The organism is Janthinobacterium sp. PAMC25594 (assembly GCF_019443505.1).
In the GTDB taxonomy this organism is placed as follows: Bacteria; Pseudomonadota; Gammaproteobacteria; order Burkholderiales; family Burkholderiaceae_D; genus Janthinobacterium.
The window spans coordinates 5,556,288-5,613,958 of record NZ_CP080377.1 but is presented as its reverse complement, the minus strand read 5'-3'; the positions used below and the strand labels follow the sequence as shown (position 1 = coordinate 5,613,958).

49 protein-coding genes (2 of these 49 cut by a window edge) are annotated in these 57,671 nt (G+C 64.4%); 17 read left to right on the top strand and 32 right to left on the bottom strand.

Annotated features, from left to right (window positions below):
* Positions 1-651: the 3' portion of a S41 family peptidase gene (locus KY494_RS25145; RefSeq protein WP_219888607.1), read on the top strand. The gene continues 486 nt to the left of window position 1, outside the view; 651 of the gene's 1,137 nt are visible here — the last part of the coding sequence; its start codon lies beyond the left edge, outside the window; its stop codon occupies positions 649-651.
* Between the two features lie 183 nt (positions 652-834).
* Here KY494_RS25145 and KY494_RS25140 read toward each other — a convergent pair whose 3' ends face one another.
* Together KY494_RS25140 and KY494_RS25135 are read right to left on the bottom strand one after the other, a co-directional pair.
* Positions 835-2,721 (bottom strand): chemotaxis protein CheA, encoded by a 1,887-nt coding sequence (locus KY494_RS25140; protein WP_219888606.1) that lies wholly within the window; start codon positions 2,719-2,721, stop codon positions 835-837.
* Complete coding sequence (locus KY494_RS25135; RefSeq protein WP_219133830.1) at positions 2,721-3,578, bottom strand: protein phosphatase CheZ; 858 nt, start codon at positions 3,576-3,578, stop codon at positions 2,721-2,723. The genes KY494_RS25140 and KY494_RS25135 overlap by 1 nt, the downstream gene beginning before the upstream one ends.
* A 467-nt stretch (positions 3,579-4,045) precedes the next feature.
* Between KY494_RS25135 and KY494_RS25130 the strand changes: the two genes are divergently transcribed.
* From KY494_RS25130 to KY494_RS25105, 6 genes are all read left to right on the top strand, one after another.
* Positions 4,046-4,513, top strand: coding sequence for a universal stress protein (locus KY494_RS25130; RefSeq protein WP_219888605.1), 468 nt, complete (start codon positions 4,046-4,048; stop codon positions 4,511-4,513).
* A gap of 156 nt (positions 4,514-4,669) precedes the next feature.
* Positions 4,670-5,314: a response regulator transcription factor gene (locus KY494_RS25125; protein ID WP_034750556.1), complete on the top strand. Its 645-nt coding sequence runs from the start codon at positions 4,670-4,672 to the stop codon at positions 5,312-5,314.
* A 331-nt stretch (positions 5,315-5,645) separates the two neighbouring features.
* Entirely contained in the window at positions 5,646-6,452 is an 807-nt protein-coding gene (locus KY494_RS25120) for a Crp/Fnr family transcriptional regulator (RefSeq protein WP_034750901.1), read from the top strand.
* 260 nt (positions 6,453-6,712) lie between these two features.
* The gene (hemP, locus tag KY494_RS25115) at positions 6,713-6,910 is read left to right on the top strand and encodes a hemin uptake protein HemP (protein ID WP_034750559.1); all 198 of its coding nucleotides are present in this window, start codon (positions 6,713-6,715) and stop codon (positions 6,908-6,910) included.
* Positions 6,911-6,996: 86 nt separating this feature from the next.
* Complete coding sequence (locus KY494_RS25110; protein WP_219888604.1) at positions 6,997-7,323, top strand: hypothetical protein; 327 nt, start codon at positions 6,997-6,999, stop codon at positions 7,321-7,323.
* A gap of 40 nt (positions 7,324-7,363) precedes the next feature.
* Positions 7,364-8,593: a DUF2325 domain-containing protein gene (locus KY494_RS25105; RefSeq protein ID WP_219888603.1), complete on the top strand. Its 1,230-nt coding sequence runs from the start codon at positions 7,364-7,366 to the stop codon at positions 8,591-8,593.
* Positions 8,594-8,608: 15 nt separating this feature from the next.
* Here KY494_RS25105 and KY494_RS25100 read toward each other — a convergent pair whose 3' ends face one another.
* The 5 genes from KY494_RS25100 to KY494_RS25080 are packed head-to-tail and all read right to left on the bottom strand — an operon-like array spanning position 8,609 to position 13,090.
* Entirely contained in the window at positions 8,609-9,973 is a 1,365-nt protein-coding gene (locus KY494_RS25100) for a sulfite reductase subunit alpha (protein ID WP_219888602.1), read from the bottom strand.
* A 13-nt stretch (positions 9,974-9,986) separates the two neighbouring features.
* A complete protein-coding gene (locus KY494_RS25095) occupies positions 9,987-11,027 on the bottom strand; it encodes an FAD:protein FMN transferase (protein WP_219888601.1) in 1,041 nt (346 codons plus the stop codon).
* Positions 11,028-11,053: 26 nt separating this feature from the next.
* Entirely contained in the window at positions 11,054-11,878 is an 825-nt protein-coding gene (locus KY494_RS25090) for a DUF4198 domain-containing protein (RefSeq protein WP_219888600.1), read from the bottom strand.
* Between the two features lie 10 nt (positions 11,879-11,888).
* Entirely contained in the window at positions 11,889-12,404 is a 516-nt protein-coding gene (locus KY494_RS25085) for a DUF2271 domain-containing protein (RefSeq protein ID WP_099403641.1), read from the bottom strand.
* Positions 12,405-12,436: 32 nt separating this feature from the next.
* On the bottom strand, positions 12,437-13,090 hold the full coding sequence (locus KY494_RS25080; protein WP_219133837.1) for a PepSY-associated TM helix domain-containing protein: 654 nt from the start codon (positions 13,088-13,090) through the stop codon (positions 12,437-12,439).
* A 262-nt stretch (positions 13,091-13,352) separates the two neighbouring features.
* On the opposite strand from KY494_RS25080, the gene KY494_RS25075 reads away from it, so the two are divergent.
* Positions 13,353-13,850, top strand: coding sequence for a pyridoxamine 5'-phosphate oxidase family protein (locus KY494_RS25075; protein ID WP_219888599.1), 498 nt, complete (start codon positions 13,353-13,355; stop codon positions 13,848-13,850).
* Between the two features lie 117 nt (positions 13,851-13,967).
* Here KY494_RS25075 and KY494_RS25070 read toward each other — a convergent pair whose 3' ends face one another.
* From KY494_RS25070 to KY494_RS25010, 13 genes are all read right to left on the bottom strand, one after another.
* The gene (locus KY494_RS25070) at positions 13,968-14,243 is read right to left on the bottom strand and encodes a hypothetical protein (RefSeq protein WP_219888598.1); all 276 of its coding nucleotides are present in this window, start codon (positions 14,241-14,243) and stop codon (positions 13,968-13,970) included.
* Between the two features lie 170 nt (positions 14,244-14,413).
* Positions 14,414-14,797, bottom strand: coding sequence for a KGG domain-containing protein (locus tag KY494_RS25065; RefSeq protein WP_219888597.1), 384 nt, complete (start codon positions 14,795-14,797; stop codon positions 14,414-14,416).
* Between the two features lie 193 nt (positions 14,798-14,990).
* The gene (gene pdeM / locus KY494_RS25060) at positions 14,991-15,665 is read right to left on the bottom strand and encodes a ligase-associated DNA damage response endonuclease PdeM (protein WP_219888596.1); all 675 of its coding nucleotides are present in this window, start codon (positions 15,663-15,665) and stop codon (positions 14,991-14,993) included.
* On the bottom strand, positions 15,662-18,127 hold the full coding sequence (locus KY494_RS25055; protein ID WP_219888595.1) for a ligase-associated DNA damage response DEXH box helicase: 2,466 nt from the start codon (positions 18,125-18,127) through the stop codon (positions 15,662-15,664). Before KY494_RS25055 ends, pdeM begins: the two co-directional genes overlap by 4 nt.
* Positions 18,124-19,755: an ATP-dependent DNA ligase gene (locus KY494_RS25050; protein ID WP_219888594.1), complete on the bottom strand. Its 1,632-nt coding sequence runs from the start codon at positions 19,753-19,755 to the stop codon at positions 18,124-18,126. Before KY494_RS25050 ends, KY494_RS25055 begins: the two co-directional genes overlap by 4 nt.
* Positions 19,748-20,788 (bottom strand): ligase-associated DNA damage response exonuclease, encoded by a 1,041-nt coding sequence (locus tag KY494_RS25045; RefSeq protein WP_219888593.1) that lies wholly within the window; start codon positions 20,786-20,788, stop codon positions 19,748-19,750. The genes KY494_RS25050 and KY494_RS25045 overlap by 8 nt, the downstream gene beginning before the upstream one ends.
* Positions 20,789-20,874: 86 nt before the next feature.
* Entirely contained in the window at positions 20,875-22,554 is a 1,680-nt protein-coding gene (locus tag KY494_RS25040; protein ID WP_219888592.1) for an ATP-dependent DNA helicase RecQ, read from the bottom strand.
* A gap of 106 nt (positions 22,555-22,660) precedes the next feature.
* Complete coding sequence (locus tag KY494_RS25035; protein ID WP_099762835.1) at positions 22,661-23,059, bottom strand: MAPEG family protein; 399 nt, start codon at positions 23,057-23,059, stop codon at positions 22,661-22,663.
* A 47-nt stretch (positions 23,060-23,106) separates the two neighbouring features.
* Positions 23,107-26,493, bottom strand: coding sequence for a PAS domain S-box protein (locus KY494_RS25030; RefSeq protein WP_219888591.1), 3,387 nt, complete (start codon positions 26,491-26,493; stop codon positions 23,107-23,109).
* Entirely contained in the window at positions 26,490-27,614 is a 1,125-nt protein-coding gene (locus tag KY494_RS25025) for a hybrid sensor histidine kinase/response regulator (RefSeq protein WP_219888590.1), read from the bottom strand. The genes KY494_RS25030 and KY494_RS25025 overlap by 4 nt, the downstream gene beginning before the upstream one ends.
* A 106-nt stretch (positions 27,615-27,720) precedes the next feature.
* The gene (locus KY494_RS25020; RefSeq protein ID WP_219888589.1) at positions 27,721-28,329 is read right to left on the bottom strand and encodes a chemotaxis protein CheB; all 609 of its coding nucleotides are present in this window, start codon (positions 28,327-28,329) and stop codon (positions 27,721-27,723) included.
* Between the two features lies 1 nt (position 28,330).
* Positions 28,331-29,176, bottom strand: a complete 846-nt coding sequence (locus KY494_RS25015; RefSeq protein WP_219133848.1) for a protein-glutamate O-methyltransferase CheR — start codon at positions 29,174-29,176, stop codon at positions 28,331-28,333.
* Positions 29,177-29,305: 129 nt separating this feature from the next.
* Positions 29,306-30,298: an aldo/keto reductase gene (locus KY494_RS25010; RefSeq protein WP_219888588.1), complete on the bottom strand. Its 993-nt coding sequence runs from the start codon at positions 30,296-30,298 to the stop codon at positions 29,306-29,308.
* Between the two features lie 83 nt (positions 30,299-30,381).
* Here KY494_RS25010 and KY494_RS25005 point away from each other — a divergent pair, with 83 nt between their 5' ends.
* Entirely contained in the window at positions 30,382-31,272 is an 891-nt protein-coding gene (locus KY494_RS25005; protein ID WP_258194440.1) for a LysR family transcriptional regulator, read from the top strand.
* 67 nt (positions 31,273-31,339) lie between these two features.
* Entirely contained in the window at positions 31,340-31,849 is a 510-nt protein-coding gene (locus tag KY494_RS25000; protein WP_308836443.1) for a GAF domain-containing protein, read from the top strand.
* On the opposite strand, the gene KY494_RS24995 is transcribed toward KY494_RS25000, so the two are convergent.
* Positions 31,850-32,446 carry an O-methyltransferase gene (locus KY494_RS24995; RefSeq protein WP_219888587.1) on the bottom strand — a complete coding sequence of 199 codons (597 nt, stop codon included), beginning with the start codon at positions 32,444-32,446 and terminating at the stop codon, positions 31,850-31,852. It lies immediately after the preceding gene.
* Positions 32,447-32,483: 37 nt separating this feature from the next.
* Positions 32,484-33,374 carry a DMT family transporter gene (locus KY494_RS24990; protein WP_219888586.1) on the bottom strand — a complete coding sequence of 297 codons (891 nt, stop codon included), beginning with the start codon at positions 33,372-33,374 and terminating at the stop codon, positions 32,484-32,486.
* A gap of 101 nt (positions 33,375-33,475) precedes the next feature.
* On the opposite strand from KY494_RS24990, the gene KY494_RS24985 reads away from it, so the two are divergent.
* The gene (locus KY494_RS24985) at positions 33,476-34,255 is read left to right on the top strand and encodes a helix-turn-helix transcriptional regulator (RefSeq protein WP_219888585.1); all 780 of its coding nucleotides are present in this window, start codon (positions 33,476-33,478) and stop codon (positions 34,253-34,255) included.
* An 81-nt stretch (positions 34,256-34,336) separates the two neighbouring features.
* Positions 34,337-36,793, top strand: coding sequence for a tetratricopeptide repeat protein (locus tag KY494_RS24980; protein WP_219888584.1), 2,457 nt, complete (start codon positions 34,337-34,339; stop codon positions 36,791-36,793).
* On the opposite strand, the gene KY494_RS24975 is transcribed toward KY494_RS24980, so the two are convergent.
* The 4 genes from KY494_RS24975 to KY494_RS24960 are packed head-to-tail and all read right to left on the bottom strand — an operon-like array spanning position 36,790 to position 39,321.
* Complete coding sequence (locus KY494_RS24975; RefSeq protein ID WP_176388999.1) at positions 36,790-37,437, bottom strand: FABP family protein; 648 nt, start codon at positions 37,435-37,437, stop codon at positions 36,790-36,792. The two genes, KY494_RS24980 and KY494_RS24975, sit on opposite strands and share 4 nt — an antisense overlap.
* A gap of 56 nt (positions 37,438-37,493) precedes the next feature.
* The gene (locus KY494_RS24970; RefSeq protein ID WP_219888583.1) at positions 37,494-37,898 is read right to left on the bottom strand and encodes a hypothetical protein; all 405 of its coding nucleotides are present in this window, start codon (positions 37,896-37,898) and stop codon (positions 37,494-37,496) included.
* A 2-nt stretch (positions 37,899-37,900) separates the two neighbouring features.
* Entirely contained in the window at positions 37,901-38,704 is an 804-nt protein-coding gene (gene map, locus KY494_RS24965; RefSeq protein WP_099666967.1) for a type I methionyl aminopeptidase, read from the bottom strand.
* 17 nt (positions 38,705-38,721) lie between these two features.
* Positions 38,722-39,321, bottom strand: coding sequence for a TetR/AcrR family transcriptional regulator (locus KY494_RS24960; RefSeq protein WP_219888582.1), 600 nt, complete (start codon positions 39,319-39,321; stop codon positions 38,722-38,724).
* A gap of 123 nt (positions 39,322-39,444) precedes the next feature.
* On the opposite strand from KY494_RS24960, the gene KY494_RS24955 reads away from it, so the two are divergent.
* Entirely contained in the window at positions 39,445-40,959 is a 1,515-nt protein-coding gene (locus tag KY494_RS24955) for an AMP nucleosidase (protein WP_219888581.1), read from the top strand.
* Between the two features lie 7 nt (positions 40,960-40,966).
* Here the strand turns inward: KY494_RS24955 and KY494_RS24950 are convergent, their stop codons facing one another.
* The 4 genes from KY494_RS24950 to KY494_RS24935 form a co-directional block, all read right to left on the bottom strand.
* Positions 40,967-41,437: an RES family NAD+ phosphorylase gene (locus tag KY494_RS24950; protein WP_219888580.1), complete on the bottom strand. Its 471-nt coding sequence runs from the start codon at positions 41,435-41,437 to the stop codon at positions 40,967-40,969.
* Positions 41,434-41,910 (bottom strand): MbcA/ParS/Xre antitoxin family protein, encoded by a 477-nt coding sequence (locus KY494_RS24945; RefSeq protein WP_257572033.1) that lies wholly within the window; start codon positions 41,908-41,910, stop codon positions 41,434-41,436. Before KY494_RS24945 ends, KY494_RS24950 begins: the two co-directional genes overlap by 4 nt.
* 133 nt (positions 41,911-42,043) lie before the next feature.
* Positions 42,044-42,514: a DUF1854 domain-containing protein gene (locus KY494_RS24940; protein WP_219888579.1), complete on the bottom strand. Its 471-nt coding sequence runs from the start codon at positions 42,512-42,514 to the stop codon at positions 42,044-42,046.
* A 2-nt stretch (positions 42,515-42,516) separates the two neighbouring features.
* Positions 42,517-44,799 (bottom strand): ABC transporter ATP-binding protein, encoded by a 2,283-nt coding sequence (locus KY494_RS24935; protein WP_258194434.1) that lies wholly within the window; start codon positions 44,797-44,799, stop codon positions 42,517-42,519.
* Positions 44,800-45,266: 467 nt separating this feature from the next.
* On the opposite strand from KY494_RS24935, the gene cphA (KY494_RS24930) reads away from it, so the two are divergent.
* The 4 genes from cphA (KY494_RS24930) to KY494_RS24915 all read left to right on the top strand — a co-directional run bounded on the left by cphA (KY494_RS24930) (position 45,267) and on the right by KY494_RS24915 (position 56,310).
* Positions 45,267-47,444 carry a cyanophycin synthetase gene (gene cphA / locus KY494_RS24930; RefSeq protein WP_219888578.1) on the top strand — a complete coding sequence of 726 codons (2,178 nt, stop codon included), beginning with the start codon at positions 45,267-45,269 and terminating at the stop codon, positions 47,442-47,444.
* 65 nt (positions 47,445-47,509) lie between these two features.
* Complete coding sequence (gene cphA / locus KY494_RS24925; RefSeq protein WP_219133861.1) at positions 47,510-50,080, top strand: cyanophycin synthetase; 2,571 nt, start codon at positions 47,510-47,512, stop codon at positions 50,078-50,080.
* A gap of 193 nt (positions 50,081-50,273) precedes the next feature.
* Positions 50,274-53,417: an EAL domain-containing protein gene (locus tag KY494_RS24920; protein ID WP_258194431.1), complete on the top strand. Its 3,144-nt coding sequence runs from the start codon at positions 50,274-50,276 to the stop codon at positions 53,415-53,417.
* Between the two features lie 214 nt (positions 53,418-53,631).
* A complete protein-coding gene (locus KY494_RS24915) occupies positions 53,632-56,310 on the top strand; it encodes a TonB-dependent receptor (RefSeq protein WP_219888576.1) in 2,679 nt (892 codons plus the stop codon).
* 68 nt (positions 56,311-56,378) lie between these two features.
* Here KY494_RS24915 and KY494_RS24910 read toward each other — a convergent pair whose 3' ends face one another.
* Both KY494_RS24910 and KY494_RS24905 read right to left on the bottom strand, forming a co-directional pair.
* Positions 56,379-57,200: a sulfotransferase gene (locus KY494_RS24910; RefSeq protein WP_219133864.1), complete on the bottom strand. Its 822-nt coding sequence runs from the start codon at positions 57,198-57,200 to the stop codon at positions 56,379-56,381.
* Between the two features lie 132 nt (positions 57,201-57,332).
* Positions 57,333-57,671, bottom strand: the final stretch of a protein-coding gene (locus KY494_RS24905) for a YDG domain-containing protein (protein ID WP_219888575.1). It continues 8,805 nt past the right edge of the window; the window shows 339 of its 9,144 coding nt (coding positions 8,806-9,144); the start codon falls outside the window, past its right edge; it ends in the stop codon at positions 57,333-57,335.

Here is a 57,671-nt window from a genome sequence, read left to right as displayed (position 1 = left end):
GCCACCCGCCCCAACTGGATAATTGATGTCAGGCTCAATAATGGCGGCAGTGATAGCACTTATGCGCCACTACTGCCATGGATCAGTTCAGGCGAGGTCGTCAGCGTGGGTGGTGAATGGCTGTCCACGCCAGCCAATATCGCCGGACAGGAAGGTATCTGCGCTCTGTTCGCCCCCGGTGATGCCTCGTGCACAACATACAGTGAGCAAGCCGTCGCCCGTATGCGCAGCGTCCAATCAGGCCAGTTCGTGACGCAGCAAGCCGATGGACCTGTCAGCTATGGAAGTTTTCCCAGAAAGAAAGCGCAGCCGGCCCGCGTAGCGGTGCTGGTCGATCGCGATTGCGCGAGCTCCTGCGAAGAATTCCTGCTAGTGGCGCGGCAAAGTTTTCGAGTCAAACTGATAGGGCGCAACAGCCATGGCTCCCTCGACTACTCGAATTTGCGCCTGCATGCCCTGCCCTCAGGAATACGCCAGTTAATGTACGCCACCTCGCGCTCGGCCCGCTTGCCGCAGTTGCAGGTCGACTTGGGCGGCATCATGCCCGACATCTATCTGGCGCCACCGAAGGACGAGACGGAGCGCGCCCAGGAAATCGTGCGCGTGCAGCGCTGGCTGGAAGGCGGTAGTTTACGCCCCGGCGGCGCTTGATTACACAATGAAAAAAGCCCACTACGCATAGTGGGCTTTCCAATGAATACAACGATACTAACGGCACCTGAGAAAACCGTAGCGAGCGGAAGGGAGAGGTGGCTAAGAAGCGCAACCGTACTCTAGTACGGTGAGCATCGCAGGCCGCCTATACCGACGCGCAGTAGGTTTTGTCAGGTGCAATCATGCAGCCATGCGCACACTTCCCCTGCAACCATCCATCAGGAAAGATAGGCCCACGACCAGCACCAGCTCGCCTTCGGCCGAGCGGGCAGTACCGGTAATGCCTTCCACGGTGATGGCCGTCATCGGCTTGATCACCAGATCGGCCGTGCCATCGACGGCTGCCACGGCGAGAATGTACGGCTGTGGCGCGGCGACAACAATGCCGACGCGTTCGCTGCACGCTTCGTAACCGAGGGCGCCGGCCAGCGAGCGCACGGGCAATGGACGGCCCTGGTCTTTCAGCACGGGCGCGCCGCCCACTTCCATGAAGGTTTCCGGCAATTCGACGACGCGCTGCACCACCGCCATCGGCAGCGCCAGCGCGGCGCCCGAGGTCGACACCAGCATGGTCGGCACGATCGACAGCTCGATCGGCAGGCGGATGGCAAACTTCGTGCCCTTGCCCAGCGTCGACTCGATGTGGATGGCGCCGCGGTTTTTCTCCACGGCCGTCTTCACCACGTCCATGCCCACGCCGCGTCCGGAGACGCTGGAAGCGACTTCCTTGGTCGAGAAGCCCGGCAGGAACACCAGCTGGAAGCATTCGTCGTTGCTCAATTGCGCGTTTTCGCTGATCAAGCCCTTTTGCTGGGCCTTGCTGCGCAGGAAGGCCGGGTCCATGCCCTTGCCATCATCCTGCAACACAATCATGACACTGTTGGCTTCCTGCCAGGCCTTCAGCGAAATATACGATTTGGCTGGCTTGCCGGCGGCCATACGCGCTTCCGGCGATTCGACGCCATGGTCGAGCGAATTGCGCAGCATGTGCACCAGCGGATCGTACAGGCTGTCGACCACCACGCGGTCGACTTCCGTCTCCGCGCCCTCGATGGTCAGCTCGACATCCTTGCCCAGGTCTTTGGCCAGCTCGCGCACCAGGCGCGGGAATTTCTGGAACAGGCGGCCCACGGGCTGCATGCGCGTGGCCAGGGTGGCCCGCTGCAGTTCCGTCGAGTAACGCGACGCGCGCTCCAGGGTTTCCGCCAGGGTCGCCATCAGGGTGGCGGCCTGGCCTTCGAATTTAAATTGCAGCAAGCGCTCGAGCAGCACGGCAGCCTGGTTGGCGGCCTGTACCGATTCTCCGGCCACTTCCAGCAGCGCGTCGAGCTTGACGGCGTCGACGCGGATGCTGTCTTCCTTGACGGGCGCGGCATGACGCACTTCCGGGCGCTCATCGCGACGTTCCGCGCCATCCCAGGCCTTGGCGGCCGGCTTGGCAGCGGCAGCAGTGGCAGGCGCGGCGGCCACGACGGCAGGCACAGCGGCGACGGCGGAGGCCGGTGCGGCAGCGACCTGGCTGCCCGCCGGCACGACGGCGTTATACATGCCCTCCCAGTCCAGGCCATCGGCGCTGGCGGTGGCGGTGGAAACGGCGGCGGCTGGCGCCGCCACGACCACCTCGGCAACCACCACGGCGACTTCCGCCACCACGGCGGCGGCCGGCGCGTGTGCGTCCATGCCCTTGCCTTCGATGGCGTTCGTCAGGATGTGTTCCAGTTCTTCCGGCATGGCCGGCAAGCTTTCCGGCGCGGCACCGTTGGCCAGTTCCGTCAGCTGGTCGGCGACGAAACCGGACGCTTGCAGCGCCGCCTCGATGGCGATCGGGGTTACCGGCGCGGCACCCGTGCGCAGGGCGTCGAACAGGTTTTCCGTCAGATGGCAGGCCGCCACCAGTGCGGGCAGGCCCATGAAGCCGGCGCCACCCTTGATGGTGTGGAAGGAACGAAACACGGCATTCAGTGTTTCCTTGTTGTCAGGATCACGCTCGAGGCGCAATAAGTGCTCTTCAACATTAACCGCAAGATCCATCGCCTCAACGACGAAATCCTTGAGCATATCGTCCATTAGAATCCCAAATCCGCAAGAAGGTCGTCTACATTATCCTGGTCCAGCGCCACCGACGGCACGGACGGGCCCTGCATCAGCGGCACCGGCTTTTGCGCCAGTTTTTCGCGCACTTCGGCCGGCGCGTTGTCGCGCAGCAGCTGGGCAAGCTCGTGCTCCACCGTCTTGGTGATGTTGACCACTTTTTTGATCAGCTGGCCCGTGATGTCCTGGAAGTCCTGCGCCATCATGATTTCCAGCAAGCGCGCTTTTTCCGCTTCCGTTGCCTCGGCAACGGCTTGCGCGAACTGGCGCGAATCGCCGGCCAGGGCCTTGAACTCTTCCAGGCTCAGCTTGCCATCGAACAGCGCCGTCCAGCGGCTGTCCATGTCCTTGGCTTTCTTCGACAGCACATCTTGCGCCGGCATGCCTTCGTCGAGCGTATTGAGGACCTTGTTGGCGGCCTGTTCCGTCAGGGTGGCGACATATTCCAGGCGGTCCTGCGCGTCGACGATCTGCGACGACGCTTCCGTCAACGCCTTGTCGTAGCCCAGTTCGCGCAGCGAATCGTGCAGCAGGCGCACGATACCGCCCAGACGCTCGAACATCGGCTTGTCGGACTGGTCGACAGGATCGGCCGCTTCGCCCGGCGCGCCCGCGGCAGCCGCGGGTGGCGCTTCCGGCGCGGCGGCGACTGGCGCTTCCGCTGCCGCTGGCGGCACGGCGGCGCTGGCCGACACGGAGTCGAACAGCGCGTCGAAATCGTCGTCCGCGATCACGGCTGCGGGCGCTGCGGCAGGCGCGGGCTTGGGAGCGGCCGCACTTTGCGCAGATACTTCATCGAATAATGCATCGAAATCATCAGCGGCGTTGGTCATATCCCTGCTTCTCCATAATTTGTCAAAATTCCGCCTGAACTGTGCGTTTTACAGACTGATACCCACAATTTCTCGATTAAGATGATTTGAGGCAATACCGCTGCGATGGTGCGAGTGTAGCAGGGCGCCGCCCTGTTGGTAAATCTCAAAACGCGCTTCCTGGTGTAAAGCTGGTCCACAAGAGCTTTTCCGTCAGGAAATAAGTGTTCCTGCTGTTGTATTTTGAAATACTACCATTGGCGTGCGTGCAAGACCACGCGCCGCACAAGAAATCCTGCTCACGGGCGGCTGCGCAACAGTGCTCCATGGCTATCGTTGCGGCTAAAACACGATCTTTCTGCCAATGTTGTCTATACTGAAGGTGCAATAGTATTGATAATTATCAAGTCTTTACATGAATACCATGCTGCCGCCGCGCCTACAATAAGGGGCGTTGCACGCGCTGAGTCACCGCCAAAGGACCTGCCATGTATAAGAAAATTCTGATCGCCACGGACGGCTCCACCGTCTCCAACCTGACAGCCTGTGCCGGCGTTGCCTTTGCCGAACAGATGCACGCCGATATCCTTGCCGTGTACGTGGCGCCCGAGTACCAGTACCCGGTCTACATCGAAATCATTCCACCCAGCTATCCCAGCGAAGAAGAGTACCGCATCGCCATGCGCAGGGCGGGCGCCGACCACTGGCAGCCGATCCTCGACGCGGCCGCCAAGCGGGGCCTGGAAGCGACGGGCCTGACGGCCTTTTCCGACAGTCCGGCCCTGAAAATCGTGGAAGTGGCGCAATTGCAGCACTGCGACCTGATCTTCATGGGCTCGCATGGCCGCAGCGGCTGGGGGCAATTGCTGCTGGGCAGCGTGACCAACAAAGTACTGTCGCACTCGAAATTGCCGGTGCTCGTGCATAGGCTGATCAAAGAACCCCCATCAAAATAAGAGGTCACATGGCCACGCAGGCCGCCGCGTCCCGCATCGCGGGTAAAAAGGCAACACCGCGGCCTTTTCAGTTAAAATGACAACGTTTCTCGTTTCTTAACACCTGGCCGCCACGAAACGGCCAGGACCAATTACACGCCTCCAGATTGCGCGCCTATGATACGTATTGTGATTGCCGACGACCACACCATCATGCGGGAAGGATTGAAGCGCATCCTTGACGGCGCGCCGGACATCGACATCGTGGGCGAAGCCATCGATGGCTTTGAGGTACTCAACCACGTGCGCCAGGGCGGCTTCGACCTGTTGCTGCTCGACCTGTCGATGCCGGGCCGCAGCGGCGTCGACCTGATCCGGCAAATCCGCAGCGAGGCGCCCAAGCTGGCCATCCTGATCCTCACCATGCACGAGGAAGAGCAATATGCGGTGCGCGCCATCCGCGCCGGCGCGCAAGGCTATCTGACCAAGGAAAGCGCGGGCACCCAGCTGGTGGGCGCCATCCACAAGGTGGCATCGGGCCGTCCCTACATCAGCGCCGAGGTGGCGGAGCAGCTCGTGCTCAACATCATGATGCCGAATGAAAGCTTGCTGCACAAACAGCTGTCGGACCGCGAGTTCGAAGTCTTTTCCCTGCTGGTGGCAGGCAAGTCGATCACGGAAATCGCCAACAATCTGCACCTGAGCGTGAAAACCGTGAGTACGCACAAGACGCGCATCATGCAAAAGATGGGCATGAGTTCGCTGTCGGAAATGGTGCAGTACGCCGTGGCACACCGCCTGCTATCCCCCTTCAAGACCTGAGCTGCCTGCGCGCGCCAGCCGTAGGAACAATCCTACATCAACTGCCACAGCTCCTACTGCCATATTCAGCCACTGCTGATATTAATTGCATACGGTTGTTGGCATACTGAAACCAGTAATCAAGTTGCTGGGAAGTTATTTCATCACACAACAAGTCTTCAGCGAATTGAGCTTTACCTGCCTGGACGCGCGCCGCCGGCCCTTGCCCGCCCGCCGCCCTGCGCACCCCGTCATTCAACTCTGAACTACCTGTCACCAGGAGATGAACATGCTGTCCACGCAAACGCCTGAAACCCGCGCTGCCACTCCATCGCTGCCCCCCTCCTCTCCGATGGAAGCGGGGCGCCAGCGCCAAGGGCGGCTATGGTCGAACCTGAAGGAGGTGTGCGACCTGCTGCATATTTCCAGCGCCTGCACCATCGCCGCCGATGAACTGCTGTTCCAGCACGTGCAATTCAAGACGGGCCAGCGCGTGCACACCATCGGCCAGCCCTTCGACACTCTGTACATCGTCAATTCGGGCTTCCTGAAAACCGTGCTCATCGACGAATTCGGCAATGAGCAGGTACTCAGCTTTCCCATGAAGGGCGACATGCTGGGCGTCGACGGCATCCACTCGCGCCATTACTCCTCGGAAGCGGTGGCCCTGTCCGACTGCGACCTGATCCTGCTGCCGTTCAAGAAGCTGACGGCGCTGGGCAGAGTCCACCTGGAACTGGAAAACGTCATGTACGGCGTGATGAGCCGCGAACTGGTGCGCGAGCAAGCCATGATCGGCATGCTGGGCGCCCTCAGCGCCGAAGCCCGCGTGGCGCGCTTCCTCGTTTCGCTGGCCGACCGCTTCGCACAGATGGGCTACTCGAGCAAGCTGTTCAACCTGCGCATGACGCGCCATGAAATCGGCAGCTACCTGGGCCTGACCCTGGAAACGGTCAGCCGCACCCTGTCCGCCTTCAATGAAATCGGCCTGATCTCGGTCGACCAGCGCACCATCGGCATCAAGGACCCGGATGCCCTGAAAACCCTGCGCCGCCTGCCGCCCTCGCGCTCGCGCGCCAAGCAACTGGCCGCCGCCAAGCTCAAAGCCGACACCACGGCGGCCGCCACCGCCTCGGCGCAATTGCTGGCCACGATTTAACGCCACCCGATTCACGCCTCCCGATTCCTTCAAGCTTGGCACAGGCTTGACCCGGCCAAGGCACACCGCCTTGCCGGGTCTTTTTTGCTGTCCGCCCCGTCTCCCGCCCGCTGGCGCCACCGCGCGCCACGCACACGCCACTCCCCTCCCGGCAGTCAAAAAAAAGCCTGCATCAGGCATAAATAAGCCTTGCTTTTCGGGCCACATTCAACAATAATGCAAATACGAATCATTCTCAACTGAGATAAAGAAAGCCCAACATGCAAAGCTCAAAACCAGCCTTGATCCAGGATGCCGCTACTGCCCACGTCCGTCCTCCCGTCAGCATGGCCCAGCCGGCGCGCCGCATCACCAGCGAAGCACTGCTGCAGCAGGGTCGCGAAGTGGAAATTGAGCACAGCGGCAAGATCTATCGCCTGCGCGTCACCCAATTGAACAAGCTGATCCTGACTGCCTGAAGCAGCACGGCAGCCAGTCACCACACTCGCCAGCCAGTCGCGCCCCGTGCGCGCAGCCAGCCAAACCACCCGCACAGGAGTGTTTGATGGCGAACGACCGACCTTCCCCGATGTTTCCTTCCCCGCAAGGCCAGCAGCCTGAATTGCTGCTGTCGGCCGTGCTGCACCTGATGTCGCACTACCATGCGGGCAGTCCCTGCGAGAAACTGGCCGGTGTCATCGAACGCCATCTGCAAGTGCTGTCCAGCTCACCCGGCCTCGGTCCCGTGCTGCAAGCGACCTGCCAGCAACTGTCGCAGCAATGGGCCGCCCTGGTGGCGCTGCACCGGCCTGCGCCGCCAAAGCCCACCTTGCTCGATCGCCTGGTACGCCTGCTGAGCGCCAGGCGCCCTGCCTCGCCCCTGCCGCAATAATTTCTATTTAACACCTCCCACCGCCCAACAGGATATCGCCATGTGTGACAAAGACCAGTCCCTGCCCGTCATCAGCAATTGTTCCAGCGGCGAGGCCGAAACGGCCGCGCTCGCTTCGCGCCGCCGCCGGCTGTGGGAACTGTCGCACACCTGCCATTGCCCGCTGGTCGGCGTGGGTTTGCCATTGGGATACCTGCGCAAGCTGGTGGGCAAGATGACGGGCGGACGCGTGCTGGCCGACGACTACGAAGTGCACGTAGGCGCCGTGACGGAATGCGGGGTGCGCAACCGCCTGTCCGAAGCGCTGCAAAAGGAACTCGAACGCCGCTACGCTCCCGTCATCCTGCGCTTTCGCGGCGCCAAGACCACGGAGCAGGTAGCGCAACTGTGGCGCACGGCCGTCGCCAACGGCGACGTGTCGGGCGCTTTCTGGGCCGGCCTCACGCACCCGCGCTGCGACGCCGAGCTGGAAGAACAGATGTGCCGCGACTTGCACATGATCCAGCACCAGGCCGGTGCCTGCGTGCGCGCCGACATGGGCAAATTTACGGCCTTGCAGGAAGAAAATGCGCGCCTGACGCACGAACTGGCCAAGCTGCAACAGCGTAGCCAGGCCATGCTGACGGAAAAAACGGGCGAACTGGAACGCCAGGAAGCCGTGCTGCTGCGCACGCGTGCCGAATCGATCGGCAAGGACAGCGTCATCGATGGCTTGCGCCTTGAGCTGGCGCAATTGCAGGCCGCCATCCCGGCGCTGGAATCGCGCACGCGCCTGGTCGAACGCCTGGCGCAAATGGATGAGCGCGAGAAAGAATTGCGCCAGCAAATCGCGGAATTAAAGCAGGCCCAGCCACGCTCGGTAGCCGCCGTGCCGCCACCGGCACCGAAGCTGGAAGTGCCGACGGGCGGCAAGCTGAAAATGCCGATCCGCCTGGTCGATCAAAGCGTCTTGTGCGTGGGCGGGCGCAGCGGCAATGTCGCCACCTACCGCGCCCTGATCGAGCGGGTCGGCGCGCAGTTCGCCCACCACGACGGCGGCCTGGAAGACAACGCCAACCTGCTCGATTCGAGCCTGGCGGCGGCCGACCTGGTGATTTGCCAGACGGGCTGCATCAGCCACAGCGCCTACTGGCGCGTGAAGGATTATTGCAAGCGCACGGGCAAGCGCTGCGTCTTCATCGACAACCCCAGCATTTCCAGCCTGGCGCGCGGCTTGCAGGAAGTGAGCGGCGAGATGGAAGCGACGCCGCTGGCCGCGCTCCAGCCATAAGCAGCCGCTTCTGTATTAATACACGTCGCGCCGGTAGCGCCCCTCGGCCGCCAGCACATCGAGCGCGGGCCGGCCCAGCATCTCCTGCAGGGCCTGGTCGACACCGCCCGCCATGCCGGCCAGGCTGCCGCAAATATAGATGGCGGCGCCCTGCTGCAGCCACAATGTGATTTCATCGGCATTGCCGCGCAGGCGGTCCTGCACGTACATCCGCTCCGCCTGGTCGCGCGAAAACGCCAGGTCCAGGCGCGGCAAGTCGCCACTGGCGTGCCAGCCTTCAATTTCTTCGCGATAATGGAAATCGTGGGCCGCGTTGCGCTCGCCAAAGATCAGCCAGTTGCGCCGCTGCCCTGCCAGCACGCGGCTTTTCAAATGCCCGCGCAAACCGGCGATACCGCTGCCGTTGCCAATCAAAATCAACGGCCGCTGGGCATTGTCCTCCAGGCGAAAACGTTTATGCTGGCGCAGGCGCAGCTGCACCACCTCGCCCACGGCCGCCTGCGCCGTCAGCCAGCCCGAGGCCAGGCCCAGGCTGCCGTCGGGATGCGCATGCTGGCGCACCAGCAAATGCACACCGCCATCGTGCGGAATCGAGGCGATCGAATATTCGCGCGGCCGCGATGGGTCGGCGGGCGCGGTCACCTGCACCAGGTCGCCCGACTGCCAATCCGGCAAGCCGCCTTCCACGGGCACCAGTTCCACGTGATAGATGGCGCCGCCCGCGCTGCCCGGGTTGAGCAAACGCCGCTGCATCAATTTCCAGTCGCCGAACGCGGGGGCGCTCCAGTCGGGCGCGTCGCTGGTGCCGGCCAGGTGGCTCAGGTGCTGGAACCATTGTTCGATGGCGGCGCTGGCGCTGCGGTCGACCTCGATGCGCTCGAACAGGCGCGAGGCGCCCTGCGCGGCCAGCCAGGCATCGAGCGCGCGGCCGAAGCCACAATAATGGCCATAGCTGCGGTCGCCCAGTGCCAGCACACCATAATGCAATTGCGGCAGCGCCAGTTCGCCCGTCATCAGGCGGCCCATGAAGGCGGCCGCATTGTCGGGCGCGTCGCCTTCGCCATAGGTGCTGACCAGGAACAAGGCCCGTTCCGCTTGTTGCAGATCAAGGGCCGTGAGTTCGGCCAGCGCGCACAGGCGCACGGGGATGCCGGCCAGTTGCAGGCTCTGCGCCGTTTGCGTGGCCAGTTCCTCGGCATTGCCTGTCTGGCTCGCATACGCCACCAGCCAGGCGGGACTGTTGGCCAGCGCCGCCCTGGCGGCATCGGACGCGCGGCGCTTGGCGCGCGCGCGCAGCCAGGGCGCCAGGCATACGCCCGCGTAGCTGAGGGACAGCGCGGCCAGCAAGGCCAGCCGTGTCGTATCGTGCGTAAAAATCATGGGGAATAAATGTTCATTCGTCGAGCATGGCCAGCATGTGGCTGCTCAGCGTTTCGTGAAAGCCAGCGCCGTCGCGTTGCAGGAAGCGCGCGGCCAGGCCCTGCTCTTCGGCCAGCGCCATGCCGGCCTCGACGCCCAGCACCGTCAGGGCCGTCGACCAGGCGTCGGCCGCCATGCATTGCTCATGCACGACGGTGACGGAAGCGAGTTGATTGGCGATCGGCATGCCGCTGCGCGGATCGATCGTATGGGAAAAACGCACCGTGCCATCCTGGAAGAACCGCCGGTAGTCGCCCGAGGTGGCCACGGAGAGGCCGTGCAGCGCCAGCAGCATTTCCGCGGGATGCCGGGCATTCTCGGCACTATCGGCGGCGCCTTCGACCTGTTCCAGCATGACCCACCACGGCTGGCCGTCGGGCTTGCTGCCGGCGCCGCGCAGCTCGCCGCCCACTTCGACCAGGTAGTGATGGATGCCCTGGCTGTCCAGGTAGCGAGCCAGGCGGTCCACGCCATAGCCCTTCGCCACGGCCGACAAATCGAGCTGCAAGCCACCGGGCTGGCGCGCGCGGCGGGCCGGCAAGTCCAGCTCCAGGCGGCGGCGCTGGCGCTGCGACAGCAGCAGCGCCACGGTATCGTCTTTCGGCGGCAGGAAGCCCGGTTCATCGTAGCGATTGCGGGGGCCGAAGCCCCACAGGTTGACGAGGATGCCCGCGCACGGGTCGTACGCGCCACCGGACGCTTGCGACACGTGCATGGCAAAGCCCAGCACCTCGCAAAACGCGGCGGGCAGGCTGTGCCAGCTGCCCGGCTCGGCTCGGTTGAAGCGGCCCAGGTCGGACTCATCGCTCCAGTGGCTCATTTGCGCCACGACCAGGTCCAGCTGCTGCTGCAAGCCTTGCTGCAGGTCGGCGCTGCCGGCGCGTCCCGGCATGGCGGATTCGACCAGGCGCACCGACCAGCTGGTGCCCATGGTCAGGCCGCGCAAGTCCCGGATCGCGGCGCCGGGCGGCGCGACCTGATCGGAAATATGCTGCGGCAGCAGGACCCGGCGCATCGGCGAGCTCGTGAAGAGGCCGCCGCTTACTGCGGCAGCACTTCCACAGTGGCCGCGTACGTCATGCGGCGCTCGGGCATGGCTGGCGGTTGGCCGGCCACGGCCGGTACGGCCGCTGGCCAGGTGCTGCTCAGGTAATACATGCCGGCCGCCGGCACCGTGAACGTGATCTCGCCCTTGGCATCGGTGCTCTGGCGGATTTCGCCGAGCACGCCACGGTAGCGCACGCCACCTGGCACCAGGCTGAAGGCCTGGTTGGCCGCCGGTTTACCGTCGACCAGGAAGCGCCACGTGGCTTTTTCGCCCGCGCGCAAGTCGTTCGGATGCGTCACCGGCACGAATTCCAGGCCCACGCCCGTCGGCTTGAACACTTCCGTGCTGGTTTCGCCATTGCTGAAGAAGGTTTCCAGGCGGCTGGCCGTGCGCGTGATTTTCACGTCTTGCGCATCGGCCGGCATGTCTTTCTTGAAGGTTTCCTCATTGCCGCGGAAACGCTTCTGCTCGCCATTTTGCTTGTAGCTGGCCATCACGTTTTGCGACACGATGGCCGCCTTGTACGTGCCCGGCTTTTCCATTTTCACATCGAAGACGCTGCGCAAGCGGCCCGTCACCGTGTTTGCCGGCGCCACTTTCGCGCCATCGGGACCGATGACTTGCAGCGCGTCCAGGCGCAGCGGCTGGTGGTCGATGTCGAACAGGCCATCGGAGACGGCCGCGTCCACCGTCACCCAGGCGTCCTTGCTTTCCACCATCGTGCTCGATGGCACCATCCAGCCCCGGTGGGCGTGGGCGTTCATGGTCAGGCCGGCCAGGGCCAGGGCGAGCAGCGGTTTATTGAATTGCTTGAACATGATGTGCGCCTTATGGTTTGAGTTGGACGACGACATTGCCGAGTTCTTCCTTGCCTTTGGCAGGCACGGACTGGGCCGATTTCAGCGGCCACTGGAACGGCACGCGCACCAGCTCGCGTCCACCCGCTTCGCGCGCCGCTTCCACCACCACCTGGTATTCGCCGGCCGGCAGCTTGTCGAGCAAGGCCTTGGCGCCGGGGAAAGTCAGGGTATGTTCGCCCGGCGCACGCGTGGCGCCGCTGACGCCATCGACGGGCATGGCCAGGTCGCGGCCGCTCTTGCGCCACCATTGACGCATGTCCTTCAGCCATTTCTCGCCGGCCTTGTCCTTCTTTTTCACGTCATACAGCACCGTCAGGTTGCCGACCACCTTTTGATCGGCCGTTTCCAGCCACGCCGCCACGTAGGGACGGTGGTATTCCGCCACGTTCAGTTGCGGGATTTCAAGCTTGAGGGCCAGGTCGGCCGCCATCGCCGACGTACCGATCAGGGGAAGGCCAAGCGCCAGGGAGTAGCGTAATTTCATGGTGTGCCTGTAAAAAGGAAAAATAAAAACGATCAGTGAATAAACAGCAAGGCGATCGCGCAAGGTATCAAGATACCGAGGCCAACCATCGGCCAGGTAAATGGCCGGTTGGCCGCGTGGAACTTCAAAATCAATAGCCCCGTCAGGCAAAACACGATACAGGCGCCGGCAAAAATGTCGATGAACCAGCTCCAGGCCACGCCCGTGTTGCGGCCCTTGTGCACATCGTTGAGCCAGGATACCCAGCCCCGGTCCGTCAACTCGTATTCGGCGGCGCCGTCTTCCAGGCCGATGCGCACCCAGGCGTCACCGCCCGCCTTGGGCAGCGGCAGGTAGACTTCGTCGACGCTCCATTCAGCGGGACGGCCGCCCGCGTTGAGCGACCATTGCTGCTTGAGCCAGGTCTCGGCGGCGGCCGGCATGGGCGCATTGGCGCCATCGTGACTGGCGGCATACGCGGCCAGTTCCGTGACGAGGGGTGCCGGCAACTGCGCCTTTTGGCGCGTGATCGCCGGCTTGGCCTCGATCTGGCCAGCGTGGTTCAGGGTGATGCCGGTAATGGCAAACAGAAACATGCCCAGCAGGCAAAGTGCTGAGCTGATCCAGTGCCATTGATGCAAGTTCTTCAGCCAGACGGCGCGGCTGGCGTTGTTCTTGGCCTTGTCTGCGGCGCCCGCATTACCCATGGCTCGCTCCCGGCAAGGAGCGGGCCAGGTGGCGCGACAAGTCAGTGTGCTTCATTCCCATCCTTCAATCAAAGTGCATGCTGATATTTTCAAACAAATGATAATGATTATCATTTATTAAGTCAATACATGGGCACCTCGCCGGGTCAGCGTTTTGTAACAGCTTTGAAACAAAGCTCCGCGGCTACGTAAGCTGCCGTACAGAGCAGCATGCAGCAAGCGCCTATGCTTGTTGTTCAGGACAACCAACAAGGGAGCACCCATGCAAGCGTATTCCAGTGAACAACTGGCCAGCATCGCGGCCAGGATCAAGGACGTAAAATTCGGCATGCTGACCACCAGCGACGACATGCGCACGCTGACCAGCCGGCCCCTGACGCAGCAGCAGGTCGACAACGAAGGGCAGATCTGGTTCTTTGTCTCGGACGAGGCCAGCTACACGCGCGATTTGCTGAACAACCCGCAGGTCAACGTCAGCTTTGTCGACACGGGCGACAGCCTGTATGTGTCCGTCTGCGGCCACGCGCAGTTGCTGAAGGACCGCGCCAAGGCGGAGGAATTGTGGAACCCGCTGGTAAAAGCCTGGTTCCCGGGCGGACTCGACGATCCGAAACTGTCGCTGATCAAGGTGACGATCCAGTCGGCCGAGTATTGGGACAGCAGCGCCAGCAAGATGATGCAATTTTATGAGATGGCCAAGGCCTCCATCACGGGCGAGCCACCGAAGGACCTGGGTGAACATGGCCGGGTCGACCTGTAGAGGGTCTTCCTGATTTACCCGCCTTACCCGCACGCATGCAGGAATGGCCAGCCGACGTGCGCGAACACGCCTGACGGCTGACCCTGCGGGGATGATCAGACAGCCAGGAAGGGCCGCTCAGACCCCCGTACTGCCCGTGGTATCGGGTGCATCGTCGGCACTCTGTCGGTTCAGGCCGGCGGAACCGGACTGATGATGTGGCAAGCGGTCGGCGCGCCGCACTTCGCCGATGGAAAACAGATCGTCGCCGATATCGAGCCCCTGCTCGCTATCGACCAGCACAAAGTTCTCGGCCGACTCGGCCGTGCTTTGCTTGTTGCCCAGCGTGGACGGCATGGACGGCGTGCCGCCCTGGCTGTTGCCGGGCTGCGGCGTAGTGGAATTACCCATCATCTTCCCCCTGATCGTGAGTGCGAGTGGATTGCAGCTTGACTGCGGCCTGGCCGTCGCCGACGCCGCTACTTCATCATAGTGCATGCCTGCTGCATTGCATCAAAATTTTGCGACTGGCCAGCGGCAATGCGCGATTCCCGCCGGCCAGATTGCCTTGCTACGGCTTGCGCTTACTTGTTGCGCGAACCGGACGAGCCCGCCCCTGAACCTGAACCTGAGCCGCCGCTTTGCTTGTTGCCACTGTCGCGGTTGCCCTCCTGGTTCATGCTGGCATTGTCACGCGAGCCGCTGGAACTGGCGGCACTTTGCCGGCTGGCATCGTTCTTGTGGCTTTGGCTGCCTGCGCGCCGCGCTTCTTCCGACGTGAATTCATGGGCTGTGCCCTTTTCATGCGCGGCACGTCCGCCTTCGCTGGCGATTTCGCGCTGCTGGGCGGGGTCCATGGAAGCGAAGCCACGCTTGCTGGTATCGCTTTGCTTGCTGCCGCTGCCGCTGCTGCCGCTGCCGCTACTGGTTTTACTACCTTGCTGTTTATTGTCGCTCGATGTGGCCATGATGATCTCCTTGATCGATGGAATCCGAAACAGTGCAAACCATGCAATTCTTCCCCCTCGCATGGCAAGGGAACCCTCATCTTAGTGCGCACATGGGGCACAAGAAATAGGAGGATGGCAAGAGCGCATGTAGGATGAGTCCCGCCCACGGTGGCGCAGTTACTTTCAGTTTTCCACCAAAAGTATCTAATACTCAGCTGTGTGCGGGCAGCGGAAAGATCGCCGCGTCGGCCGTCACGTAGACGCGTTCGCCAACTGCGGGCCGCAGCGCATGGCCGCCCGTGAAGGCGCCAAACGCGGGCAGGATGGCGCGTTCGCGGCCCAGCAGGAAACATGGCAGGCGCAGGCCTCCCCGGTCTGCGCGCAAGTGAAACACGGGATGCACGTGGCCGGCCAGCACATAACCGGGCGCCACGGTGTCCGGGTGATGGCAGAACGACAGATTACCCACCTGGTGCGGTTCATCGACCATGCGGATGTCCAGCGCGGCGGCCGGATCGCCCGCGTGCGCATCGTGGTTGCCGCGCACCACCGTCAGGCGTACGTCCCGATGGCGCGCGCGCCAGGCCAGCATGGCCGCCACGGTGGCGGCCGCATGGGCGGCGCGCGCATGCAGAAAATCGCCGAGAAAGACGATTTCCTCGCAGGCATAACTGGCCAGCAAGGCGTCGAGCGCCAGCAGGTTTTGCGTGGTGGTGCCGCGCGGCACGGGCACACCCAGCGCGCGAAACGCGGCCGCCTTGCCGAAATGGATGTCGGCAATGATCAGCATCCGGCGCGCCGGCCAGTACACGGCCTTGTGCGCCAACAGCCAAACGCTCTCGCCAGCCAGTTCCACCGCGCAGTGCGCTGGGCGCAGGCCGCTCATGCGGCCGCCTTTTCCAGCGCGTTCACCAGGCGCGCCACCCGGTCCGACAGTTTTTCCGTCGTCAGCTGTTCGCGGAAACGCTCGACCATCAGGCCGAAGGCAAATGGCGAGGCGCGCTCCAACGCTTGCAGGGAAATCTGCCGCCCATGCAGCTCGCGCAAGGTGGCGCGCAAACGCGTCAGTTCCAGTTCCTGCTCCAGCACTTCGCGCTGCGCCTGCGTGAGCAGCAAATTGGCCGCGTCGTGCTTGCGGAACACTTCAAAGAACAGCGAGGACGAGGCCTGCAACTGGCGCGCGCTTTTCGGCTGGCCCGGATAGCCCTGAAACACGAGGCCGGCGATGCGGGCGATTTCACGGAAGCGCCGCTGCGACAACTCCGTCGCGTTCAGGCTGGCCAGCACGTCTTCGAGCAGGTGGTCCGTGCTGAACAAAGGAAGATCGGCGCCGCTGGCGGCCGTCAGCAGCGGCGCAAAATCAATGTCGTCCGCACCCAGCAATTCAAAGCCGTAATCGTTGACGGCGATGGACAAGGTGGCCGGCTGCACGCGCGCGATGCGGTAGGCCAGCAGGGACGCCAGGCCCAGGTGCACGGAGCGGCCCGCGAACGGATACACGAACAGGTGATGGCCTTCACGGCTGGACAAGGTTTCCACCAGCAAGTCGGTGCGCGTGGGCAGGCTGGACCATTTCCGCTGGATGGCCAGCAGCGGCGCCAGCGCGCGCATTTCCGGCCCGCTGGCCTTGCCCTGCTGCGCCAGCTGCAACTGGTCCAGCACGGCGTGCGCCAGTTCCGACGACAGCGGCATCTTGCCGCCCTGCCAGCGCGGCACGGCGCCGCGACTGCCCGTAGCGCGCCGCACGTAGGCCGTCATCTCGTGCACGCGCACGAATTCCAGGATGCGCCCACCAAACAGAAAATGGTCGCCCTGCTTCAGGCGCGCGATGAACGATTCCTCGATGCTGCCGATCCGTCCGCCGCCAAGGAACCTGACCTGGATCGCCGCTTCCGAGACGATGGTGCCGATGCTCATGCGGTGGCGCCGCGCCAGCGCCACGTCCGGCACGCGGTAGATGCCAGCATCGTCGGGCAGCACTCTGCGGTATTCCGGATACACGATCAGGCTTTGCCCGCCGCGCGCGACGAAATCGAGCGCCCATTGCCACTCGTCCGGTGTCAGCTGGCGATACGACCAGGCCGCGCGCACTTCCGCGTACAGCGCCGGCGAGTCAAAACCGCCGCCCAGGGCGATCGTCACCAGGTGCTGCACCAGCACGTCGAGCGGCTTGTCCGGCACGGGCCGCGCTTCCAGGTGGCCCTGCGCCAGGGCAGCGCGGGCGGCGGCCGCTTCCAGCAATTCCAGGCTGTTGGTGGGCACCAGGGTGACGCGCGAAATGCGCCCCGGCGCGTGGCCGCTGCGCCCGGCCCGCTGCACCAGGCGCGCGATGCCTTTCGCGCTGCCCACCTGCAGCACCCGTTCGACGGGCAGGAAATCGACGCCCAGGTCCAGGCTGGACGTGCACACGACGGCTTTCAGCTCGCCCGTCTTCAGGTGCTGTTCGACCCACTCGCGCACTTCGCGGTCCAGCGAACCGTGGTGCAGGGCGATCAGTCCCGCCCAGTCGGGGCGCGCATCGAGCAGGTGCTGGTACCACAGCTCGGCCTGCGAACGCGTGTTGGTGAACACCAGGGTGGTGGCGCTGCCCTCGATCTCGGCGATCAGCGGCTGCAGCATCTGGATGCCCAAATGCCCGCCCCAGGGAAAGCGCGTGGGGTTCACGGGAATCAGGCTGTCGACAAGGATGCGTTTTTTAATTTTGCCTTCCACCAGCACGCCATCGCTTTGCTCTCCCAGCAAGACATCCTGCGCCTGCCGCAGATTGCCCAGGGTGGCCGACAGGCCCCACGTCATCAGGTTTTCCTGCCAGCGGCGCAAACGGGCCAGCGCCAGTTGCACCTGCACGCCGCGCTTGCTGCCCATCAATTCGTGCCACTCGTCGACAATCACCGTTTCCAGCAGGCTGAAGCGTTCCTGCGCGTCCGCCTGGCTCAGCATCAAGGACAGGCTTTCCGGCGTCGTGACGAGCACCTCGGGCCACGCTTTCGCCTGCCGCGCCCGCTGCGCGGCGCTGGTATCTCCCGTGCGCGCCTCGATGCGCCAGCCGGGCGCCAGCGTTTCGCCGGACGCCTGCAATGCGCGCACGGTGTCGGCCGCCAGCGCCCGCATGGGCGTGATCCACAGCACCCGCAAGCCCTGCCTTTTACTCTTACGCGCCAGGCGCTCGGCGCGCAGCAAGGCGCCGAACCAGACGGCATACGTCTTGCCGGACCCCGTACTCGCATGCAGCAGGCCCGATTGTCCCTGCGCGCTAGCCCGCCAGACGGCGCGCTGGAAGGGAAAGATCGTCCAGCCGCGCCCCGTGAACCACGCATCGATGCGCTGCGCCAGCGCGCTCTTGCTCATGTGTTGTGCGCCAGCATGGCTTGCAGGGTGGCCAGGGTGTCGGCGTCGGCGACTGTCTTGTCTTCGCGGCGGCGCAGGATGCGGGGAAAGCGCACGGCGATGCCCGCCTTGTGGCGGCTGGACGCGGCGATGCCCTCGAAGCCGATCTCGAACACCATCGTGGGCTTGACGCTGCGCACGGGGCCGAATTTTTCGATCGTCGTCTTGCGGATGGCCGCGTCGACTTGCGCGATCTCCGCATCGCTCAAGCCTGAATACGCCTTGGCGAACGGCACCAGCTTGCGCTCGCCCTCCTGCACTTCATCCCACACGGCAAACGTATAGTCCGTGTACAGCGACGCGCGGCGGCCGTGGCCCGCCTGGGCGTAGATCAGCACGGCATCGATGGCATACGGGGCTATCTTCCATTTCCACCACGTGCCCACGTCTTTTGTGCGGCCCACGCCATACGCGGCCGACACGGCCTTGAGCATCAAGCCTTCCACGCCGCGCGCGCGCGACTCCTCGCGGATGGCGGCCAATGCCTCCCAGCCAACCGCATCAACACGCGGCGACAGCCGTAGTGCCGGAGAATGCATGCCGGCCACGACGCTTTCCAGCAGCGCGCGCCGTTCCAGCTGGGGCAACTGGCGGACGTCCACGCCATCGAGTTCCAGCACGTCGTAGGCCACCAGCACGGCGGGCAGCTGGGCCAGCAACTTGGGCGAGACCGTTTTGCGGCCCATCCGTTGTTGCAAATCGGCAAATGGCGCCGGCACGTCGCCCGGCTGCCAGATGAGGATTTCGCCATCGAGCACGGTGCCTTCGGGCAAGGCCAGTTGCGCCAGTTCGGGAAAGCGCTCCGTGATCAATTCCTCGCCGCGCGACCACAGCCAGTTCACGCCGTCGCGGCGCAGCAGCTGGGCGCGCATGCCGTCGTATTTCCATTCGACCAGCCAGTTGGCGAGCTCGCCCAGCGTCTCCGGCGCCGCCTGCAAGGGGTGCGCCAGGAAAAAGGGGTAAGGCTGGCCGCCGCGCAGCGCATGTTCGCCATCGGACGGCGCGGCGATCAGTTTCAAGAATCCCGTGCCCGTGGGGCTGACCTTGCCATCGGTCCAGCCCATCAGGCGCTGGGCGATCAGCTTGCTGTCGACGGCGGCGATGGAGGCCAGCGCGCGCGTCACCAGCAGTTTCGACACGCCCACGCGAAAGCCGCCGCCGATCAGCTTGATCAGCAGAAAACGTTCGCGCGTTTCCAGCTCGTCCCAGTATTCCAGCAGGGCGGCACGGGTGGTGTCCGGCGCGGCGCCGCGCAACGGTGCGATGCGCTGCTCGACCCATTCGGCCAGGCTGACGTCGCTGCGTTTGGCGGGTGCGGGCAGGATCAGGGCGATGGTTTCGGCCAGGTCGCCCACGGCGTGATAGGCCTCGTCGAACAGCCAGGCATCGAGGCCCGCCCGTTCGGTCGCGTATTCGCGCAGCAATCGGGTGGGTACGGCCTGGCGCGGCTTGCCGCCGGCCAGGAAATACACGGCCCAGGCCGCGTTCTCGGGCGACGCGCCGCGAAAATAGGCTTGCAGCGCCGCCAGCTTGCGGCTGGTGGAGGTCGTCTCGTCGAGTTCCCCGTACAGCCGGGCAAAGTCACGCATGGGTGACTTCCTCCGCTGCCGTGGCGGCACCGGGCGCACCGTCATCGGCCTCGTCGTCGCCGTATTCCGTCTCGAAACCGCCCGCCTGCCAGCCGTTCTGCCGCAGCCAGCGCACCATCACGGGAATCGAGCCATGCGTGACGATGATGCGTTCGGCCTGCGTGGCCTTGATCGCTTGCATCAGGCCGGGCCAGTCGGCGTGGTCGGACAGCACGAAACCCCGGTCCACGCCGCGCCGCCGGCGCGCGCCACGCAGCAGCATCCAGCCGCTGGCGAACGCATCGCTGTAGTCGCCGAAACGCTTCATCCACGGCGAGCCGGCCGCCGACGGGGGCGCGATCACCAGCGCCGTCTTCAGGGCGGCCTTGTCCGTCACCTCGCCCACCATCACGGTGGCGGGCAAGGCCACGCCCGATTCGCGGTAGACCTGCGTCAGGGCCTGCGCCGCGCCATGGCAGATGATGGGACCAATGCTGGCGTCGAGGCCCGCCAGGATGCGCTGCGCCTTGCCGAAGGCATAGCAGAACAGCACGCTGGTGCGTCCGTCGGCCGCATTCCTGCGCCACCACTGGTTGATGTCGTCGTATATTTCCTGCGGCGCCTGCCAGCGGTAGATGGGCAGGCCAAAGGTCGATTCCGTGATGAAGGTATCGCAGCGCACGGGTTCGAACGGTACGCAGGTGGGATCGGGCTGCAGCTTGTAGTCGCCCGACGCCACCCACACTTGACCGCCGTGCCGCATGCGCACCTGCGCAGAACCGAGTACGTGGCCGGCCGGATGCAGCGAGACCTGCACGCCGTGGTGTTCGATGGTCTCGCCATACGCGAGCGCCTGGATGGAAACGGGACCCAGGCGCGCGCGCAGCACCTGCTCGCCGGGAGCGGCGCACAGGTAATGCCGGTGCCCGACGCGCGCATGGTCGGCATGCGCATGCGTGATGATGGCGCGCTCGACGGGGCGCCACGGGTCGATGTAGAACTGACCCGGCACACAGTACAAGCCTTCCTTGCGCACCACGACCATGTCCGCCATGCCCTGCCCCCTACCTTAAAACGCGTTGGAATGGGCTGATTCTAGCGCTCTTGCGCCCGATCACTGTTCGACAGCGCACCATGGATTCAAGCCGGTGCGACAAACTCGGCCATGAAGGTGCGCGTGGTGTTTTCCGGAAACGCAATCGTGACCTGGTCGCCCGCCACCGACAGCACGGTGCCGATCTGGTAGCGTGGCACGCGCACGCGGCTGCCGACGGCGATCTGGGGCGCTGGCGCTGGCGCGGGAGCAGGCGGCAACTCGTCGAGGGAAATGGGCGCGGCCAGCGCGGGCGGCGACTGGCAATTGTCGCAGGCGCAGCAGCGCTCGAAATCGCCGGCATCGCCGAAGTAATAGAGCAGCAGTTTCCAGCGGCACAAGCCGCTTTGCGCATAGGCCACCATTTGTTCGAGCGCCTGCTTGTCGCGCTCCTGCTTGTCGACGTAGATCTGCGCCAGTTGCGCATACGAGGGCGAGCTGGCCGAGGGCGCTTTCAGGCTGTAGCCCAGCTTGCGGTCCTGGCGCAGCAACTTGCCGTCTTTCAACAGTTTCAGGCATACCTTCAGGTGGCCGTCGGAAAACTCGGGCAGGCTGGATGCCAGCGCAGCGAAAGCAAACGTGGCTGGCAATTCTTGCGCTACCGCCACGATGGTGGCCAAATCGTCGGCCGTGGGATAGCGCTTGGCCAGAAAAAACTGCTGGACCCGCTTGTCTTCCTGGAAATACAGCAAGGTGCAGTCGGCGGGCAAGCCGTCGCGCCCCGCCCGGCCCGATTCCTGGTAATACGCTTCCAGGTTGGCCGGCACCTGCAAGTGGATGACGAAGCGCGTGTCGGGCTTGTCGATGCCCATGCCAAACGCGTTGGTGGCGACCATGATGCGGCGCTCGCCGCCCATGAACAAGTCCTGGTTGTGCTTGCGCTCGCGCGCCGCCAGCTTGCCGTGGTAGCACGTGACGCTCTCGCCCAATGCCTCCAGCCGCGCCGCCAGGTCTTCGACGGCCTTGACGGTGGCCGCATACACGATGCCCACGCCCGGCGTCTCACGCAGCAGGCGCAGGACTGCATCCTGTTTTTCTCCCGCATTGGTGACCTGGATCACGCGGTAGCGCAAATTGGCGCGGTAGGTGCCCGTATTGATGACGTTGAGCTTGCGCGCTGCGAGTTGCGTATCAATATCGGCCACCACTTCCCCGGTGGCCGTGGCCGTCAAGGCCAGCACGGGCGGGCGGCCCAGCGCGCGCAGGGCCGCCGCGATGTCCAGGTAGGCGGGACGGAAGTCGTGGCCCCACTGGGAAATGCAATGGGCTTCATCGATGACGACCAGGCTGGGCGGCGCGCTGGCCAGCAGGGACAGGAAGGCGGGACTGGCCAGGCGTTCCGGCGTGCAAAAGATGATGAGCCTGCCGCCCCGGGCGACGCGGGCGATGGCGTCGTCTTCCTCGGCGCGCGACAGGCTGCTATTGAGCTGCACGGCCGTGATGCCCAGTGCGTGCAGCTTTTCCAGCTGGTCTTTCATCAGTGAAATCAGCGGCGACACGACTAGAGTCGCGCCGGGCAACAGCGCGGCGGGCAGCTGGTAGCACAGCGACTTGCCGCTGCCGGTGGGCATGATGGCCAGGGTGTCGCGTCCGGCCAGCACGCTGTCGATGACGTCCTGCTGGCCCGCCCGCAGGCGCGCGATGCCGAATACCGAGCGCAGCAGGCGCTGGATCTTGCGCTGGCGGGCACTGCCCGGTTCGCTCACTGCAGAAATGGTAGTCGCCATCGTGGTCCGGTCCCTCACATGCCGGCGCCGATTGCCAGCTTGCCGCCACTTTACGGCCGGGCCTGGCGTACGACCATAGGACGGCTGCTACAGCCAGCGTAGGAATTCAGGAAGCGAACAGGATGGCCCAGAACAGCATCAGCAAGCCGGCAATCGACACGCACCAGACCAGCGTGCGCACGACGGGCACGCCGAACGCGTACAGGGGCAAATACAGCACGCGGGCGGCCAGGTACAGGGCCGCGCCATACAGGGTCAGCGCGCTTTCCTGCGCCGTCACGTGGGCGATCAGCACGGCGGCGGCGAACAGGGGCAAGGTTTCGAACAGGTTCGCCTGGGCCCGCTGCAAGCGGCCCGTGATCTTGCCCACGGGCGGCCCGTCGCCGTCGCGCGCGCTGACGTTATACGCCGTGCCCGTTTCGCGCGTGCGGAACAGCGCGGGCAGCAGGATTTGCACCAGCGCCAGCACCAAAGTACAGCCCAGCATGGTCAATTCAGGAGTCATCTTTACCTCTGTGGGTGGGGTGGGCAGGCCGTACCGGCGCGTGCCCGTCAGGATTGGTCGAGTGCCGCTTGTAATTCCGTCAAATCATAGGGTTTGCGCAAGACACTGGCGGAAAAGCCCAGCTCATCCATCGATTCCTTGCCATAGCCGGTGGAAAAGATGATGCGCATATCCGGTTTCTCGCGCAGCACCATGCGCGCCAGCGCGATGCCGGACATGCCGGGCAGGCTGACATCGGTAAACAGGATATCGAAGTCTTGCTCGTTGAGCAATTTCCACGCCGCCTCGCCATCGGACACGCCGCTGACCGTGTGGCCCAGCATGCCCACCAGTTCGCACACCATCAGTTGGGAATCGAGATTGTCTTCCACCACGAGTATCTTCATCGATGTCGGCATGTCCCCCTCTGGTGTTGGCGCATGACCCGTCAAGTCCAGCCCCGGCGTGCCGCTCCCCAGCACGCTTGCCGGAGAGCCGGCCACCGGCGCGCCGGACCGTTCAAACTGGCGCGCGCGCATTTGCTGCTGGCGGTTGGCCAGCACATGGCGCAGCTTGCGCGCCAACTCTTCGCGCCGGTATGGCTTGCTGAGCAATTCCACGCCCGCGTCGAGCCGGCCCTCGTGCACGATCACATCCTGCGCGTAGCCCGAGGTAAACAAGACGGCGATATCGGGCTGCAACTCGCGCGCCTGGCGCGCCATCTCCGTGCTGCTGACGGGACCGGGCATGATCACGTCCGTAAACAGCAAGTCGATCTGCGCGCCGCTGTGCAGCACGGCCAGCGCGCTTTCGCCATCTTCGGCTTTCAGCACCGTATAGCCGAGCGCGCCGAGCATGTCGACCACGGTAGTGCGCACGCCCACGTCGTCTTCCACCACCAGCACGGTTTCCGTGCCGCCCGTGACGACGCCGCTCAATTCCAGTTCCTCGTCCGCTTCGGCCATCAGGGAACGGGGCAAATAGATTTTGACTCCCGTGCCCACGCCAGGTTCACTGTAAATGCGGATATGGCCGCGGCTTTGCGTGACGAAACCATACGCCATCGACAGGCCCAGGCCCGTGCCCGCGCCTTCCGGCTTGGTGGTGAAAAACGGCTCGAACGCACGCTGCAGCACGGGGCCGCTCATGCCGCGGCCCGTGTCCGTCACCGACAGCATCACATACTGTCCGGCCGGCACGTCGACCAGCTTGTGCACATACTGTTCATCGAGCACGACATTGCCCAGTTCGATGGTCAGCTTGCCCGCGCCATCCATGGCGTCGCGCGCGTTGATGGCCAGGTTCAGGATGACGTTCTCGATCTGGCTGCGGTCGACCAGGGTATTCCACAGCCCGCCGCCGCCCACCAGCACGATGTCGATCGCTTCACCCAGGGCACGCCGCAGCAGCGCATCCATGTTGCGCACCACGCGGGCCAGGTCGGCCACCACGGGTTTCAACGGTTGGCGCCGCGCAAACGCCAGCAGGTGCGACGACAGCTTGGCGCCCCGCTCGACGGCGGCAATCGCCGTGTCCAGGCGCTGGCGCATGAGGCCATCCGAGCCCGTCAGGTGGTGCAGCAAATGCAAATTGCCGGAGATGATTTGCAGCACATTGTTAAAGTCGTGCGCGATGCCACCCGTCAGCTGGCCCACGGCTTCCATCTTTTGCGCCTGGCGCAAGGCGTCTTCGGCCTTGGTGCGCTCGCTCACTTCCTGTTCGACCCGGTGCTCCAGCGTTTCGTTCAATTCATGCAGCGCCTTTTCCACGCGGCGCCGGTCCGTGATATCGGTCTTGACGGCGATCAGGGAACGCGTATGACCCTGCTCATCGACCAGGCGACTGACATTGCTCGACACCCACACTTGCGAGCCATCGGGTTTCAAATAGCGTTTTTCCAGCGAGAAAGACTCACCCGTTTCCACCAGGCGCTGGAACAGTACGTTGTTGCCAGGCACATCCGCCGGATGCAGGATGTCGTTCATGTTCAGGCTCAGCAGCTCTTCGGCGGAACGCCCCAGCATGCGGCACAGGGCGCCGTTGACCCGCTGGAAACGGCCATCGAGGCCCAGCTCGGACAAGCCCACGGAAGCCTGGCCGAAAATGGCGGCCATGCGCTCCTGGCTGGCGTTGAGTTCATCCTCGATCTGGCGCCGCTCCGTCACGTCGAACGATACGCCCACGTAGCGGCGCTGGCCCGGCATGCGGCCGGCGAACACCTCGCCCTGGCGCGCGATCCAGCGCAGCGCGCCGTCGGCAGGGCGGCGGATGCGGTACTCCACGTATTCGAGGGGATTGGGCGCCAGATCAAGCTTGCTGGGTCCGACCTTTTGCTGGTCGCGCGCATCGACCAGGCTCACCAGCAGGCGCTCCGTCACTTCCACCTCGTCGGCAATGCCCCACAGGCGGCGGAAGGTAGGCGACACCAGCATCGCGCCCGTCTCGGGAAACCATTCGAAAGTGCCGATGCCGCCCGCCTGCTGGGCCAGGCGCAAGCGCTCCTCGCCTTCCATGCGCTCGGTGACGTCGATGCCCTCGACGAGAATGCCCGTGACCACGCCCTCGTCATCCTTGATGGGCTGGTAGACGAAGTCGATCTGGCGCTGGCCCGTCTGCCCGTCCGCCGTCTGCAAATCCACCGTCACCTGGCGCCCTTCGAACGGCTCGCCCGTGCGGTAGACCTGGTCGAGCAGTTCGATGAAGCCCTGCGCCTTGACCTCAGGCAAGGCCGATTCCACGGTTTTCCCCAGCAGCTCCAGTTCGGGGCGGCCCACCAGGCGCAGATAATGCTCATTCGCCAGCTCGAACACATGCTGCGGCCCGCGCAGCATGGTCATGAAGCTGGGCGCCTGCTGGAACAGGGCGCGCAGCAGCGCGCGTTCCTCGCCCAGGCGGCGGTTGGCCGCGCGCACGGCCTCGCTCTCCGCCTGCAAGGTGGTGTTGAGTTGGCCCAGCTCGGCCGTGGCCAGCTTCAGCTGGCGCCCCTCTTCCATGCGCGCCGTCAATTCCAGCGCCGTGCACAGCACGCCGTCCACCTGGCCGTCGGCGCCATGCACGGGCGCATAAAACAGGTCGAAGCACACATCCGTCGGTTTTCCATCACGCAACAGCGGCAAACAGCGCTCGCGGTGCACCTGCGTCTCGCCGCGCAGTCCCGCTGCGAGGATGCGTGCGTTCCAGTCCCAGATTTCGGGCCAGACGGCGGGCACCGTGCCGCCCAGCGCCGCCGGATGGCGCGCGCCGGCGATCTGGATGTAATCGTCGTTGTAAATCATGACGTGCTGCGGGCCCCACATCAGCACCATCGCCATCGGCGAATTGAGCATGATGTCGACGCTGGTGCGCAAATTGGCGGGCCAGCCTTCGAGTGCGCCCAGGCTGGTGGCGGACCAGTCATGCTGGCGTACCAGTTCGCCCATGCCGCCGCCGCCAAGCGGCCAGGCTGGCGCGCTCATGTGGCCAGTCCCGCTTGCACGCGCACCTGGCACTGGCGCGGGATGCGCACCGTCGCCAGCGTGCCCTGCGTGGCCGTCGAACTGATCTCGACGGTGCCGCCGTGGGCCTTGACGAACATGTTCACCGTGTACAGGCCCAGTCCCAGGCCCTGCCCCGTCCGGCGCTTCTCGCCCGCCTGCTGGAACGGCTCGAACAGGGTCGGCAGCAAGGCGGCGGGAATCACGCCACGATTGGCAATGCGCAACTCAATGCTGTCGGCGGCGCGCCCGTCGAGGGCCAGTTGCACCGGCGTGCCCGCCTCGCCATGCGTGAGGGCATTGCTTAACAGATTCGAGATGACTTGCGACAGCAAGCCCGCATCGCATTGCCCGTGCAGCTCGCCGACACTGCTGACTTCGACCAGCGGGGCCTGGCCCGCCGTCTCGAATTCCTCGACGATGGCGCGCGCCAGCGCCAGGTAGTCGTGCGTGCTGCCGCGCAACTCCATCGTGCCGGAACGGATGCGCGCCAGGTCCAGCAGCTGGTCGACCATGCGCGCCATGCGCTTGGCGCTGCTTTCGATGCGCTGCGCCGTGACGATCACCTTCGGATGGTCGCTCATCATCGGCAACAGCATGGCGCCGTTCATCACCACCGAAAGGGGCGTGCGCAAGTCGTGGCCCAGCACGGCCGTGAACAGTTCATTGAGGTGCAGCGCATGCTTGAGCTCGTCGAGCTGGGCCGACAATTCGCGCTTTTGCTGGTACAGCTGCACCAGCACCGCCACCTTGCTTTGCAAGGCTTTCACGTCGATGGGCTTGTACAGGAAATCGACGGCGCCCGCCTCGTAACCGCGGAAACTGTAGCTCGGTTCGCGCGACGCGGCCGTGAGGAAAATCAAGGGGATGCCGCGCGTGCGTTCGCTGCCGCGTATCAGTTCGGCCAGTTCAAAACCGTCCATCTGCGGCATTTGCACGTCGATCAGGGCCAGTGCCACTTCATGCGTCAACAGCAATTCCAGCGCTTCTGCGCCTGAACTTGCTTTCAGGATGACAATACCGGGCCGTGCCAGCACGGCTTCGGCGGCGACCAGGTTTTGCGCGATGTCGTCAACGACGAGGATATGGATAGGAGCGGTCACAGAATCATCTTCAGGCATCGCAACGGCAAGATGCCATCGTGTTTCGATATGAACATCAACATTGTTTCAATTCTCACATATATTACACGCACTGCCCCACTCCCATTCACTTGTGTTCGCCATCACCGAGCAAGGCCAGGCTGGCAGCCATCTGCGGCAAATCGAGCACGCGGTCGGCGCCGGCCAGCTTGAGCGCGGCCGCCGGCATGATGCCACAACTGGCCCGCTGCGGGTCTTGCACCCAGGCACTGCCGCCCAGTTGCCGCACGCGCGCCAGTCCCGCCGCGCCGTCGGCCGAAGCGCCCGTCAGGATGATGGCCAGCATGGCGCGCCGGTAGGCGTAGGCTGCCGTTTCCAGCAGGACATCGATGGACGGGCGCGAAAAATACACGGGTTCTTCCTGCGACAGGGAAAAACAGCCATCGGGTTCGATTTGCAGGTGGTAGTCGGGCGGCGCGAAATACACGACGCCCGCTTGCAGCGGTTCCTTGTCCTGCGCTTCGCGCAAGGGCAGCTGGCAGCGCGCCGCATACAGCTGCGGCAACTGGCTGGAGCGGCCCGGCGCCAGGTGCAGCACCACCACCACGGTGGCGCAGCAGGTGGCGGGCAAGGCGCGCAGCACGGTGCCCAGCGCTTCCACGCCGCCGGCCGAGGCGCCGATGGCGATCAGGCGCAGGCCGGCGGGCGGTGGCGCCACGTCGCAGGTCGGCAACATGTCAGGCACGCTGGAAGATGCGTTCAGCCGGGCTCAGCTCGTTGAAGCTGGCCGCGTGGCGGCTGAAATGCAAGCTTTCCTTCATGCCCAGGCCCAGGAAGCCCCGGTTCACCAGCGCTTCGTGGAACAGGCCCAGGCTGCGGTCTTGCAAGTCTTTATTGAAGTAAATCATGACGTTACGGCAGGAAACCATGTGCACCTCCGAAAACACGCTGTCCGTCGCCAGGCTATGGTCGGCGAAGACGAACTGACGCCGCAGGCGCCGGTCAAAGATGGCGCCCTTGTAGGCGGCCGTGTAATAGTCGGACAGCGAACGCTTGCCGCCCGCCAGCTGGTAGTTTTCGCTGAACTGGGCGATGCGCTCGACCGAATAGATGCCCGCTTCGGCGGCGGCCAGCGCCTCGACATTGATGTCGGTCGCATAAATCATGCTGCGTTCGAGCAAGCCTTCCTCTTCCAGCAAGATCGCCAGCGACCACACCTCTTCGCCGCTGCTGCAACCGGCCACCCAGATCTTGATCGAGGGATAGGTGTGCAGGACGGGCACGACTTTTTCGCGCAAGGCGCGGAAATACGCGGGATCGCGGAACATCTCGCTCACCTGCACCGTAAAGAATTGCAGCATCTGCGCGAACATGGCCGGCTCGTGCAAGATGCGATCCTGCAACTGCGACAGGCTGGCGCAGCCGAAGCGTTCCATGGCCTGGCGCATGCGCCGGCGCAGGGACGCCACGGAATAATCGCGGAAATCGTGCTGATACCGCAGCAGTATTCCCTCAAGCAATAACTTCAGTTCGATATCGAAAATATCATCATCTAGCAATTTGACATCCACCCTTCTATCCATGCAGCATTCCCCGGCCCCGCACCACTTCGCGGGTGCATGGGGCCAGCCGAAATGCTAGCAGATCACCGGGGATTATCCCGCAGGAAAAGCGTCAGTTAGGTACGCTGGCGTACGCTCGGCCCACTTTTTTCAGGCATCCACGCCCTTCATGCCTTCCTCCGTGTAGCGCGCCCCCGCCGCCATGCCCAAGGGAAAGGCGGCGTTCATCGCCGCCAGTTCCGCCCCGTCCAGGCGCACGGCCAGCGCGCCGAGGTTGTCGTGCAAATACGCGATGCGCTTGGTGCCGGGAATGGGGATGATGTCGTCGCCTTGCGCCAGCAGCCAGGCCAGCGCCAGCTGGGCCGGCGTGCAGCCCTTTGCGCGTGCCAGGTCACGGACCTGCGCGACGATGGCCTGGTTGCGCGCCAGGTTGCCGGCGGCGAAGCGGGGATTGAACTGGCGGAAATCCCCCGCGTCGAGACTGGCGGCATCGGCGATGGCACCCGTCAGGAAACCGCGGCCCAGCGGGCTGTAGGCAAAGAAACTGGCGCCCACTTCGCGGCAGGCGGCCAGCACGCCCTGCTCCGGCTCGCGCGTCCACAGCGAGTATTCGCTCTGCACGGCGGCCACGGGGCAGAGCGCCGCCGCGCGCCGCAAGGTGGCGGCGCTCACTTCGCACAGGCCCACGGCGCGAATTTTTCCTTCTTGCCGCAATTGCGCCAGCGTCCCCATCGAGTCGGCCAAAGGGGTATCGAGGTTCAGGCGGTGCAGGTAGAACAGGTCGATGGCGTCCACGCCCAGGCGCGTTAGCGACGCCTCGCACGCCTGGCGGATATAGGCGGGTGCATTGTCGACGCGGCGCGCATAGCTGCCCGCCTCGCGCGCCAGGCCGCACTTGGTGGCGACCAGCGCCTGGCCGCGATGGCGGGCCAGGAAACGGCCCAGCAATTGCTCGTTGTGGCCGAAGCCGTAGGCGTCGGCCGTGTCGAACAGGGTCACGCCCGCCGCCAGGGCCGCTTCCAGCGTGGCCATCGATTGCGCCTCGTCCGTGGCGCCATAGAATTCCGACATGCCCATGCAGCCCAGGCCCAGTGCCGAGCTGCTCAAGCCGCTATGGCCGATGCGTCGTTGTTGCAGTTGCATGTTCATCTCCCTCACGTCAATACGGCCAGTCTAGGCTGCGCCGGTCGGCGAGGGAATGCGCAATTTCGTGATACCTTTCTGGTATGAGAGCCCTCGACACCCACGCCCTGACCCTGTTTTGCGCCGTCGCCCGCTGCCTGAATTTCCGCCAGGCGGCGGAACAATTGCACATGACCCAGCCGCCCCTGTCGCGCGCCATCAAGACGCTGGAAGAAAAACTGGGCGCGCGATTGTTCGAGCGCGACACGCAGGGCGTGGCCCTGACGCAGGCGGGCCGCACCCTGTTGCCGCAGGCGCTGCACCTCCTCGATTTGCTGGAGTTGGCGCAAACATCGCTGCAGCGCGATGCCGCCCCGGCGCGCCTGCGCCTGGGCCTGACCAGCTCCGTGGCGGCAGGCCTGTTCCGCCCGCTGCTGGCGGCGCTGGAGGGGCAGCTGGGCAATATTCGGCTGGAATTGACGGCGGCGCCATCGCCGCGCCTGGTGGCTAGCGTGCGCAAGGGCCAGCTCGACGCGGCCCTGCTGGCGCTGCCCAGCGCCACCTTCGAGCTGGCCGTGCAGCCACTGGCGCGCCAGCCCATGATGCTGGCGCTGCCCGCCGGCCACCGGCTGGCGAAGAAGCGCAAGCTCAGCCTGGACGACATCGCGGCAGAACCGATTTACTGGTTCGAGCGGGCGCGCCAGCCCGTCTTCTTCGACCATTGCCAGCAGGTATTTCGCCGCCACGGCTTCGCGCCCGCCTTCCTGCGCGAGGCGGTGGAGCACCATGTGCTGCTCGGCGACGTGGCGGCCGGCAAGGGCATGGCCCTGCTGGCCGACTCGTTCCGCGCACTGCGTCTCGCTGGCGTGGTTTATCGGCCATTGCTGGAGGGCGAGGAATTGGCGGCCGGCATCGGCCTGGCCTGGCAGCAAGAGCACGGCCATGCGGCCCTGCCCCTGCTGCGCCAGCTGGCGCTGGAACATCTGCACAAGTGAACGCCGCACGCGGACAGTCCAGACGCGCTACCATAACGCCTTCCCCATTTTGCGCGCCACCACGACCATGACGTTTATCCTCAGCGACGCCGCCTACGGCACCGATACTCCCGCCGCCAAGCAAGCCATGTATGCGGACCTGCGCTCGCAGCTGCAAGGCTTGCTGTCGGGCGAAACCGACTTCATCGCCAATACGGCCAACTTCAGTTCGCTGGTGTTCAATACCATGCCGGGCCTCAACTGGGCCGGTTTTTATTTCCTGAAAGGCGAGGAACTGGTGCTGGGACCGTTCCAGGGCAAGCCGGCCTGCATCCGCATCAAGAAAGGCCGCGGCGTGTGCGGCACCACCGTGGTCGAAGGCAAGTCCATCGTCGTGCAGGACGTGCATGCGTTTCCCGGCCACATCGCCTGCGACGTCAATTCGCGTTCGGAACTGGTGGTGCCCGTCTTTGCGCACGGCCAGATCATCGGCGTGTTCGACCTCGACAGTCCACTGGTCGGCCGTTTTGACGAGGTCGACGCGCAAGGCGTCGAATCGCTGGTGCGCGTGCTGGAAGCGGCGATTGTTGCTGAATAACTAGTTGCCCGCCTTGACGGCGATAAATTCGCCCTTGCCGACAGTGGCCAGGCAGGCCGTATAGCGGCTGTCGGCGCGGATGGCATCGAGGAACTGCGCCATGTCCGCGTAGTGCGAACTGGCGTTGTCGACCACCAGCACGCCGCCGGCCGCCAGCGCGCGGTCCAGCTGCGGCCACCATTGTTCGTATTGCTGGCGCGCGGAATCGAGGAAGATGAAATCGTAGGCGCCGTCCGCCGCATCGCGCAGCACGTCGCCCGCGTCCGCCAGCAGCTGGCCGATCACGCCTTGCAATTGCGCGCGCGCAAAGTTGGCGTGCGCCATGTCGAACTTGTCCTGCTCCTTTTCCACCGTGACCACGTTGCCGCCCAGCGAGCGCGCCGCGCGCGCCAGCCACAGGGTGGAGTAGCCGTTCGAGGTGCCGATTTCCAGCACCCGGCGCGCACCGCGCGCATGCACGAGCACGGCCAGCAATTCGCCCGTGTCGCGCGTAATGTTGAGCATGCGGCTGGCGCGCTCGGCATGTTCAGCATCATTGACCAGACCGAACGCTTCCAGTTCGTCCAGCAGGGTATCGATGGTATCGGCGCTTGCCATGATGGCTCCTTTGCAAAATACCAGCATAGCAAAAATACTACGCTTGTGCGCGCCTCAATGGACGTTTCAGGGTTTGCACCATCAGCACGCCCAGCAGGGTCACGCCGCCACCGATCACATCGTAGCTGTGCAAGGTTTCCCCGAGGAACAGCATGGCAATGATCACCGTGAACACGGGCAGCAAATTCATCAAGGTCGTCGCGCGGCTGGGGCCCAGCTTGGCCAGGCCATGCATCCACAAAAACGGCGCGATGATGGAGGCGGGAATGCCGGCAAACAGCACCAGCGGCAAGCCGGCGCTGGTGACGGGCGGCGCGGACTGGCTCAGGTAATACACGAACAGCACGGGCACGGCGCACCAGACCTGGATCAGCAAGGAATGCCAGTTATTCATGGGAATCTTCCAGCGCTTGAGCAGCACGCCGTAAGCCGCATACGACAGGCAAGCCAGCAGCATCAGCGCGTCGCCCACGGCAGCGCCATGGGCGAGCAGCGCGGCCGGGTCGCCATGGCTGAGCAGGTAGCCGAGTCCCAGCAAGGACACGATGCCGCCAAACACGCCGCCCACGGTGGGAGCCTCTTTCAACACCAGTACGGACAGGCCCACGGCCAGCAGCGGCATCATCGACGCCAGAATGCCCATGTTGGTGGCCGTCGTCGTTTGCGCGGCGATGTAGGCGAGGCACTGGTACATGACCATGCCCAGCATGCCCAGCACAAACAGTTTCCCCAGATACGGCTTCACGACGGCCCGCTGCTTCCACACGGGGCGGGCAAACACGAGCGCCAGCAGCACGCCGGCCAGCAGCCAGCGGTAGAACGAGATGGCGGCCGGGTCGATCACGCCGACGGCCATCTTGCTGACGATGGTATTGATGGCCCAGATCAGCACGGCGATCACGGGAAACAGATAGTGCTTGGCTTGCATGCGGCGGACTCCAAATTTGAATACCGCCATTTTCGCATGGTCCGATTCCATGGATATAATGAATACCGGACAATCGATGCGAAGAACAGGACAAAGACCCCATGGCCAGCAACCAGCATTTCCCCGCCATTTCCGACGCCCTGCCCTATCCCGTGTACTTTCGCCTCGACGATTACCACGCGCACCAGCAATTCGATTACCAGAGCCATCCTTGGGGCCAGCTCACGTATTGCTCCACGGGCGTCATGGAAATCATGGTGGCAGGCCAGCGCTACCTGTCGCCGCCCCAGTATGCCGTGTGGATACCGCCGGAGACCTTGCATGACGGCTATATCCGCCAGGATGTCGTGTTTCACTCGGCCTACATCGATGCCGGCCTGTGCGCGCAGCTGCCGGCCCAGCCGTGCGCGCTGGTGCTGAGTCCCTTGCTCAAAGCCATACTCGGCGACTTCGCCGAAAGGGGCGTCACCACGCCCGCCACCGAGGCCGACCAGCGCCTGGCGCAGGTGCTGGTCGACCAGTTGCAGCTGGCGCCGTGCAGCCGCAACTACCTGCCCGGCAGCGACGAGCCCGTCATCGCGGCGCTGCTGACCGCCCTGCAGGCGGAGCCGGGGAGTAACCGCTCACTGGCCGAGTGGGCCGCGCAATTGCACGTGACCGAACGCACGCTGGCGCGCCGCTGCCAGCGCGAACTGGGCATGCCGTTCGGCGAATGGCGCCAGCGCCAGCGCTTCCTGGCGGCATTACCCCTGCTGGAACAAGGCGACACCGTGCAGGCCATCGCGCTGGAACTGGGCTACAGCACGGCTTCCGCTTTCATCGCCATGTTTCGCCGCCAGAGCGGCGGCACGCCGGACCAGTTCCGCCGCGGCCTGCGCTGACAAAGCGGATCCGCTTTGTCATGCTTTGTCATATGAGGATGCTAAAATTCAAACATCTTTCTAGAGAGCAAAAGGATGCGCATGAACCCCAGCACCGAGACGGCCCATGAAACCCCAGGCAGCGAGGATGCGCCACAGGTGACAGAGACGACCGTGACGGCGCCCATCCGCCTGGACAAGGAAGACATCCCCACCGTGCTGGGCAAGCTGCGCACGCTGGTGCAGGACAAGACGCGTTTCGAGCCGCAGGACATCACGCCGCTGGGCGAGGAAGACGTGCTGCAGGATTTTTCCCTGCAAGCCAATTACGCGCTCGAAGCGCGCTTCGAACAGCGCGTCATCAATGGCTACTTCACGCCATCGGGCAATGACTGCCGCTGTGGCTCGCACGAGGTGGGAGCGCTCGCTCACGCGCAGGAGAAGGAACGGCTGCGCCGCGCGGCGGGCAAGCTCGACGCTGCCTTGCGCCAGGCGGGCCAGGCCTACAATGGGGTCGAGGCGGGCATCTACCTGCCGCACGCCGTCAAGTACTGGCACCTCGACACCTGCAACAACTGTCATGGAAAAGGCCGCATCAGCTGCCACACCTGCCACGGCCTGACCACGGAAACCTGCTGGAACTGCCACGGCGGGCGCACCGTCAGCTGTGACGCCTACGGCTGCTACGGCAGCGGCAAGGTATCGTGCTCGTATTGCAGCGGCAGCGGCACCGTGTCCGAGCAAGTCACCGATTACGTCACGGTGCAGGTGCCCACGACCACCTACAGCAACGGCAGCTCGCATACCAGCTACCACAGCGAAACGCGCACGCAATACCGCACCGAGCATCGCAATTGCTACCATTGCAGCTACGGCAAGGTCACGTGCAACAGCTGCCACGGTTCCGGCAACATCAATTGCGGCACCTGCCGCGCCAGCGGCAGTGTCACCTGCCGCACCTGCAGCGGCGTGGGCGACTTGCGCTGCAACCCCTGCGACGGTTCCGGCAAGGTGGGCAAGGCGGCCTGGGTCGACGTGCACGTGGCACCCGGCTACAGCGTCAGCCTGCCCAAGCAGGCGCCCGACGACGCGCGCCGCATCCGCGACAAGGAGAGCGTGCACTCACTGGCGGCCATTGCCAGCAGCCTGGCCCTGGTGAAAGTGAGCATTTACAATGAGGACCAGCCGCAGGAAGTCGACGCCCTGTACGGCGGCAAACTGCGCATCGTGCGCCTGGACGCATCGTGCAACGCCGAAAAACACCACCTGGTCGCGTATGGCACGGACTTGCGCTGGCTGACGCTGGACGACATCGTGGAAAAGCTGCTGCGCGGCGACCTCAAGGCGCTCAGCGATGCGCTGGCCGGCAGCGCCGACGACGGCCTGTTCTCGGCCCACGTGCAAGGGCTATTGACGCCGCTGCGCGACGTGGCCGCGTCCGAGCTGAATGCGGACGTGATCGAGTCTGTCCTCAGCGGCGACGCCGACCACGCGCACGTCGACGTCGTCTCCGCCGAGTATGCGCAGAACGTGCGCACCTGCGTGCTCGGTGCCCTGCGCCAGGTCTACACGCGGCTGGCCAAGCAATTCTGGTGGAAAAGCGCGCTGGCCGCGCTGGCCGCCGCCATCGCCACCTGGTTCTTTGCGGGACGCGGCGCCGCCGTCGTCGCCGGCCTGCTCGTCACGGGCGCCGGCTACTGGCTGTTCAACCGCAAGGTGAAAACCGTGCTCAGCGAAGCGCTGGGCGGCGCGCAGCAGGCCGCACGCGCCATGGGCATCGCCGGCAAGGGGCGCCGCAACCAGCTGGCGCAAGTGCTGGTCCTCGCGCCCGCCAGCCTGGCCGTGCTGGCCGCCAGCTATGGCTTGCCCGTGCGCGTGCGCCCGGCTGCTCCGCCGCAACAGGTGGCCATCGCCTCGGCGCCCGTCGCCCCCCACGCGCCAGCCGCCGTGCCGCAGGACGCGAGTGCCGCCAAGGCCGTCAAGCTGTATGAAAATGGCGACAAGGCGCAGGCGCTGACCATGCTGGAAAGCCTGGTCGGCAAGGGCGACGCCGGCGCGTATGGCTTATATGGCTGGATGCTGCTGATGGGCGAAGGCCGGCCCGGCCCCGCCGTCGCGCCAACGGCGCAGCAGCGGCAAGCGCGCCAGGTCGCCGCCAAGCCCCTGGTCGGCAAGGGCCTGCTGAAAAACGACAGCTATGCCTTGACGGCGAAGGGTGTGATGCTGGCCGAAGGCTGGCAGGAGCCGCGCAACATGGCGCGCGGGCTCGACCTGCTGAAACAAGCCGCGAACAAGGGCAATGCGCAAGCCATGCACTTGCTGGGCCTGTACCACGTGCGCGGCTACCAGATCCCCGTCAACCACAAGGAAGCGCGCAAATGGTTCACCCTGGCCCCCGACAAGGGCAGCGCGGGCGATATCTACAACCTGGGCCTGATGGACTGGGAAGGCGCTGGATTAAAACGCCCGGACCGCGCCAGCGCCATGCAGCGCTGGAAGATCGCCGCCGCCATGGGAGAAGAACGCGCGATTAAGGCGGTCGCGCAGGGACAGCCTTAAGCGGCTGCCGCCAGCGCCTGCAAGGCCATCGGGTTCGGCGTCGGCTCGGCGATTTTCGTCAGCAGGTTGCGGTCCGTGTGGTGAAACGGTTCGTCCTTGCCGCGAATCAGCATGACCGTGTCTTCGTCGTAGCCCCAGGTGCCGTCGGCGTGGATATCGACCTTGATGCGGTATTCGACGGTGGTGAACGCGTGTTCGAGGAAAGGGTTCGAGCAGATGCCGTACGCCGTCGAATCGCGCTTGGCCACCAGTTCGAAACTGCTGGCGTCCGCCGTCGTCGTGCCGGACGCCATGGCGATCTGGCCGCGCGGGATGGCCAGGGTCTGGATCACGGCGCCCGTGGCCGGCTCCCACAGCCAGTAACCGACCTGCTCATGATACGTTTTGACCTGGTCCGGCTTGGTGATGTGGATGTAGTAGCGCAAGCCGTAGAACAGTTGCGGGCCGTTGGTGACGGGGTCGATCGGCTGCAGTTCGATGCGCTCGACGAAGGCCTGCTTGCGCGGACCGTCCGCTTTCGGCTTGACGTCCAGGCCGCGCGTGCCCGTCCAGATGCCGGCCATGCCGGTCAGGGGGCCCAGGTTGTTCAGGGTATGCACGTCGGCGGACGGCTCGGTGTAGATATCTTCGGGAAAATCGCTCATGCGGAAGTCTTCAAAATGGGGCAACAGTGCTTGCCGCCATTGTAAGACGCAGGCCGCTATCCGGGAAAGAGCGCGATGTGGCGTTCGATGAACCGCAAGGCCGCTGTCGCCAGCAAAGGGCGCTGCGATTCAAACACGGCTGCAGCGCGCGTTTGCAGCAGATTGGCGGCCGCCTCGGGCAGCAGCAAGTCATCGGCGATGAACGCCGCCACCGCGTCGATATTGACGTACAAGGCGCTGTCGAAGCCTTCCCAGTCCACATAGGCCAGCCACTCGGCCAGCATCACCACGCCGGCGACGGGCGGCGCCAGGGCCGCGATGCGATCAAGGTGCAGCACGCTGTCGTCGCGGATGCCTTCCTGCTGCAGCACGGCCAGCGCCACCTGCTGCAGCGCGTCTTCCGCGTCGTGCCGGTATTTGTTCAGCAGGCGCTGCGTCAGGCTGGCGCTGGCCGCATCCATGCTCAGACCAGCGGATCGGTCGAACCGGTCAGGGTGAAAATCTCAAAACCCGTTTCCGTCACGGCCAGCGAGTGCTCGAACTGCGCCGACAGCGAACGGTCTTTCGTTACCGTCGTCCATTTGTCGGGCAAGACCTTGACCTGGTAGCTGCCCACGTTGAGCATCGGCTCGATCGTGAAAATCATGCCCGGTTCGAGCACGATGCCCGTGCCCGCGCGGCCATAGTGCAGCACTTGCGGCGTGTCGTGGAAGACCTGGCCCACGCCATGGCCGCAGAAGTCGCGCACGGAAGAGAAACCCTGCGCCTTGGCCACCGCCTCGATGGCGGCGCCCACGTCGCCCAGGGTCGCGCCCGGACGCACCGTGTGGATGCCGGCCATCATGGCCTCATACGCCGTGTTGACGAGGCGGTTGGCCAGGATGGAGACGGCGCCCACCTTGAAGGTGCGGCTGGTGTCGCCGAACCAGCCCTGGAACTTCGGCGTCACGTCGATGTTGAGGATGTCGCCCACTTTCAGGATTTTCGTTTCCGACGGGATGCCGTGCGTGACCACGTGATTGACGGAGATGCAGCTGGCGTGCTTGTAGCCGTGGTAGTCGATGGTGCCGGGGATGGCGCCGGCGGCGCGCATGAATTCTTCGCACAGGGCGTCGAGTTTGGCCGTCGAGACGCCCGGTTTCACGAAAGGCGCGATGTAGTCGAGCGTGTCGGCGGCGATGCGGCCGGCCGCGCGCATGCCGATGAAACCTTCTTCGTCGTGCAGGGGGATTTTCTTGCCGTGTTCAAGCTGGGTGGAATAGCGCATGGGGATTCTTTTCTTTGTTAGTGTGATGTGGCATGTAAGGCCCAGCCGCGCACGGCGTCGTGCGAAGCGCGCAGCATGGCGTCGACGCTGGCCGGTATCGGCCGCTCCTGGGTCAGGTAAGGCTTGACGACGGCCACGGGCGCGTCGATCAGCACGAATTTGAGCAGCATGTGGTCCAGGTCCAGCTCCGTGGTGGCGGGCATGGCTTCGGCGCAGCGCACAAAGCAGGCGTCGAGCGCCGCCTGCTCCTCTTCCACGGCGGCCAGCAAGTCCTCGCTGAGGCCACTGCTGAAATCGGGGCTGTCCGCGCATTGCAGCAGGAAGCGCGCGTACACGGGCTTGCGCCGGCACCAGTCCAGCAAGCCGTGCACGCCGGCCCAGGTGTCGCCGCCGAGCCAGCGGCTGGCCACCTCCTCGCGGAAGTCGCTTTTCACGCGCAGCCAGGCGCGCGCCAAAATCGCGTTGCGCGAGTCGAAGCGGTGATACACGGAACCGATGGGCGCACCGGCCTTGACGGCGATGGCGGCCATCGACACGGCGGCTACGCCGCACTGGGCGGCGACGGCGATCGCGCTGTCGATGAAGTTGTTTTCGTTGAATTTGGCGAGTCTGACCATTCAAATAGAATACAGATTCTATTTGAATCCGTCAAGCGCCCCAGGCAGGCAAGAAACGCATCCAACGCGACTTGCCCCGCTGCCTTACAATGGTATGCACGAACCGCTACCAGGAGAATCCGCTTGCTTACGCCCCCCTTCATCGCCTCCTCCCGCTTCGACGATCCACGCCTGGCGTTGGAACAGGTGCAAGCCATTTACCGCGGCAGCATTGAACACCTGCGCGATGCGCTGCAGCGCTTTGTCGCCGGCGAAGACATGCACGAGCGCGTGCGCGCCTGCTACCCCTTCGTGCGCATCCAGACGGACACCGTGGCGCGCGCCGACTCGCCGCTGGCCTACGGTTTTGTCGCCGGTCCCGGCGTGTTTGAAACCACGCTGACGCGGCCCGACCTGTTCGGCGACTATTACCTCGACCAGTTCACCCTGCTGCTGAAAAACCATAACAGCGGCCAGAAAGTGCACCTGGAAGTGGGTGTGAGCGCCCAGCCCATCCCCGTGCATTTCTCGTTCGCCGAGCATGATCATATCGAAGGCAATATGGATGCGGGCCGCCGCCTGGCCATGCGCGACCTGTTCGACCTGCCCGACCTGTCGGCCATGGACGACGGCATCGCCAACGGCACGCACGAACCGGCGCACGGCGAAGCGCAGCCGCTGTCGCTGTTCACGGGGCCGCGCGTCGATTACTCGCTGCAGCGCCTGCGCCACTACAGCGGCACCTCGCCGCAGCATTTCCAGAACTTCGTCCTGTTTACCAATTACCAGTTCTATATCGACGAATTCATCCGCCTGGGGCACGCCATGATGGAGCGCGCGCCGGACGCCGCCGCGCCATCGGACGAAGACGGCTACATCGCCTTTATCGAACCGGGCAACGTCGTCACGCGCCGCGTGGGACAGACCGTGGAAAGCGACGATGCGCTGGGCGCCGCGCCGCCGCGCCTGCCGCAGATGCCCGCGTATCACCTGCTGCGCGCCGACGGCAGCGGCATCACCATGGTCAATATCGGCGTGGGACCGGCCAATGCGAAGACCATCACCGACCACATCGCCGTGCTGCGCCCGCACGCCTGGCTGATGCTCGGCCATTGCGCGGGCTTGCGCACCACGCAAAGCCTGGGCGACTACGTGCTGGCGCATGCGTATGTGCGCGAAGACCACGTGCTCGACGAAGACTTGCCGCTGTGGGTGCCGATCCCGCCGCTGGCGGAAATCCAGCAGGCGCTGCAAACGGCGGTGGCGGAAATCACCCAGCTGACGGGGCATGATTTAAAACACATCATGCGCACGGGGACGGTGGCCAGCACCGATAACCGCAACTGGGAACTGCTGCCGCAGCGCACGCCGGAGCGCCGTTTCAGCCAGAGCCGCGCCATCGCGCTGGACATGGAAAGCGCGACGATCGCCGCCAACGGCTTCCGCTTCCGCGTGCCGTACGGCACCCTGCTGTGCGTGAGCGACAAGCCGCTGCACGGCGAAATCAAGCTGCCCGGCATGGCCAACCACTTCTACCGCGAACGGGTCGACCAGCATCTGCGCATCGGCATCCGCGCCGTGGAACTGCTGCGCCGCCAGGGCGTGGACCGGCTGCACAGCCGCAAATTGCGCAGCTTTGCGGAAGTGGCGTTTCAGTAAGCGTGCGTCAAGGGAAAAACCGGGGATCGTAGCTCCACCGCCTGACCGTACTGGCGGTGATTGCCGCGGCATCGGCATGGCAGGGGTTGAGCAAGACATTGTATTCGTCGGGCACGATCACGGAAGGCACCAGCAGCAAGGCGGATTTTCCCGCTGCGATCCAGCCATCGCCGGCCCGCTTGCCCGACAAGCCGGCCGGTATGGCATCCCAGCCGCCGGGAAATGGGGCGAGTACCTGGCGCGCATTCCATACGCCATCGGGAATGGCGATACGCACCAGGTAACGGTTGAACGGCAGGCCGCCACCGCGCAGGTAATGCACGGTTTCCAGGGTGGCCAGGGCGATACTTGTCGAGCAATACACGACGGGGGCGCCCTGGCTGTTCCAGCGGCCGCCCGTGATCCTTGCGCCGGTGCCGCTCAGGTCACTGGCGGGATAGGCTGGCGTCTCGACGGCAATACGCCAGAGCACATTCATGCATAGGCTCCGCTCTGCGTCATGGACAGCAATTGCACCACCAGTTTTTGTCCCTCGAAGGTATCCATGTAGCTGGCCGGCGTCGCGCCCGCCAGCGCAGGCAGCGGCTTGCTCAGCCAATCGGAGACCCAGCGCGCCGCGTCAAAGCCGGCGGGATCGCCCGATTGTTCGACCATCGCCTGCACCATGCCGATCAGGGTTTCAACACCCAGTACGCGTTCCGATTCATCCTTCGACAGCAAGCTGGCGTCTTTCTCCTTGCGGCTGATGGTGGCACGCGACAGTCCCAGGCTGGACAACAGGAATTCCTTGCTCATGCCCATGCGCGCGGACAGGCGGCTGATCGTCGAAGCTGGAATGCCCCGCCGTATCAGCGCAATGCGCGCATCAGTATCAAAGCCATACAGCACCATGCCCTCGTATAGCGTCCTCGCTTGCTGGAGCGGGACGGGAATGTCAACTTGCTGCGCCATAATCGCCTCCTTTAAGACATAAGTATAGCTCAAATGAGGCAAATCACAAGGTTTGCTCATGTCAAAAAAAATGCCGTTCAGCGCAGGCTGAACGGCATGAGCGGCGGCACTGCGCCGCGTTCCAGGGCGCTCCTTACAGGAAGCGGTCGAGTATCTTGCGCGTCGTCTTGTCGATATTGAACATGTCGCGGATCAAAAAGTGAATGCCGTGGTTATCGGCGATCAGCAGCGACGCAGCGCCGATGCGGCGGATGTCTTCCTCGCCCTTGAGCACGAACTGCGTCTCGCCCCGGTCCGTGTCCACATGCCAGGTGCATGGCGTGGCAAAGCTGGAAACGCTTTTCACGCGCGCGATCTCGGGCATGAATTCGCGCCCTTCCAGCTCTTCCTGCAGCAGGCTGCGCGCCGGTTCCGGCAAGGCGTCGAGGCGCTCGATCCATGCGACTTCCTTGCCGTTGCCCAGCACCAGCGAAATGCCTTCGTCGGGCGACTGGATGGGAAAGGCGCGCACGGGCGCCACGCCGTCAAAGACCTGGCCGTCTTCGGCCGTCATCACCAGCTTGCCGAAGGGGTCGCGGCTTAATGTAAAAGTTGTACTGGCCATGCTTATTCCTTGTCATCCAGGGCGAGTTCGTTGTTGCGCGCCTGTGCTTCGTAGAGGCGGAAATAGGCGCCCTCTTTCGCCATCAGTTCATCGTGGCTGCCCACTTCGACGACCTGGCCCCGGTCCAGCACCACCAGGCGGTCGGCCCGGTGCAGGGTCGACAGCCTGTGCGCGATGGCGATCGTCGTGCGGCCCTGCACCAGGTTGTCGAGCGCCTTTTGAATCTCTTTTTCCGTTTCCGAATCGACCGACGATGTCGCTTCATCCATGATCAGGATGCGCGGATCGATCAGCAGGGCGCGGGCGATCGAGATCCGCTGGCGTTCGCCGCCGGACAGACCCTGTCCACGCTCGCCCACCATCGAATCGTAGCCTTGCGGCAGGCGCAGGATAAATTCGTGCGCATGCGCGGCGCGCGCGGCGGCGATGATTTCCTGGCGCGACGCGTGCGGCTTGCCGTAGGCGATATTTTCCGCGATGGTGCCGAAGAACAGGAACGGCTCTTGCAGCACCAGGCCGATGTTGCGGCGGTAGTCGGACACGGCGAACGAGCGGATGTCGACGCCGTCGAGCAAAATCGCCCCTTCCGACACGTCATAGAAGCGGCAGATCAGGTTGACCAGCGTGCTCTTGCCCGAACCGCTGTGGCCCACCAGGCCGATCATCTCGCCCGCCTTGATGTTCAGCGTGATGCCACGGTTGACGGCGCGGTTGCCGTAGCGGAAACCGACTTCGCGCAGGTCGATCCTGCCTTCGATCTTCTCCAGTTTCACAGGGTGCGCCGGTTCCGGCACGCTCGACACATGGTCGAGGATGTCGAAGATGCGCTTGGCGGCGGACGCCGATTTCTGCGTCACGGAAACGATGCGGCTCATGGAATCGAGCCGGCCATAGAAGCGCGTGCTGTAGGCGATGAAGGCGGTCAGCACGCCGACGGTGATTTCGCCGCGCGACAATTGCCAGATGCCGAAGCACCAGATGACCAGCAAACCCATCTCCGTCAAAAAGGAGACGGTAGGCGAGAACAGCGACCAGACCTTGTTCAACTTGTCGTTGACGGCCAGGTTGTGCGCGTTGGCGTCGCGGAAGCGGGCCGCTTCGCGCTTTTCCTGCGCAAACGCTTTTACCACGCGAATGCCGGGGATGGTATCGGCCAGCACGTTGGTCACCTCGCTCCACACGCGGTCGATCTTTTCAAAGCCCGTGCGCAAGCGGTCGCGCACCAGGTGGATCATCCAGGCGATGAAGGGCAGCGGCGCCAGGGTCATGATGGCCAGCCACGGATTCATCGACCACAGAATCACGCCCGTCATGATGATCATCAGCACGTCTGAGGCGAAATCGAGCAAGTGCAGCGAGAGGAAGACGCAGATGCGGTCGCTGCCGCTGCCGATGCGCGACATCAGGTCGCCCGTGCGCTTGCCGCCGAAAAATTCCAGCGACAGCTTCATCAGGTGTTCATACGTGGCCGAGCGCAAGTCGGCGCCCATGCGTTCGGACACCAGGGCCAGCACATACGTCTTGCCCCAGCCCAGCAGCCAGGCCAGCAGGGCCGAACCGAGCAAGCCGCTCATGTAGTACACCACCAGCCACGGGTCGATGTGCTTGCCGTTCTGATACGGGATCAGCACATTGTCCATCAGCGGCGCCGTCAGGTAAGGCGGAATCATGTGCGCGGCAGTGCTCAGCAGCATCAGCATGAAGCCCAGGGCCAGCTGGCCACGGTAAGGGTGGGCGAAGCGCCACAGGCGGAACAGGGTCCAGGTCGATGGCGGCGTGTACAGCACCTTGGCGCAGATCGGGCATTCTTCCTGCTCCGGCTCCAGAGGCGCCTTGCAACTCGGACACACTTCCTGCTCCGCTTGCAGCACGGGCTGGCCCGTCAGGTGGCTGTCGAGGCGCTCGACGAACTGCTCCAGCACGCGGATCGCGTGCAGATTCTGGCCCAAAGTAAAACGCCACGAGGCCAGGCGGCCGTGGTCATCGAACAGTTCCAGGTGGCCGACACCGGCGTGGTCATGGTGCGTCAGGCGCAATCCAGGGCGGAAAGACCAGCTTTTCCAGGCGGTATCGCCCGGCGAACGGGCCAGCAAACGCTTCTCGGTAACAACAATTATGCCTTTTGTGAAACGTAATCGCGCATCGAGGTCAACCTCAACGCTACTTAAAACGTTCTCCCCTGGAGAAAGCTTGCTCTCCACCTCCGCCAGCCAGGCCTCTGCGACAGGCGCAGGCAGCGAGTTGAGGGGAATAGTTGTTGCAGGAACACTCAGTTCAGTTGTCATCGTAAAGCATACTCCGGCTCGAGGCCAAGCCCTTCAGGGCGGGATTTGGGGGATGGGGCAGACGCCCGATCAATGTTTGTGTACTGCGCGATGGCGAGGTGGATGCACCAGTGGCAATTTCCTGTATTGTATCGAATGGATGCCTGCCGGTAAGGATTGGATGGCAAAACGGCGCAAAAAATGAGCAGCCATCGACCAGCGACAAGTATACAACAGCCCGCTGTTGCGCAAATGCTCCAGCTTGGCCCGGAGTCGGTATCTTTATAACAAGTAAGGCAACATTTAGTAACAATTAGAATGACAACAGCAGCAGAATACGAGAAGCAAACGCGACAAGAGGCCGCTAAAAGTGGCACACTGCGCATACCCGGGATAAAGAACCAAGCACGAGCCTGAAAAGACTCTGTAGAGCCACCATAAAGTATCTGGCGCCCAGACGCCTGGCTTGTTATCAAGAAACCACTTACATGATCAAGAAGAAGAACATCGAATTTGCCCGCGTCACCCACTTGCGCGGCCCCAACATCTGGACGTATCGCCCGGTGATTGAAGCCTGGGTCGACATCGGCGAACTGGAAGATTACCCATCGAATACCCTGCCCGGCCTGTACGAGCGTCTGGTGGCATGGCTGCCCGGCATGATCGAGCACCGCTGCGGCGTGGGAGAACGGGGCGGCTTTTTCGAGCGCCTGCGCGAAGGCACCTGGTCGGCGCACATCCTCGAACACGTGGTGCTGGAATTGCAAAACCTGGCAGGCATGCGCACGGGCTTCGGCCAGACGCGCTCGACCAGCCAGCGCGGCGTCTACAAGATGGCTTTCCGCACGCGTGAAGAGCACGTGGGCCGCGCGGCCCTGGCCGCCGCGCGCGAACTGCTGATGGCCGCCATCAACGATGAAGCCTACGACCTGGAAGCGGCCCTGGCGCCCCTGCGCGACATGGTCGACGCGCGCTGCCTGGGTCCGAGCACGGCCAGCATCGTCGATGCGGCCACCGAGCGCGGCATCCCTTCGCTGCGCCTGAACGACGGCAACCTGGTGCAGCTGGGCCACGGCGCCGCGCAGCGCCGCATCTGGACGGCCGAAACGGACCGCACCAGCGCGATTGCCGAAGGCATCGCCAGCGACAAGGACCTCACCAAATTCCTGCTCAAATCGTGCGGCGTGCGCGTCCCTGAAGGCAGCCTGGTGCGCAGCGCCGAGGCGGCCTGGGAAGAAGCGCAGGACATCGGCGTGCCCGTCGTCGTCAAGCCATATGACGGCAACCATGGCCGCGGCGTGTCGCTGAACCTGATGACCGAAAGCGACGTCAAGGCAGCCTACGAACTGGCCGCGCGCAAGGGCGACAGCTCGGCCGTGCTGGTGGAAAGCTTCATCACGGGCGACGAACACCGTCTGCTCGTCGTCGGCAACAAGCTGATCGCGGCCGCCAAGGGCGAATCCCTGTGGGTCGACGGCGACGGCGTCTCCACCGTGCTGGACCTGGTCAACACGCAGATCAATACCGATCCGCGCCGCGGCGAAGGCGAAGATTTTCCATTGGGTACCGTCAAGCCGCATGAATCGGGCGAAATCGTGCTGGAACTGCAGCGCCAGGGCATGACCGCCCTGTCCGTGCCGCAAGCGGGTCAGAAAGTGCTGATCCAGCCGAACGGCAACGTGGCCATCGACGTCACGGACGACGTGCATCCGTCCGTCGTGCACGCGGCCCTGCTCGCCGCGCGCGTGGTGGGCCTCGATATCGCCGGCATCGACCTGGTCACCACCGACATCACGCGTCCGCTGGAAGAGCAGCGCGGCGCCATCATCGAAGTCAATGCCAGCCCCGGCCTGCTGGCGCACATCAAGCCGGGCGTGGGCCAGCCCCGCCCTGTGGGCGCGGCCATCGTCGACCACCTGTTCGCGCCAGAGGAAACGGGCCGCATTCCGCTGATCGGCGTGACGGGCACGCGCGGCGCCAGCCTGATCGTGCGCATGCTGTGCAAACTGCTCAACCTGTCGGGCCTGCACACGGGCGCCGTGTGCAGCGAAGGCATGTACCTGGACCAGCGCAGAGTCGTCAGCAGCGATTGCGTGAACTGGGACGCGGGCCAGCGCCTGCTGCTCAACCGCACCGTACAGACGGCCCTGTTCGAAAGCAATCCGCGCATGATCCTGGCCGAAGGCCTGGCCTACGACAAGTGCCAGGTCGGCATCGTCACCGACATGGGCAGTTTGGAGAGCGTCAAGGATTTCGACGTGCTCGACGATGCTGGCCTGTACAAGGCCGTACGCAGCCAGGTCGACGTGGTGGTGCCAACGGGCGTGGCCGTGCTGAACGCCGCCAACGCGCACGTGCTGGAACTGGCCGAACTGTGCGACGGCACGGTGACCCTGTACGCGCAGGATGGCAGCTTGCCGGCCATCGCGGCGCAGCTGGCCGCCGGCCAGCGTGCCGTATTCGTGCGCGGCAACCATATCGTGCTGGCCGAAGGCGGCATCGAAACGGTCTTGCTGTGCCTGGACCTGCTGAAACCGGCCACGGCCGGCAATGTCGACAGCGTGCTGGCCGTTGCGGCCGCCGCCTGGGCCATGAACCTGCCCGTCGATTTGATTTGCGCAGGCTTGCGCACGTTCGACGCAGCCCCCGGCTGCATCGGGAATTAAGACAGCACTCAAGCCCGGCCAGGATGGCCGGGCCCACAAGAACACAACAGGATTACGGTTTAATTATGGAAGTATCTCGCGTACGGGCCTTGCGGGGCCCTAACCTCTGGAGCCACGACACCGCCGTGGAAGCCATTGTTTCCTGCACCACGCAGGAACTCGACATCGCCCAGTTGCCCGGCTTCGAAGCCCGCCTGCGCGCGCGCTTTCCGCATCTGAGCCCGCTGCAACCGCTGGGCAATTACAACGCCGCGCCGATGGCGCAGGTGCTGGAACTGGCGGCGCTGGGCCTGCAGGCGCAAGCCGGCTGCCCCGTCACCTTCAGCCGCACCACGCCGACCCTGGAAACGGGCATCTTCCAGGTCGTCGTCGAATACTCGGAAGAAGCCGTCGGCCGCCTGGCCCTGGAACTGGCGCAGCAGCTGTGCCAGGCCGCGCTCGACGATGCGCCGTTCGACCTGACCGGCGCCCTGCACCAGTTGCAGGAACTCGATGAAGACGTGCGCCTGGGACCGTCCACCGGCGCCATCGTCAACGCCGCCGTGGCGCGCAACATCCCGTTCCGCCGCCTGACCGAAGGCAGCCTGGTGACGTTCGGCTGGGGCAGCAAGCAACGCAAGATCCAGGCCGCCGAAATGGACGGCACCAGCGCGATTGCCGAAGCCATCGCGCAGGACAAGGAACTGACCAAGAAGCTGCTCGATTCGGCCGGCGTGCCGGTGCCGCACGGCCGTGTCGCCATCGATGCGGACGACGCCTGGGCCGCCGCCTGCGAGATCGGACTGCCCGTCGTCGTGAAACCAAAAGATGGCAACCAGGGCAAGGGCGTCACCGTCAATGTCACCACGCGCGAACAGCTGACGGCCGCCTTCCTCGCGGCGCAGGAATTCCGCGACGACATCCTCGTCGAACGCTACCTGCCGGGCCACGATTTCCGCTTGCTCGTCATCGGCAACAAGATGGTGGCAGCGGCCCGCCGCGACCCGCCGCAAGTGGTGGGCGACGGCCAGCACACGGTGCGCGAACTGGTCGACCAGGTCAACCTGGACCCGCGCCGCGGCAGCGGCCACGCCACCTCGCTGACGAAAATCCGCTTCGACGACATCGCCCTGGCCAGCCTGGCCAAGCAGGGCTATGTGGCCGAATCCGTGCCGCCCGTGGGCCAGCGCGTGATCTTGCGCAATAACGCCAACCTGTCGACGGGCGGCTCGGCCACCGACGTCACCGTCGACGTGCACCCGGAAGTGGCGGCGCGCGCCGTCGCCGCCGCGCACATGGTGGGCCTGGACATCTGCGGCGTGGACGTGGTCTCCGAAAGCATACTGAAACCGCTGGAAGAGCAGAACGCCGGCATCGTCGAAGTGAACGCAGCACCAGGTTTGCGCATGCACCTGGCGCCGTCGTTCGGCAAGCCGCGCCCCGTGGGCGAAGCCATCATCGCCGCCATGTTCGCCGAGGGCGACGATGGCCGCATCCCCGTCGTTGCCGTTACCGGCACCAACGGCAAGACCACCACCGTGCGCCTGATCGCCCACCTGCTCACCACCTCGGGCCTGCGCACCGGCATGACCAATACCGATGGCGTGTACATCGAAGGACGCCAGATCGACAGCGGCGACTGCAGCGGCCCGCGCAGCGCGCGCAACGTGCTGCTGCACCCGGACGTGGACGCGGCCGTGTTCGAGACGGCGCGCGGCGGCATGCTGCGCGAAGGCCTGGCTTTTGACCGCTGCCAGGTCGCCGTGGTGACGAATATCGGTGCCGGGGATCACCTGGGCCTGAACTACATCACCACCGTGGAAGACCTCGCGGTACTCAAAAGGGTGATCGTGCAGAACGTGGCCGACAGCGGCGTGGCCGTGCTGAACGCCACCGACCCTGCCGTGGCGCGCATGGCCAAGAATTGCAGCGGCACGGTGACCTTCTTCGCCGCCGACAAGACGCATCCCGTGATGGCCACGCACCGCGCGCAGGGCAACCGCGTGGTGTACGTGGAAGACGGCAAGCTGGTCGCCGCGCAGGGCAAGGAACGCCACGAAATCGCCCTGTCGCAGGTGCCGATCACGCGCAACGGCGCCATCGGCTTCCAGGTCGACAACGTCATGGCGTCGCTGGCCGCCGCCTGGGCCGTGGGCCTGGACTGGAAAACCATCGCGCTGGGCCTGAAAACCTTTGCCAACGAAGCCGACAATGCGCCGGGCCGCTTCAATGTGTTCGATTACAAGGGCGCCACCTTGATCGCCGACTACGGCCACAATCCGGACGCCATCCTGGCGCTGGTGCAGGCAGTGGAAAGCATGCCGGCCAAGCGCCGTTCGGTGGTCATCAGCGGCGCCGGCGACCGCCGCGACGAAGACATCCGCCAACAGACGGAAATCCTCGGCGCCGCCTTCGACGACGTGCTGCTGTACCAGGATCAATGCCAGCGCGGCCGCGCCGACGGCGAAGTCGTGGCCTTGCTGCGCCAGGGCTTGAACGGCGCCAAGCGCACCAGCCATATCGATGAAATCAACGGCGAATTCGTCGCCATCGACAAGGCCCTGGCGCGTTTGAACGAAGGCGATCTGTGCCTGATCCTGATCGACCAGGTGGAAGAAGCGCTGGCGCACATCGCCAAGCGCGTCGCCGAAGCGTAAGCACCGCATCACTGCGCACAAGGGCGGCCTGCGGGCCGCCCTTTTTATTGGCGCCCGTCGCCTTCCTGCGCGCACCCGCATGGTGCAAAAGCCCTCTTGCAAGCTTGTAAATTCAGGCATGAAAATTGCTCATAAGAAAACATCAGTGGGCTGACGAGAAGGTGGGGCACGCATGGTGGGCAGAATTTCGCGCATGATCGGAAAATTGACGGTGGGGCGCAAACTGGCGCTGATCTATTTGCTCGACCTGTCCGCCGTCATCTTCATTTCCGGCATCCTCATCAACGAAAAATACATCGCCATCGAATTCTCGCGCAAGGAGATGGCGGGCAACGACTACATCGCCGCCATCCGCGATGCGCTGCTGCCACTGACGCGCAGCACGGCGCAAGCGGACGCGCAAGCCACCGCCATCGAGCAGGCCGAGCGCCAGTTCGGCGCGGGCATGCGCAGCGCGCAATTGAGCGGGGAATTCGCCACCCTGCTGCGCCAGGCCGGCGGCACGCCAGCGGCACATGACGGCATGGCGCCCGCGCCCGCCTTTGTGGCCGGACGCGAACTGCTCACGCGCGTGGGCAACCAGTCGAACCTGATCCTCGACCCGGACCTGGACAGCTATTACACCATGTCGCTGGTGATCCTGCGCTTTCCCGAGCTGCTGGAAGTGATCAACAGCACGCGCGCCCTGGCGCTGCAACTGGCGACGGCCGAAGGCGCGCAGCGCCAGCGCCTGCAGACCCAGTTCCTGATCCTCGAAGGCCGCATGGATGCCACCATGGGCGGCATCGGCAGCGACTACACGGAGGCGTTCGCGGCCAGCACGCCGCTGCTGCGCCGGCACCTGGACGGCTCGCGCGCGGCCCTGCGGCAAGCCGTGGCGCAGTTTCGCGCCAGCGCCCAGGCGCTGGCCGGCACGCCGGCCCATGCCGATGGCAACGCCGCGCTGCTGCGGCACGATGCGGCCGCCGTCGAGGCCCTGCAGCGTGCCTGGCGCGCGGCGGAACACGAATTGCACCGCCTGATCCAGTTGCGCGTGGACGGCTTCTTTACGCGCATGTGGCTGCACCTGGGCACGGCCGTGCTGCTGCTGGTGATGATACTGGGCCTGGTGTTTTTCGTCGCGCGCCAGATCGCCCTGCCCATCCGCCGCCTGGCGCGCGTGGCGCAGGAAGTGCGCGAAACGGGCGACCATAGCCTGCGCGCCATCTGGGACAGCGAGGACGAAACGGGGCGCCTGGTCAGCGCCTTCAATACCATGCTGCAGCAGCTCGACTTCCAGCGCATGGCGCAGCAGGACCTGGTGGCGCGCGCCAGCGCGGCCGATGCGCAGCGCCAGCTGGTTGACGCCATTCCCATCCCGCTGATGGTCACCTCGATCCCGCATCACCAAGTGCTGCACGCGAACCAGGCCGCGCACGCGTGGCAGGGCGGCCTGGAACTGGACCCGTGGGTGGGCGGCATGAGTCCGCAAGCCCGTTCACGCTTCTTCCAGCGCTTGAGCGACCTGGGCGCCGTCGATGAATTCGAGGTGTGCTGGAGCGGCGGTGGCACGCCCACCTGGGCCTTGATTTCCGCGCGCCTGATCGACTACCAGGGCCAGCGCGCCGTGCTGTCGACCTTCACGCCGATCAACAAGATGAAGCTGATGGAGTCGCGCCTGGAATTGTGGGCCAAGGTGTTCGAGGCATCGGCTGAAAGCCTGATCGTGATGGATGCCGACATGCGCATCATTACCGTCAACCAGGCCTTCCGCCGCCATTCGCTGTACGACATGGTGGAGCTGATCGGCAAGCGCCCCGCTTTCCTGCTCGCGCCGGACAACCCTCCCGAGCAGCTCGACAGCCTGCGCCAGACCCTGGCGCGGCGCGGCTACTGGCAGGGAGAAATCTCGGTGCAGCGCAAGTCGATGGAAAACTATCCGGCCTGGCTGGTGATGAACGCCGTGCGCGACCTCGATGGCGTCACCACGCATTTCATCGCCAGCTCGCTCGACATCAGCGAACGCAAGGCCAGCGAACGGCAGATTGAGCACATGGCCCACCACGATGCGCTGACGGGACTGGCGAACCGCCACGTGTCAAAACTGCGCCTGGCGGCCGCCATCGCGCAAGCGCGCCGCAGCGGCGAAAAGGTGGGTGTGCTGTTCGTCGACCTGGACCGTTTCAAGCACGTCAACGACGCGCTGGGTCACCACGTGGGCGACGCCCTGCTGCAATCGGTCTCAAAGCGCCTGCTGCAACTGGTACGCGAAGGCGACACCGTCAGTCGGCTGGGCGGCGATGAATTCGTCGTCATCCTCAACGGCATCGGCGACGCGGAGTCCATCGCCGCCCTGCTCGACACGCGATTGATACCGGCCATGCGCGAGCCGCACCAGGTGGCAGGCAACGTGCTGTATGTCTCGTGCAGCGTGGGCGTGGCCATCTACCCGGACCACGGCGACGACATGGATACCCTGATGCGCCACGCCGATGCGGCCATGTACCAGGCCAAGAGCGGCGGGCGCGACCATGCGCGCATTTTCACGCCGCAGATGCAGGAGCAGCAATTGCAACAGCTGCACCTGGAAAGCGACCTGCGCCACGCCATCGAGCGGCAGGAACTGGTGCTGTACTACCAGCCGCGCATCGATGCGCAGAGCAGCCGCCTGAATGGCGTGGAAAGCCTGATCCGCTGGCAGCACCCGCAGCACGGCCTGATCGCGCCCGACAGCTTCATTCCCGCCGCCGAGGAGTCTGGCCTGATCGTCTCCATCGGCGCATGGGTCATCCGCGAAGCGTGCCGCCAGCAGCTGGCCTGGCGCGAGGCGGGCGCGGGCGACATCGCCGTGTCGATCAACCTGTCGGCCATCCAGCTGAAAAGCGGCACCCTGGTGGCCACCTTGCGCGAGGTGCTGCGCGAGTTTCCCGTCACGCCAGGACAGATCGAATTCGAACTGACCGAATCGATCCTGATGGACAATGTGGACGATACCATCGCCACCCTGCACGCCATCAAGGCGCTGGGTTTTGCGCTGTCGATCGACGATTTCGGCACCGGCTATTCGAGCCTGAATTACCTGTGCCGCTTCCCGCTCGACAAGCTGAAAATCGACATGAGCTTCGTGCAGGACATCCACGGTTCGCCGCAAAACCTGGCCGTGACGAAAACCATCATCGGCCTGGGCCACACCCTGGGCTTGACGGTCACCGCCGAAGGCGTGGAAAGCGCGGCCGATGCCGACGTGCTGCGCCACGCCGGCTGCGACGAACTGCAAGGCTTTTACTTTGCCCGCCCCATGCCGCAGGCGCGCTTCATGGCATGGCTGGCGCACAGCGACACGCCCTGCGCCGCCTGACACCTCCGGTGCGGCACGCGCCGGATTCGACAACGTGCAGTGCGCCGCCAGGGCGCATGAATGCAGCAGGGATACCGGAATTGATATGGACATCGCAAAAGAAGTCATTTGTGGGGCAAAGTCATTCCCCCTACCATGTTTCCTGAGCAAGTTTCAGCTCTGGCGGCAACTGCTGCAGCGTTCTCAACATAACTAAAATACAGGTGGAGACAAGATGAAGCAATGGATGGCAACGGGCACCCGCACGCCCAAGCACAACACACGGTTGACCTTGAAGGCCACGGTGGCCGCCCTGGCCGGCGCGGGCCTGCTGAGCAGCGCTTCCGTTTGGGCGCAACAGGCGCCCGCCGTGGAGACACCGGCGGCAGAAGTGGCAGAAGCAGCGCCGGTGGCGGCGCCAACCGACAATGCCGACAATGCAGGCATCGCCGTCGTCGCCGTCACGGGCGTGCGCAGGGCAGCGCAAAGCGCGCAGACGATCAAGAAGAACAACGACCAGGTGGTCGATTCCATCGTCGCCGATGAAATCGGCAAATTCCCCGACAAGAACGTGGCCGAAATCCTCGGCCGCGTGACGGGCGTGCAGATCCGCCGCGAAGGCGGCGAGGCGGGCTCCGTCATCATCCGCGGCTTGCCAGGCGTGGTGACCCTGCTCAACGGCCGCGAGATGTTTACGTCCGTGGGCCGCAGCCTGTACCTGGCCGACATCCCGACGGCCATGCTGCAGCGCGTGGACGTGTATAAATCGCAGGGCGCCGACATGGTCGAAGGCGGCACGGCCGGCGTGGTCGACGTGCGCACCAACCGCCCGTTCGATTTCAAGGGTTTTACGGCATCGGGCAATGTGCGCGCCGAGCACCGCGACAAGTCCGGCTCGACGGACCCGAACGTCAGCGGCATGGTCTCGAACCGCTGGAAGACCCCATATGGCGAATTCGGCGCCCTGCTCGGCCTGTCCTACCAGCGCAGCAAATACTATGACGAGACGATCTGGAACGCCGAACCCGTGAAGCGCCCCGAAGCGGGCAACATCACGGGACCCGATTCCGTCGGCATGATCCCGACCGTGGGCGACCGCAAACGCTATGCGGCCAATGCCGCCTTCCAGTGGCGCCCGAACTCGCAGGTGGAAGTGTATGCGGAAGGCATGTCGACCCTGATCAAGCACGCCTTCGACAGCCAGTTCTTTGTCGGTTCGCTGCCCTGGGGTCAGAACCCGGACATCAGCCTGATCCCCGGTACCAATCAGGCGGCCACGGTGGGCAAGATCGACGGCCCATGGTCGCCCTTCACGCTCGGTTCGACCCAGGCGCGGCGCGACCGCTCGATCGGCTCGCAAGGCGCCATCGGCGCGCGCTGGGACATCACGCCGCAGCTGCGCATGACGACGGAACTGGCGCGCACGGTGAGCAACTTCGAACGCGAATTTCCCATCCTCGACTTCCTCGCGCATCCGACCAGCATCATCGGCAGCACGAACGTCAACGGCGGCGCGCAGATCAGCTACCCCGGCTACAACATGCTGGACCCGAAGAACTATACGCTGCTCGGCTTCTACGATAACCACAGCCACGACGAAGGCAGCTCGACCGACTGGCGCGGCGACGTTACCTACGACATGGACAGCACGGGCTTCTTCCGCGAATTTTCGGGCGGCGTGCGCCTGGCCAAGCGCAAGGCCGAATCGATCCGCGAAAAAAATGGCCAGGGCGGCCTGACGTCGACCATGTATGCGGACGCGATTCCCGGCCTGGCGTGCACCTCGCACCAGAACACGGGCAACTTCGGCCTGCAAAGCTGGCTCACGCCATGCCGCGACTTCATGCTCAACAACACGGCCGTGCTGCGCCAGCTGTTTACGGGCAGCAGCGAACGCAGCCCCGACGATCCGATGACCCACTACAGGGATGTGGAAAAAACCAATGCCGTGTACGGCAAGGCACGCATCGGCTTTGACCTGGCACAAGTACCGGTCGACGGCACCCTGGGCGTGCGCGTGGTGCAGACCAAGCAGGACTTGCAAGGCAATTCCTCGCAAAACGGCATCATCACGCCGGTGCAGGTGAAAACGTCGGATACGGACGTGCTGCCCAGCCTGACCCTGAAAGCCATGCTGCGCCAAGACCTGATCGCCCGCCTGACGGCCGGCAAGGCCGTGCAGCGCCCCAACTTCGCCGACTTCAATCCCGGCGTGAGCCTGGGCCAGAGCCTGGAGATGGTGCGCCCGACGGGCAGCAGCGGCAATCCCGACCTGAAACCCGTGGAAGGCAAGAACCTCGATGTGGCGCTGGAATGGTATTTCGCGCCGACGGGCTCCGTCACGGCCACCGTATTCCACCACAACTTCAAGAATTACATCCTGTCCGGTTCAGCCAAGGAAACGTATGGCGGCATCGTGTACGACATCACGCGTCCGCGCAACACCTCGAAGGGCCATCTGCAAGGCCTGGAAATGGCCTACCAGCAGTTCTATGACAAGCTGCCCGGCTGGATGAGCGGCCTGGGCCTGCAGGCCAACGCCACCTACATGACGGGCGAACTGGAAGAACTCGATGGCGGCGTGCATCCATTCACGGGCATGTCGAAATGGTCGGCCAATCTCGTCGGCCTGTACGAACAGGGACCGTGGTCGGCGCGACTGGCGTACAGCTGGCGCGATAAATATGTCGACGACTACAACTACCGCGGCAAGGGCATGCACCTGACCGTGGCGCCGACGAAAACCCTGGACGCGTCGGTGTCGTACAAGCTCAACCCGCACACCACGGTGACCTTGGACGCGAACAACCTGCTCGACTCGACCTACCGCGATTACCACGACACGCCGGACTACGTGCGCGATGTGCGCCGCTATGACAAGGTCGTCGGTTTATCGGTACGCTGGAGTTACTAGCCCCCTCTTTCTTCCTTGCGAGGGTTTTCAGCGCCAGCCGGCAACGGTTGGCGTTTTTTTTGCCTGCTTCAAGTATTGGCAGGGTAGTACATGTCGTAAAACCAGCCGCAAGCATTTTCGATATACTGCTGGATACGCGGCGGAATCGCATGCTGTTGCGGCGGGCGGATGCTGGAAAACTGCCGGTGCGTATATTTCATGCGGTAGTGGCTGTCGCTTTCGCGCAAACCCACGCGCAGCTTGCCCGGATCGATCTGGAACGGTGCCAATCCCAGCCAGGCATACAGATGCGCCATGCATTCGGCCGGGCGTGCCATCATGTCTTCAAACCGCAGCACGTACAACCTTTGCTGCACTGCCAGTGGCAAGTCGGGGATGCCTTGCAAATCGCTCAACGGAGCGCCGATGGTACGATCCTTGCCAAACAGCATGTCGGCCCTGCCCAGCCGGTCGTAATCGGCCAGGTGATCGATGAAATCGAGCAGGATCGTACGCTGGTGCTGGGCTTCGACCGAACCATACACCTGCCCCAGTTCGCGCACGCAGACGATCAGCTTCGCTTCCGGCGCCAGTTGCAGCAGCATCTCCATCGCCTTCAGCCATCCGCGATTCTTGTCCACTACGGCCTGCTTGCCGCAGTCCTGGTACCAGCCGCGCAGGAAGCCGCGCATCGCCGTCGTCAAATGCCCATAGCTGGCGTCGAAGCTCGTATCGAGCTGGGACAGAAAAAAAGGATCGTCGCTGATCGTATGCCGCATGCCGAGCAAGGCATTGCACAATGGCGAACTATTGCCTTCACTGTGCAGATCGGGATGCTGGGCCAGTAACTGGCACAGCAACGTCGAGCCAGCACGCGGCAAGCCGGATACGCCGATAAAATGTGGAGTCATTGCATACCTGTGAGATTGTGAAGGCCATTTCGCGATTATAGGAGAGCACGGCACCAGCAGGCGGCAGAAAAAATGCCGCTTCGCGTACATCACGAAGCGGCACTTCCACTGGCAAGCCCGGTTAATGCACGCTTACTGGCTTTCGATACTGCTGTTGCCAGCCGCCACAGGCAGTCGCAGGCCCGTATCGACCACACTCAGGCGCAAGCCCGGCAAGACATTGCTGTTCACCGATGCCGTCGTCAGCACCACCGGCGTGCTGCCGCCCTGCCGCGGTTGGCTACCCTCCAGCGCCACCTGCACCGCGTCTTCCTTGCTGGTCACGGTTTCACCTTTCGCCGCCACCTCGGCCTGCACCATATTGCCTTGTGACGGTGCCACATTGACCGCCGCGATCACACTGGCCACCGCGCCTTGCAGTGCTTCGGTCGGCTTGACGGTCAGCACGCCCGGCGTGTAGGTCAACGCATA

Bases quoted from the DNA above. Each gene is read 5' to 3' on its own strand.
- KY494_RS25140 (WP_219888606.1), bottom strand. From the start codon at position 2,721: ATGGACGATATGCTCAAGGATTTCGTCGTTGAGGCGATGGATCTTGCG.
- KY494_RS25135 (WP_219133830.1), bottom strand. From the start codon at position 3,578: ATGACCAACGCCGCTGATGATTTCGATGCATTATTCGATGAAGTATCT.
- KY494_RS25130 (WP_219888605.1), top strand. From the start codon at position 4,046: ATGTATAAGAAAATTCTGATCGCCACGGACGGCTCCACCGTCTCCAAC.
- KY494_RS25125 (WP_034750556.1), top strand. From the start codon at position 4,670: ATGATACGTATTGTGATTGCCGACGACCACACCATCATGCGGGAAGGA.
- KY494_RS25120 (WP_034750901.1), top strand. From the start codon at position 5,646: ATGGAAGCGGGGCGCCAGCGCCAAGGGCGGCTATGGTCGAACCTGAAG.
- hemP (WP_034750559.1), top strand. From the start codon at position 6,713: ATGCAAAGCTCAAAACCAGCCTTGATCCAGGATGCCGCTACTGCCCAC.
- KY494_RS25110 (WP_219888604.1), top strand. From the start codon at position 6,997: ATGGCGAACGACCGACCTTCCCCGATGTTTCCTTCCCCGCAAGGCCAG.
- KY494_RS25105 (WP_219888603.1), top strand. From the start codon at position 7,364: ATGTGTGACAAAGACCAGTCCCTGCCCGTCATCAGCAATTGTTCCAGC.
- KY494_RS25100 (WP_219888602.1), bottom strand. From the start codon at position 9,973: ATGATTTTTACGCACGATACGACACGGCTGGCCTTGCTGGCCGCGCTG.
- KY494_RS25095 (WP_219888601.1), bottom strand. From the start codon at position 11,027: ATGCGCCGGGTCCTGCTGCCGCAGCATATTTCCGATCAGGTCGCGCCG.
- KY494_RS25090 (WP_219888600.1), bottom strand. From the start codon at position 11,878: ATGTTCAAGCAATTCAATAAACCGCTGCTCGCCCTGGCCCTGGCCGGC.
- KY494_RS25085 (WP_099403641.1), bottom strand. From the start codon at position 12,404: ATGAAATTACGCTACTCCCTGGCGCTTGGCCTTCCCCTGATCGGTACG.
- KY494_RS25080 (WP_219133837.1), bottom strand. From the start codon at position 13,090: ATGGGTAATGCGGGCGCCGCAGACAAGGCCAAGAACAACGCCAGCCGC.
- KY494_RS25075 (WP_219888599.1), top strand. From the start codon at position 13,353: ATGCAAGCGTATTCCAGTGAACAACTGGCCAGCATCGCGGCCAGGATC.
- KY494_RS25070 (WP_219888598.1), bottom strand. From the start codon at position 14,243: ATGATGGGTAATTCCACTACGCCGCAGCCCGGCAACAGCCAGGGCGGC.
- KY494_RS25065 (WP_219888597.1), bottom strand. From the start codon at position 14,797: ATGGCCACATCGAGCGACAATAAACAGCAAGGTAGTAAAACCAGTAGC.
- pdeM (WP_219888596.1), bottom strand. From the start codon at position 15,665: ATGAGCGGCCTGCGCCCAGCGCACTGCGCGGTGGAACTGGCTGGCGAG.
- KY494_RS25055 (WP_219888595.1), bottom strand. From the start codon at position 18,127: ATGAGCAAGAGCGCGCTGGCGCAGCGCATCGATGCGTGGTTCACGGGG.
- KY494_RS25050 (WP_219888594.1), bottom strand. From the start codon at position 19,755: ATGCGTGACTTTGCCCGGCTGTACGGGGAACTCGACGAGACGACCTCC.
- KY494_RS25045 (WP_219888593.1), bottom strand. From the start codon at position 20,788: ATGGCGGACATGGTCGTGGTGCGCAAGGAAGGCTTGTACTGTGTGCCG.
- KY494_RS25040 (WP_219888592.1), bottom strand. From the start codon at position 22,554: ATGGCGACTACCATTTCTGCAGTGAGCGAACCGGGCAGTGCCCGCCAG.
- KY494_RS25035 (WP_099762835.1), bottom strand. From the start codon at position 23,059: ATGACTCCTGAATTGACCATGCTGGGCTGTACTTTGGTGCTGGCGCTG.
- KY494_RS25030 (WP_219888591.1), bottom strand. From the start codon at position 26,493: ATGAGCGCGCCAGCCTGGCCGCTTGGCGGCGGCGGCATGGGCGAACTG.
- KY494_RS25020 (WP_219888589.1), bottom strand. From the start codon at position 28,329: ATGTTGCCGACCTGCGACGTGGCGCCACCGCCCGCCGGCCTGCGCCTG.
- KY494_RS25015 (WP_219133848.1), bottom strand. From the start codon at position 29,176: ATGGATAGAAGGGTGGATGTCAAATTGCTAGATGATGATATTTTCGAT.
- KY494_RS25010 (WP_219888588.1), bottom strand. From the start codon at position 30,298: ATGCAACTGCAACAACGACGCATCGGCCATAGCGGCTTGAGCAGCTCG.
- KY494_RS25005 (WP_258194440.1), top strand. From the start codon at position 30,382: ATGAGAGCCCTCGACACCCACGCCCTGACCCTGTTTTGCGCCGTCGCC.
- KY494_RS25000 (WP_308836443.1), top strand. From the start codon at position 31,340: ATGACGTTTATCCTCAGCGACGCCGCCTACGGCACCGATACTCCCGCC.
- KY494_RS24995 (WP_219888587.1), bottom strand. From the start codon at position 32,446: ATGGCAAGCGCCGATACCATCGATACCCTGCTGGACGAACTGGAAGCG.
- KY494_RS24990 (WP_219888586.1), bottom strand. From the start codon at position 33,374: ATGCAAGCCAAGCACTATCTGTTTCCCGTGATCGCCGTGCTGATCTGG.
- KY494_RS24985 (WP_219888585.1), top strand. From the start codon at position 33,476: ATGGCCAGCAACCAGCATTTCCCCGCCATTTCCGACGCCCTGCCCTAT.
- KY494_RS24980 (WP_219888584.1), top strand. From the start codon at position 34,337: ATGAACCCCAGCACCGAGACGGCCCATGAAACCCCAGGCAGCGAGGAT.
- KY494_RS24975 (WP_176388999.1), bottom strand. From the start codon at position 37,437: ATGAGCGATTTTCCCGAAGATATCTACACCGAGCCGTCCGCCGACGTG.
- KY494_RS24970 (WP_219888583.1), bottom strand. From the start codon at position 37,898: ATGGATGCGGCCAGCGCCAGCCTGACGCAGCGCCTGCTGAACAAATAC.
- map (WP_099666967.1), bottom strand. From the start codon at position 38,704: ATGCGCTATTCCACCCAGCTTGAACACGGCAAGAAAATCCCCCTGCAC.
- KY494_RS24960 (WP_219888582.1), bottom strand. From the start codon at position 39,321: ATGGTCAGACTCGCCAAATTCAACGAAAACAACTTCATCGACAGCGCG.
- KY494_RS24950 (WP_219888580.1), bottom strand. From the start codon at position 41,437: ATGAATGTGCTCTGGCGTATTGCCGTCGAGACGCCAGCCTATCCCGCC.
- KY494_RS24945 (WP_257572033.1), bottom strand. From the start codon at position 41,910: ATGGCGCAGCAAGTTGACATTCCCGTCCCGCTCCAGCAAGCGAGGACG.
- KY494_RS24940 (WP_219888579.1), bottom strand. From the start codon at position 42,514: ATGGCCAGTACAACTTTTACATTAAGCCGCGACCCCTTCGGCAAGCTG.
- KY494_RS24935 (WP_258194434.1), bottom strand. From the start codon at position 44,799: ATGACAACTGAACTGAGTGTTCCTGCAACAACTATTCCCCTCAACTCG.
- cphA (WP_219888578.1), top strand. From the start codon at position 45,267: ATGATCAAGAAGAAGAACATCGAATTTGCCCGCGTCACCCACTTGCGC.
- cphA (WP_219133861.1), top strand. From the start codon at position 47,510: ATGGAAGTATCTCGCGTACGGGCCTTGCGGGGCCCTAACCTCTGGAGC.
- KY494_RS24920 (WP_258194431.1), top strand. From the start codon at position 50,274: ATGATCGGAAAATTGACGGTGGGGCGCAAACTGGCGCTGATCTATTTG.
- KY494_RS24915 (WP_219888576.1), top strand. From the start codon at position 53,632: ATGAAGCAATGGATGGCAACGGGCACCCGCACGCCCAAGCACAACACA.
- KY494_RS24910 (WP_219133864.1), bottom strand. From the start codon at position 57,200: ATGACTCCACATTTTATCGGCGTATCCGGCTTGCCGCGTGCTGGCTCG.